Origin of the sequence: Marinobacter sp. (assembly GCF_034669625.1) — a bacterium.
Classification (GTDB): domain Bacteria; phylum Pseudomonadota; class Gammaproteobacteria; order Pseudomonadales; family Oleiphilaceae; genus Marinobacter.
The window spans coordinates 1-57,671 of sequence record NZ_JAXMOY010000004.1; the positions used below are offsets into that span (position 1 = coordinate 1).

At 52.7% G+C, this 57,671-nt stretch carries 51 protein-coding genes and 1 tRNA gene (1 of these 52 running past the window's edge); 28 read left to right on the plus strand and 24 right to left on the minus strand.

Going from position 1 to position 57,671, the window contains the following annotated elements; all coding sequences use genetic code 11:
* Positions 1 to 71 precede the first annotated feature (71 nt).
* From VOI14_RS04600 to cobA, 16 genes are all read left to right on the plus strand, one after another.
* Positions 72 to 3,260, plus strand: coding sequence for a FimV/HubP family polar landmark protein (locus VOI14_RS04600; protein ID WP_323750860.1), 3,189 nt, complete (start codon positions 72 to 74; stop codon positions 3,258 to 3,260).
* 86 nt (positions 3,261 to 3,346) lie between these two features.
* Complete coding sequence (truA, locus tag VOI14_RS04605; protein WP_323750861.1) at positions 3,347 to 4,255, plus strand: tRNA pseudouridine(38-40) synthase TruA; 909 nt, start codon at positions 3,347 to 3,349, stop codon at positions 4,253 to 4,255.
* Positions 4,252 to 4,881, plus strand: a complete 630-nt coding sequence (locus tag VOI14_RS04610; protein ID WP_323750862.1) for a phosphoribosylanthranilate isomerase — start codon at positions 4,252 to 4,254, stop codon at positions 4,879 to 4,881. Before truA ends, VOI14_RS04610 begins: the two co-directional genes overlap by 4 nt.
* Entirely contained in the window at positions 4,874 to 6,082 is a 1,209-nt protein-coding gene (trpB, locus tag VOI14_RS04615) for a tryptophan synthase subunit beta (RefSeq protein ID WP_416361389.1), read from the plus strand. Before VOI14_RS04610 ends, trpB begins: the two co-directional genes overlap by 8 nt.
* A gap of 17 nt (positions 6,083 to 6,099) precedes the next feature.
* Positions 6,100 to 6,912, plus strand: a complete 813-nt coding sequence (gene trpA, locus VOI14_RS04620; protein ID WP_323750863.1) for a tryptophan synthase subunit alpha — start codon at positions 6,100 to 6,102, stop codon at positions 6,910 to 6,912.
* A 35-nt stretch (positions 6,913 to 6,947) separates the two neighbouring features.
* Positions 6,948 to 7,874 carry an acetyl-CoA carboxylase, carboxyltransferase subunit beta gene (gene accD, locus VOI14_RS04625; protein ID WP_323750864.1) on the plus strand — a complete coding sequence of 309 codons (927 nt, stop codon included), beginning with the start codon at positions 6,948 to 6,950 and terminating at the stop codon, positions 7,872 to 7,874.
* Positions 7,858 to 9,162, plus strand: coding sequence for a bifunctional tetrahydrofolate synthase/dihydrofolate synthase (folC, locus tag VOI14_RS04630; protein ID WP_323750865.1), 1,305 nt, complete (start codon positions 7,858 to 7,860; stop codon positions 9,160 to 9,162). Before accD ends, folC begins: the two co-directional genes overlap by 17 nt.
* A 90-nt stretch (positions 9,163 to 9,252) precedes the next feature.
* A complete protein-coding gene (locus tag VOI14_RS04635) occupies positions 9,253 to 9,927 on the plus strand; it encodes an SPOR domain-containing protein (RefSeq protein WP_323750866.1) in 675 nt (224 codons plus the stop codon).
* A gap of 93 nt (positions 9,928 to 10,020) precedes the next feature.
* Positions 10,021 to 10,590 carry a CvpA family protein gene (locus VOI14_RS04640; RefSeq protein ID WP_323750867.1) on the plus strand — a complete coding sequence of 190 codons (570 nt, stop codon included), beginning with the start codon at positions 10,021 to 10,023 and terminating at the stop codon, positions 10,588 to 10,590.
* A 34-nt stretch (positions 10,591 to 10,624) separates the two neighbouring features.
* A complete protein-coding gene (gene purF, locus VOI14_RS04645; RefSeq protein ID WP_323750868.1) occupies positions 10,625 to 12,166 on the plus strand; it encodes an amidophosphoribosyltransferase in 1,542 nt (513 codons plus the stop codon).
* A 27-nt stretch (positions 12,167 to 12,193) separates the two neighbouring features.
* The gene (locus tag VOI14_RS04650; RefSeq protein WP_323750869.1) at positions 12,194 to 13,417 is read left to right on the plus strand and encodes an O-succinylhomoserine sulfhydrylase; all 1,224 of its coding nucleotides are present in this window, start codon (positions 12,194 to 12,196) and stop codon (positions 13,415 to 13,417) included.
* Positions 13,418 to 13,440: 23 nt separating this feature from the next.
* Positions 13,441 to 16,020, plus strand: a complete 2,580-nt coding sequence (locus VOI14_RS04655; RefSeq protein ID WP_323750870.1) for a DNA translocase FtsK — start codon at positions 13,441 to 13,443, stop codon at positions 16,018 to 16,020.
* 10 nt (positions 16,021 to 16,030) lie between these two features.
* Positions 16,031 to 16,678 carry an outer membrane lipoprotein chaperone LolA gene (gene lolA, locus VOI14_RS04660; protein ID WP_323750871.1) on the plus strand — a complete coding sequence of 216 codons (648 nt, stop codon included), beginning with the start codon at positions 16,031 to 16,033 and terminating at the stop codon, positions 16,676 to 16,678.
* On the plus strand, positions 16,678 to 18,012 hold the full coding sequence (locus VOI14_RS04665) for a replication-associated recombination protein A (RefSeq protein WP_323750872.1): 1,335 nt from the start codon (positions 16,678 to 16,680) through the stop codon (positions 18,010 to 18,012). Before lolA ends, VOI14_RS04665 begins: the two co-directional genes overlap by 1 nt.
* Before the next feature lie 113 nt (positions 18,013 to 18,125).
* On the plus strand, positions 18,126 to 19,400 hold the full coding sequence (serS, locus tag VOI14_RS04670; protein ID WP_323750873.1) for a serine--tRNA ligase: 1,275 nt from the start codon (positions 18,126 to 18,128) through the stop codon (positions 19,398 to 19,400).
* The gene (gene cobA, locus VOI14_RS04675) at positions 19,397 to 20,245 is read left to right on the plus strand and encodes a uroporphyrinogen-III C-methyltransferase (protein ID WP_323750874.1); all 849 of its coding nucleotides are present in this window, start codon (positions 19,397 to 19,399) and stop codon (positions 20,243 to 20,245) included. Before serS ends, cobA begins: the two co-directional genes overlap by 4 nt.
* 41 nt (positions 20,246 to 20,286) lie before the next feature.
* Here the strand turns inward: cobA and VOI14_RS04680 are convergent, their stop codons facing one another.
* On the minus strand, positions 20,287 to 21,360 hold the full coding sequence (locus VOI14_RS04680) for a 3-deoxy-7-phosphoheptulonate synthase (RefSeq protein ID WP_323750875.1): 1,074 nt from the start codon (positions 21,358 to 21,360) through the stop codon (positions 20,287 to 20,289).
* 178 nt (positions 21,361 to 21,538) lie between these two features.
* On the opposite strand from VOI14_RS04680, the gene VOI14_RS04685 reads away from it, so the two are divergent.
* Complete coding sequence (locus tag VOI14_RS04685; RefSeq protein WP_323750876.1) at positions 21,539 to 23,377, plus strand: DUF1631 family protein; 1,839 nt, start codon at positions 21,539 to 21,541, stop codon at positions 23,375 to 23,377.
* Positions 23,377 to 23,790, plus strand: a complete 414-nt coding sequence (locus VOI14_RS04690) for a PilZ domain-containing protein (protein ID WP_323750877.1) — start codon at positions 23,377 to 23,379, stop codon at positions 23,788 to 23,790. The genes VOI14_RS04685 and VOI14_RS04690 overlap by 1 nt, the downstream gene beginning before the upstream one ends.
* Positions 23,791 to 23,839: 49 nt before the next feature.
* On the opposite strand, the gene VOI14_RS04695 is transcribed toward VOI14_RS04690, so the two are convergent.
* The 7 genes from VOI14_RS04695 to gloB form a co-directional block, all read right to left on the minus strand.
* A complete protein-coding gene (locus tag VOI14_RS04695; protein ID WP_323750878.1) occupies positions 23,840 to 24,625 on the minus strand; it encodes an enoyl-ACP reductase in 786 nt (261 codons plus the stop codon).
* A gap of 67 nt (positions 24,626 to 24,692) precedes the next feature.
* Positions 24,693 to 26,291 carry an ABC transporter ATP-binding protein gene (locus VOI14_RS04700; RefSeq protein WP_323750879.1) on the minus strand — a complete coding sequence of 533 codons (1,599 nt, stop codon included), beginning with the start codon at positions 26,289 to 26,291 and terminating at the stop codon, positions 24,693 to 24,695.
* 1 nt (position 26,292) lies between these two features.
* Positions 26,293 to 27,312 carry an ABC transporter permease gene (locus VOI14_RS04705; protein WP_323751092.1) on the minus strand — a complete coding sequence of 340 codons (1,020 nt, stop codon included), beginning with the start codon at positions 27,310 to 27,312 and terminating at the stop codon, positions 26,293 to 26,295.
* Positions 27,313 to 27,317: 5 nt separating this feature from the next.
* A complete protein-coding gene (locus VOI14_RS04710; protein WP_323750880.1) occupies positions 27,318 to 28,403 on the minus strand; it encodes a microcin C ABC transporter permease YejB in 1,086 nt (361 codons plus the stop codon).
* Between the two features lie 46 nt (positions 28,404 to 28,449).
* On the minus strand, positions 28,450 to 30,279 hold the full coding sequence (locus VOI14_RS04715) for an extracellular solute-binding protein (RefSeq protein ID WP_323750881.1): 1,830 nt from the start codon (positions 30,277 to 30,279) through the stop codon (positions 28,450 to 28,452).
* Between the two features lie 12 nt (positions 30,280 to 30,291).
* The gene (locus tag VOI14_RS04720) at positions 30,292 to 31,986 is read right to left on the minus strand and encodes a LysM peptidoglycan-binding domain-containing protein (RefSeq protein ID WP_323750882.1); all 1,695 of its coding nucleotides are present in this window, start codon (positions 31,984 to 31,986) and stop codon (positions 30,292 to 30,294) included.
* A gap of 176 nt (positions 31,987 to 32,162) precedes the next feature.
* Positions 32,163 to 32,957 carry a hydroxyacylglutathione hydrolase gene (gene gloB, locus VOI14_RS04725; protein WP_416361390.1) on the minus strand — a complete coding sequence of 265 codons (795 nt, stop codon included), beginning with the start codon at positions 32,955 to 32,957 and terminating at the stop codon, positions 32,163 to 32,165.
* 102 nt (positions 32,958 to 33,059) lie between these two features.
* On the opposite strand from gloB, the gene VOI14_RS04730 reads away from it, so the two are divergent.
* The 4 genes from VOI14_RS04730 to VOI14_RS04745 all read left to right on the plus strand — a co-directional run bounded on the left by VOI14_RS04730 (position 33,060) and on the right by VOI14_RS04745 (position 36,916).
* Positions 33,060 to 33,860 (plus strand): class I SAM-dependent methyltransferase, encoded by an 801-nt coding sequence (locus tag VOI14_RS04730; protein ID WP_323750884.1) that lies wholly within the window; start codon positions 33,060 to 33,062, stop codon positions 33,858 to 33,860.
* Positions 33,860 to 34,303 carry a ribonuclease HI gene (gene rnhA, locus VOI14_RS04735; RefSeq protein WP_323750885.1) on the plus strand — a complete coding sequence of 148 codons (444 nt, stop codon included), beginning with the start codon at positions 33,860 to 33,862 and terminating at the stop codon, positions 34,301 to 34,303. The genes VOI14_RS04730 and rnhA overlap by 1 nt, the downstream gene beginning before the upstream one ends.
* Before the next feature lie 41 nt (positions 34,304 to 34,344).
* Positions 34,345 to 35,055: a DNA polymerase III subunit epsilon gene (dnaQ, locus tag VOI14_RS04740; RefSeq protein WP_323750886.1), complete on the plus strand. Its 711-nt coding sequence runs from the start codon at positions 34,345 to 34,347 to the stop codon at positions 35,053 to 35,055.
* Positions 35,056 to 35,209: 154 nt separating this feature from the next.
* Positions 35,210 to 36,916, plus strand: coding sequence for a chemotaxis protein (locus VOI14_RS04745; protein WP_323750887.1), 1,707 nt, complete (start codon positions 35,210 to 35,212; stop codon positions 36,914 to 36,916).
* A 74-nt stretch (positions 36,917 to 36,990) separates the two neighbouring features.
* Here the strand turns inward: VOI14_RS04745 and VOI14_RS04750 are convergent, their stop codons facing one another.
* Positions 36,991 to 37,305 carry an SCP2 sterol-binding domain-containing protein gene (locus VOI14_RS04750; RefSeq protein WP_323750888.1) on the minus strand — a complete coding sequence of 105 codons (315 nt, stop codon included), beginning with the start codon at positions 37,303 to 37,305 and terminating at the stop codon, positions 36,991 to 36,993.
* Positions 37,306 to 37,535: 230 nt separating this feature from the next.
* Between VOI14_RS04750 and sohB the strand changes: the two genes are divergently transcribed.
* Positions 37,536 to 38,588 carry a protease SohB gene (gene sohB, locus VOI14_RS04755; RefSeq protein ID WP_323750889.1) on the plus strand — a complete coding sequence of 351 codons (1,053 nt, stop codon included), beginning with the start codon at positions 37,536 to 37,538 and terminating at the stop codon, positions 38,586 to 38,588.
* 75 nt (positions 38,589 to 38,663) lie between these two features.
* Here the strand turns inward: sohB and VOI14_RS04760 are convergent, their stop codons facing one another.
* The 4 genes from VOI14_RS04760 to metH all read right to left on the minus strand — a co-directional run bounded on the left by VOI14_RS04760 (position 38,664) and on the right by metH (position 45,122).
* Positions 38,664 to 39,170 (minus strand): DUF934 domain-containing protein, encoded by a 507-nt coding sequence (locus VOI14_RS04760; RefSeq protein WP_323750890.1) that lies wholly within the window; start codon positions 39,168 to 39,170, stop codon positions 38,664 to 38,666.
* Positions 39,163 to 40,815, minus strand: a complete 1,653-nt coding sequence (locus VOI14_RS04765; protein ID WP_323750891.1) for a nitrite/sulfite reductase — start codon at positions 40,813 to 40,815, stop codon at positions 39,163 to 39,165. Before VOI14_RS04765 ends, VOI14_RS04760 begins: the two co-directional genes overlap by 8 nt.
* Before the next feature lie 350 nt (positions 40,816 to 41,165).
* Positions 41,166 to 41,408, minus strand: coding sequence for a DUF2970 domain-containing protein (locus VOI14_RS04770; RefSeq protein ID WP_323750892.1), 243 nt, complete (start codon positions 41,406 to 41,408; stop codon positions 41,166 to 41,168).
* A gap of 15 nt (positions 41,409 to 41,423) precedes the next feature.
* Positions 41,424 to 45,122, minus strand: a complete 3,699-nt coding sequence (metH, locus tag VOI14_RS04775; RefSeq protein WP_323750893.1) for a methionine synthase — start codon at positions 45,120 to 45,122, stop codon at positions 41,424 to 41,426.
* 241 nt (positions 45,123 to 45,363) lie between these two features.
* Here metH and nfuA point away from each other — a divergent pair, with 241 nt between their 5' ends.
* From nfuA to VOI14_RS04790, 3 genes are all read left to right on the plus strand, one after another.
* Positions 45,364 to 45,951, plus strand: coding sequence for a Fe-S biogenesis protein NfuA (nfuA, locus tag VOI14_RS04780; protein WP_323750894.1), 588 nt, complete (start codon positions 45,364 to 45,366; stop codon positions 45,949 to 45,951).
* Positions 45,952 to 46,163: 212 nt separating this feature from the next.
* Entirely contained in the window at positions 46,164 to 47,378 is a 1,215-nt protein-coding gene (locus tag VOI14_RS04785) for a hypothetical protein (protein WP_323750895.1), read from the plus strand.
* A 16-nt stretch (positions 47,379 to 47,394) separates the two neighbouring features.
* Positions 47,395 to 47,781, plus strand: coding sequence for a hypothetical protein (locus VOI14_RS04790; RefSeq protein WP_323750896.1), 387 nt, complete (start codon positions 47,395 to 47,397; stop codon positions 47,779 to 47,781).
* Here the strand turns inward: VOI14_RS04790 and VOI14_RS04795 are convergent.
* From VOI14_RS04795 to VOI14_RS04815, 5 genes are all read right to left on the minus strand, one after another.
* A complete protein-coding gene (locus VOI14_RS04795) occupies positions 47,776 to 48,102 on the minus strand; it encodes a TusE/DsrC/DsvC family sulfur relay protein (protein WP_323750897.1) in 327 nt (108 codons plus the stop codon). The genes VOI14_RS04790 and VOI14_RS04795 overlap by 6 nt on opposite strands.
* Before the next feature lie 2 nt (positions 48,103 to 48,104).
* Positions 48,105 to 48,398: a sulfurtransferase complex subunit TusB gene (gene tusB / locus VOI14_RS04800; RefSeq protein WP_323750898.1), complete on the minus strand. Its 294-nt coding sequence runs from the start codon at positions 48,396 to 48,398 to the stop codon at positions 48,105 to 48,107.
* Positions 48,399 to 48,410: 12 nt separating this feature from the next.
* The gene (locus tag VOI14_RS04805; RefSeq protein ID WP_323750899.1) at positions 48,411 to 48,761 is read right to left on the minus strand and encodes a DsrE family protein; all 351 of its coding nucleotides are present in this window, start codon (positions 48,759 to 48,761) and stop codon (positions 48,411 to 48,413) included.
* Position 48,762: 1 nt separating this feature from the next.
* Positions 48,763 to 49,173 (minus strand): sulfurtransferase complex subunit TusD, encoded by a 411-nt coding sequence (gene tusD, locus VOI14_RS04810; protein WP_323750900.1) that lies wholly within the window; start codon positions 49,171 to 49,173, stop codon positions 48,763 to 48,765.
* A 102-nt stretch (positions 49,174 to 49,275) separates the two neighbouring features.
* Entirely contained in the window at positions 49,276 to 49,995 is a 720-nt protein-coding gene (locus tag VOI14_RS04815; RefSeq protein ID WP_323750901.1) for a Bax inhibitor-1/YccA family protein, read from the minus strand.
* 292 nt (positions 49,996 to 50,287) lie between these two features.
* On the opposite strand from VOI14_RS04815, the gene VOI14_RS04820 reads away from it, so the two are divergent.
* Positions 50,288 to 50,378, plus strand: a tRNA-Ser gene (locus VOI14_RS04820).
* Positions 50,379 to 50,697: 319 nt separating this feature from the next.
* The gene (locus tag VOI14_RS04825; protein WP_323750902.1) at positions 50,698 to 52,638 is read left to right on the plus strand and encodes a hypothetical protein; all 1,941 of its coding nucleotides are present in this window, start codon (positions 50,698 to 50,700) and stop codon (positions 52,636 to 52,638) included.
* Between the two features lie 224 nt (positions 52,639 to 52,862).
* Here VOI14_RS04825 and VOI14_RS04830 read toward each other — a convergent pair whose 3' ends face one another.
* The 6 genes from VOI14_RS04830 to glpD all read right to left on the minus strand — a co-directional run.
* Positions 52,863 to 54,077, minus strand: coding sequence for a hypothetical protein (locus VOI14_RS04830; protein ID WP_323750903.1), 1,215 nt, complete (start codon positions 54,075 to 54,077; stop codon positions 52,863 to 52,865).
* Positions 54,074 to 54,691, minus strand: a complete 618-nt coding sequence (locus VOI14_RS04835) for a PilW family protein (protein WP_323750904.1) — start codon at positions 54,689 to 54,691, stop codon at positions 54,074 to 54,076. The genes VOI14_RS04830 and VOI14_RS04835 overlap by 4 nt, the downstream gene beginning before the upstream one ends.
* The gene (pilV, locus tag VOI14_RS04840; protein ID WP_323750905.1) at positions 54,691 to 55,077 is read right to left on the minus strand and encodes a type IV pilus modification protein PilV; all 387 of its coding nucleotides are present in this window, start codon (positions 55,075 to 55,077) and stop codon (positions 54,691 to 54,693) included. The genes VOI14_RS04835 and pilV overlap by 1 nt, the downstream gene beginning before the upstream one ends.
* Positions 55,074 to 55,589 carry a GspH/FimT family pseudopilin gene (locus tag VOI14_RS04845; protein ID WP_323750906.1) on the minus strand — a complete coding sequence of 172 codons (516 nt, stop codon included), beginning with the start codon at positions 55,587 to 55,589 and terminating at the stop codon, positions 55,074 to 55,076. The genes pilV and VOI14_RS04845 overlap by 4 nt, the downstream gene beginning before the upstream one ends.
* Positions 55,590 to 55,939: 350 nt before the next feature.
* Complete coding sequence (locus tag VOI14_RS04850; protein ID WP_323750907.1) at positions 55,940 to 56,506, minus strand: PEP-CTERM sorting domain-containing protein; 567 nt, start codon at positions 56,504 to 56,506, stop codon at positions 55,940 to 55,942.
* Positions 56,507 to 56,748: 242 nt separating this feature from the next.
* On the minus strand, positions 56,749 to 57,671 hold the 3' portion of the coding sequence (gene glpD / locus VOI14_RS04855) for a glycerol-3-phosphate dehydrogenase (protein ID WP_323750908.1). The gene runs 574 nt beyond the window's last position; 923 of the gene's 1,497 nt are visible here — the last part of the coding sequence; the start codon falls outside the window, past its right edge — the gene reads right to left on this strand; its stop codon occupies positions 56,749 to 56,751.

Consider the following 57,671-nt stretch of genomic DNA (forward strand, 5'->3'; position numbering starts at 1 on the left):
GTCATCCAACCTCGTCCGATTCTGTTGAAATTCAGCAGTCAAAGAATAACGGAGACTGGAAAGGAAAAAGCATGAAGGTACGCAAGCTTGCGGTTGCCCTGGCGTTGGCGGGAGGGCTCGGCTCGGGTATGGCTCAGGCCCTGGGGCTGGGTGAAATTGAGATGCAGTCCTGGCTGAATCAGCCGCTGGACGCTGAAATTTCGTTGCGACAAAGTCGTGGGGTCGATCCCGGTGATGTCTTCGTTAACGTGGCTCCTGAAGCTGCTTACCAACGAGTCGGCCTGGAGCGTCATCAGTTTCTGAGTAAACTGAAATTTGAAGTGGTTACAGAAGCCGATGGTAATCTCGCGATCAACGTGTCATCACGTGAACCTTTCCGCGAACCCTATCTGAATTTCCTGCTTGAACTGACTTGGCCGAGCGGCCGTCTGATGCGCGAGTACGCAGTGTTGGTAGATCCGCCGGTGTACGCGGAAGAATCCGGCGTACGCGAGCAAGTGGCGGTGCCATCGTCTGCGCCTCAGCGTAGCTCCACTCCGCGTACCTCTCGCAGTGAAGAGTCGATTCGCCGTCAGAGCGCGGTCCAGAACGCTCGTTCTTCTGGTTCTCGTGCTTCAGGCTATAGTACCGAGAGCTTTGGGCCGACCGGACCTTCTGACACGCTTTGGACGATTGCTCAGCGCATGCGCCCGAACAATTCGGTGTCTATGCAGCAGGTTATGCTGGCCATCCAGGATAAGAACCCGAATGCGTTTATTGGCGACAATATAAATCGCCTGAAGCGCGGTCAGGTGCTTCGTGCACCGACTCTCGCTGAAATTGAGCAACGCAGTAAGGCAGAAGCCTCTCGTGTTGTCGCAAGGCAGAATCAAGCGCTCAAAACCCCGCGTCCTGTAGATGCCACTCAATCCTCCGAAAAAGCCGCTCAGCCAATCGCAAAACCGCAAGAGGCCGAAGCCGGTGCAGAGCTTCGGCTTATTGCGGCAGATGAAACCGAGGCTCGTTCTGAGGAGCAGGGTGGTTCTGCTGGAGGCGATGGTACTGCTAGTGCCGGTGGTGTCGACGCAGGCTCGGCCGCGGCCCTGGAAGAATTGGAGGCAACGCGTCGGCAAAACGAAGAGCTGAACTCCAGACTCGAAGATATGCAGTCTCAGGTTGAGACTCTGCAGCGTCTTTTGGAGCTGAAGAGTACTCAGTTGGCTGATTTGCAGGGTGCAGTTTCGGAGGACGTCGTCGCCACTCCTGACGGTGGTCAAGGTTCTGAAAACGGCGTGTCCGCAGACGCTGGCGATGAGGCTCCATCAGATGGCATGGCTTCTCCTGACGAGTCTGTTGGCGAAGGTTCCGATATTCAAGCCGATGTTGCGGTTGCCGATGCTGAGGCCGTCGATGGTCAGTTGGCTGAAGGTGTTGAAGGCTTGGCATCCGCTGAAGAAGAAGGCACGCCGACCACAGATGATGGCGCCCTTGAGGGTTCACCTGAAGCCTCGCTAGAAAGTGTGGGTAGCGAGGGTGAGGCTGCCGGGACAGCAGTTGATCAGGCTGAAGAGGCCGGAGGAGGAGCTTCGGACGACGCGGCCAAACCGATTGCGAGCGGTTCTGATGCGAGCGCGCAAGTTCAGCCGAACGCTGAAAATCAGCCCGCTGAGGAATCGAAAAAAGGCTTGTTGGGTCAGTTGATGGACGCAGTCGTCGGAAATCCGATGTATCAGCTCGCGCTTGGCGGCGGCCTGATCTTGCTTCTATTGCTCCTTCTGTTGGTTGCTCGCCGGAATGCTAACCGTGAAAAAGCGTTTTACGATCAGTTGAACGCTGACGACGAGAGCGATTCTGAAGGTTTTGATCTGGCCCTCGCTAATGAACCAGATCAAATGGCAGTCGCCGCAGAGAGTGACTCGCTGGCAGAGGCTGACAGCTACATCGCCTATGGTCAGCATGATAAGGCGGCTCAGATTTTAGAAACAGCGATCTCACGTGAGCCCAGCCGCACAGATCTGCGTCTCAAGTTGCTTGAAACCTATGCCGATGGGCAAGATTATCAGTCCTTTGATAAGCAATTCGGCGAGGTGGAAGCTCTGGGTGATGACGAAGCTCTAGCCCGGGCAGTGGTGCTTAAGCAACAGCTGGAAGAAGCTGAGGCAATGCCGAGCATCGACGATCTGGAGAACGAGCTCCGTTCCGATTCCTTGGCAGGTTTCGCTTCAGAGGCATATGACAACGAGAACGAGCCGGAGGTGTCTGCAACACCCGTGGAGGACGAGTTCCAAAGTCTACAAAGAGGCACGGGAGGCATTGATTTTGGCGAAGAGTTGGACAGCGCTGAGAACCGCGAGGGTTCACCGGATGATGCGATAGAATATGATCTATCAGGCATTGTTGCGCTTGATAAATCAGATGAGTCAGAGCGCGCCTCTGCTGAAGAATCGGAGTTCTCATCGTTCGAAATGGATGTTGAGGCGGATTCGCAGGTCAAAAAGCCTGACGACGTTCTGGGCGAAAATGAGTTCAGTCTTGATTTCGAGCTCAGCGAAGAAGACGAGGCGGTATTAGGTTCAGGCGGATCAGAAGATGCGCTCGATACTGAAATGGATCTGACCGAAACTCTCGATCTTGATGGTGAATTGGACGATTTGGGTGCATTGCCAGTCGAAGAGACTGAAAAAAATGTCGATCAAGAAAGTGCCCTCGATGAGCTGTCCGGTGAAGAATCAGCTCTCGATGAGTCTTTCCTTGATGAGTTGGATGCAGAGCTCGAAAAGGTCGAGGAAGATGGTCAAGCCGACGCTCTGGATTTAAATGAATCCGGTTTAGAAGATCTCGAACTTGATGTTTCCGATGAAGACTTGGCTTTGATGGATGAGTTCTCTGATCTTGATAAGGCGGGTGCGTCGGACGAAGGTGATGGTTCGCTAGACGAGGAGCTGGGTCTTGAAGATGCTCTGGACGATTTGGAGCAAGGCGAAAGCCCCGTCGTCGAGGATGCAGCGGATATTCCTTCCTTGGAATCGGAAGTCGATGTTGAGGAAGGCGAGGGCAAAGGATTGTCGGGACTGAATGTCGATGATGCCGATCTTGCCGACGATGATGACTTCGACTTCCTTGCAGGTACTGATGAAGCCGCAACAAAACTTGACCTGGCAAGAGCCTATGTTGAGATGGGTGATGGCGACGGTGCCAGAGATATCCTCGAAGAAGTTGCGTTGGAGGGTAACGAAGAGCAGAAGGCTGAAGCGCAAGAGCTTCTTAAAAATCTCTCCTGATTCGTTATAATCAACTTATAATGGCAACAGCGCCGGCCTTTGTGCCGGCGCTTTGTTTTTCTGAACCTCAAAAACTGGATGCTCCATTGTTTCTTCAACCTAAGCCTTTAACCACAGACAACGCGATTGGTGACGGTCGGGTTGTGATTGTTTTTGAGTACGATGGTCAGGCATTTCATGGTTGGCAGCAGCAAAAAAGCGGCGTTCGGTCGGTTCAGGCGGAGTTAACGAAAGCGGTTGCCAAAGTCGCTGACCATCCCGTTGAGTTGGTGTGTGCTGGGCGTACAGATGCCGGCGTTCATGCTAGTTTCCAGATAGTACACTTTGACACCAACGCTGTGCGCACGCTCCGTTCTTGGGTCATGGGGATTAATACCGCGTTACCCAACGACATAGCTGTGCATTGGGCGGGTAACGGGGTGGGCGATTTTCATGCCCGCTTCTCGGCAACTTATCGGCGTTATCGCTACGTGATTTTCAATAATCCGGTTCGACCGGGTATTCAGCGTGGGCAGGTCAGTTGGAATTTCCGACCTCTGGATGCCCGGAAGATGCACCAAGCGGCTCAGGCGTTGACCGGTGAACATGATTTCACATCATTTCGTGCCGCGGGCTGCCAGTCTCGGACACCGATTCGGTTTTTGGAGCGAATTTCAGTAACCCGGTCTGGCGACTATGTGGTAATTGATGTACAGGCTAATGCATTCCTGCATCATATGGTTCGTAACATTGCGGGTGCCCTTATGGCCGTTGGCTCCGGAGAGCAACCGGTTAAGTGGGTTGGTGAGGTTCTAGGCGCACGGGACCGGAAGCTGGCTGGCGTCACAGCGCCACCCTATGGGCTTTATCTGGTCGATGTAGGGTATCCTGATCACTTTGGCATCCCCGAAGCGCTGTGCGGACCGGCTTTTGTCGCTCCGTGGTTCCCAAGGGCAGACAACTTGCCGATCGTTCCGACCCATATTCATCCCAAGCAGCCGGTTTCAGACTCATGACAACGCGCGTAAAGATTTGCGGCCTGACCCGAGTAGAAGATGTAGAAGCAGCTGTTGCCAGCGGTGCAGATGCGGTGGGCTTTGTGTTTTATGAACCCAGCCCGCGAGCGATTTCCATTGAGCAAGCGAAAGCGTTGGCGGCTGCTGTCCCGGCGTTTGTTACCGTAACGGGGTTGTTTGTAAACCCGACATCAGACTTTGTGAAGTCAGTGCTTGAGGTCGTTCCGCTGGATCTGTTGCAGTTTCATGGCGACGAAACACCAGAATTTTGTAATTCCTTTGGGCGGCGATGGATCAAAGCGATCAGAGTTCGTAGTTCAGAACAGATCTCAGAAGCGTATTTAACGTATAACAAAGCTGTCGGGTTGCTGGTTGATGCCTGGGACCCGGAGCGCTATGGCGGAACAGGACAGTCCTTTAATTGGCAACTGATACCGCAGGAACGCCCTATCCCCTTGATATTGGCCGGCGGCTTGTCATCTGCTAACGTAGCCCGCGCCATCGAAGAGGTTCGCCCTTGGGCGGTTGATGTCAGCGGCGGGGTTGAACTGAGCAAAGGTATTAAAGACGCCACCAAATTATCTGTTTTCTTCAAAGAGGTGCACAGTGTCCGTAAAACTGACTGATGAAATGTTGAAGGCACTCCCGGATTCCAGAGGTCACTTTGGTGCCTTCGGTGGCCGGTTTGTGTCTGAAACTCTGATGGACTCGTTAATGACGTTGGAGAAAGAATACCTCCAGCTGAAGGATGACGCAGAATTTCAGGCTAAGTTCGATAAAGATCTGGCCGACTATGTAGGCAGACCAAGCCCGCTTTATTTTGCTGAGCGCTTGACCCGTGAAACAGGTGGCGCGCAAATATGGTTGAAGCGTGAAGACCTTAACCATACCGGTGCCCATAAGGTAAACAACACCATTGGTCAGGCCTTGCTCGCAAGCTTTCTTGGAAAAAAACGCATTATTGCGGAAACCGGAGCCGGCCAACACGGTGTAGCAACCGCGACGGTTTGCGCCCGGCTAGGCCTTGAGTGTCATGTTTTTATGGGTTCAGAAGACGTTCAGCGCCAATCCCTGAACGTTTATCGCATGAAACTTCTGGGTGCCACGGTCCATTCGGTTGAGAGTGGAACGAAGACGCTCAAAGACGCCATGAACGAAGCCATGCGTGACTGGGTCGCGAATGTTGACGACACCTTCTACATTATTGGTACCGTAGCTGGCCCGCACCCCTATCCGCTGTTGGTGCGTGATTTCCAGTCGGTGATCGGTCGTGAGTTGCGTGAGCAGTCCATGGAGAAAGTAGGCAAGCTTCCGGATGCACTGGTTGCCTGTGTCGGTGGCGGTTCTAATGCGATTGGCATGTTTTATCCGTTCCTGACCGATGAGTCGGTTGAGCTGTACGGCGTTGAAGCCGGCGGCTTGGGTATTGAAACCGGAGACCATGCTGCGCCGCTGTGTGCCGGTCGACCTGGCGTTCTGCATGGTAACCGTACTTATTTGATGGAAGATGAGAACGGCCAGATTTCCGGAACTCATTCGGTTAGTGCCGGGCTGGATTATCCCGGAGTAGGGCCAGAGCATTCATGGTTGAAAGATATTGGCCGTGCCCACTACGTATCAGTGACGGATGAAGAGGCACTGGCCGGTTTCCGCACACTGACTCAGGTAGAAGGCATCATGCCAGCATTGGAGTCTTCCCATGCAGTGGCCTATGCGCTGAAGCTGGCAGCGACGATGGACAAAGACAAAGTTCTGGTTATTAACGTATCGGGCCGCGGTGATAAAGACATTCATACCATCGCCCAGTTGGATGGCATCGAGATCTGAAGGTATCAGGAGCAGGCATGAGTCGTATTGAAGGTGTATTGAAGTCCTTGAAAGAGCAGGGGCGAAAGGCGTTGATCCCCTATATTACTGCGGGTGATCCTCATCCTGATCAAACGGTCAGCCTGATGCACGCACTGGTTAAGGCGGGCGCGGACATTCTTGAACTTGGTGTTCCGTTCTCGGATCCGATGGCTGATGGTCCGGTTATCCAGCTGGCCTGTGAGCGAGCTCTGAAGTACAACACGTCGTTGCGCCAGGTTATTGGCATGGTTGAAGAGTTTCGAAAAACCGATGCCGATACCCCGGTTGTGTTAATGGGATACCTTAACCCGATGGAAGCTATGGGGTATGAGGTCTTTGCCGACGCTGCAGCTAAAGCCGGTATTGACGGGGTGCTAACCGTAGACCTGCCGCCTGAGGAAGCTGGTGACGTTGCGCCGTTGTTCGCTGAACGCAATATGGATTCGATCTTTTTGCTTGCACCGACCACGACTGATGATCGAATTAAGGCAATTAGTAAGCACTCGTCTGGCTATGTGTACTATGTTTCTATCAAGGGTGTGACGGGCTCGGCGACCATCAATGTGGATGAAGTTGCTGAGAAAGTGGCCCATATCCACGAGTTAACCGCACTTCCTGTGGGGGTAGGCTTTGGCATCCGGGATGCGGAGACCGCAGGCGCGATCGGCAAAGTATCCGATGGTGTAATTGTGGGTAGCGTACTGGTGGATACAATAGCCCGAAATCAATCAGATCCTGACGCCTTGAATCAAGCGTTGCACGATCTGTTGTACCCGATGCGCGAAGCGCTGGATAGCCTAGCTCCATAAAACGGTTTCCAGGCACTAAAGGACAGGATGAAAGCATGAGTAACTGGCTGGACAAGATAATGCCGAGCAAAATCCGCTCGGAATCAAGACAACGCACCGGTGTCCCGGAAGGGCTCTGGAAGAAGTGTCCGAAGTGTGGTGCATTTCTGTATAAGCCAGAGCTGGAAAAAAATCTGGATGTATGTCCAAAGTGCAATCATCACCTGCGCGTGTCGGCTCGCCGTCGTCTTGAAATTTTCCTTGATAAAGATGGGCGCGAAGAAATCGCAGCCGATCTTGAGCCGAATGACCGCCTGAAGTTCAAAGACACCAAGCGTTATAAAGATCGCTTGGCGGCTGCCCAGAAGGCGACCGGCGAAAAGGATGCTTTGATTGCGATGAGTGGCAGTGCCTTGGGCGTTCCTTTGGTTGCCTGTGCCTTCGAATTTAACTTCCTGGGCGGCTCGATGGGCCAGGTTGTGGGTGAAAAGTTCGTTCAGGCTGCGAACGTGGCGTTGGAGCGCCGCATTCCATTGGTTTGCTTCTCTGCGAGCGGCGGGGCGCGTATGCAGGAAGCCATCCTGTCTTTGATGCAGATGGCAAAAACGGCCGCTGTTCTTGAGCGCATGAAGCAAGAGGGTATTCCTTATATTTCAGTGATGACAGACCCGGTGTTTGGTGGTGTGTCTGCAAGCTTGGCTATGTTGGGTGATCTCAACATCGCAGAGCCCTATGCGCTGATCGGTTTCGCCGGCCCCCGGGTTATCGAGCAGACGGTCAGGGAAAAGCTGCCTGAAGGTTTCCAGCGCAGTGAGTTTCTGTTGGAACACGGTGCCATTGATATGATTCTTCATCGCCATCAGATGCGCGAAAGAATTGCCCACGTACTGGCGAAATTTACCGGGCAAGAGAAGCCGGGCACCGAGGCGCCGATCGAGTTCGAAATTTCAGAGAAGCCGGGTACCGATGAATCTGTCGAGTAACCCGGTTACGGCTTCGGAACGCCCAAGTGAGGGTGCGTCAGTTGATGAATGGCTTCAGTGGTTAGAAGCCATTCATCCCGCAGAAATCGACATGGGGCTTGATCGTGTTCTGGTGGTTTTGCGCCGCTTGTTTCCGAAAAAGCCCAATGCCCGGATCATTACCATTGCCGGTACCAATGGAAAGGGCTCCACCGTAGCGACTCTGGAGCGCCAGTTGATGGCGGTCGGGAGAACCACGGGTGCCTATACTTCGCCGCACCTCCAGTATTACAACGAACGCGTCCGAATTAATGGCATGAATGTGTCGGATTCTGCCTTGGTTTCTGCCTTTGGAAAGGTAGAAGTCGCTAGGCGCAATGTGTCGTTGACCTATTTTGAGTTCGGAACTCTGGCTGCTTTCGTGGCTCTTGAACAGGCTGGTGTTCAGGACTGGATATTGGAAGTAGGTCTGGGTGGGCGGCTTGATGCGGTGAATGTTCTGGATGCCGATTTTGCGATTATTACCGCCATCGATATTGATCATATTGGTTTCCTTGGCGATAACCGGGAAGTCATTGGTTTTGAAAAAGCGGGTATTTTACGCAGGGGAATCCCGGCCGTTTGCGCTGATCCGATGCCGCCCACTTCGGTGCTCCAGCAGGCAACTGCCCAGAAAGTTGATCTGCGACTGAGCGGTCGTGATTACCAGCTCGAATCCCGTGCTGATGACAGTGAAATCATTGATTTGGTGCTGGCAGAGTGTCGAGTTGCGTTGCCGGCCGGCCCACTGCCTGTGGGAAGTGTGGCAGCGGCTACCGTCATGGCTATGCAACTGGTCCCAACCGCGGATCTTGAAGTGCTGAGCGAGGCGGCGCATGCGGTCAGTTTGCCCGGACGATTCGAACAGCTCAACAGCGAACCGTTGATCATCGCTGATGTGGGGCACAATCCTCACGCGGCCCGGTGGCTGGCAAGTAAGCTTCATGAGCTGAAGCAGAAGAATCACGGGCGGATTGTTGCTGTTTATGCAGCGCTTGGCGACAAAGATGTTGAGGGAGTGGTTTCGGCAATGGCTCCTGTTGTCGATCACTGGTGTCTGGCCGGCCTGGATGTGCCCAGAGGTTTGACCGTTCAACAACTTGAAACTCGTATTGGCAAGATTTCCAGCTCCGGTTCCTATGTCACGATCGATGAGGCGCTGAGTGGCGCCAAGGACGAGGCCGCGGCGCAAGGAGACTGTATTGTGGTTTTCGGATCGTTCTTTACAGTGGCAAAAGCCAGAGCTTTGCTCTTGGGCGATGCGCCTTAAACTTTGTTCATTGGCCAGATATGGCTTCAGTTCTGTTTTTGACACAGTTACTATCGAACTGACATAGATTGGCATAGGGAGTTCTTTCAGGTGGACGGATTAAAACAGCGGATCATTGGTGCTTTGGTTCTGATCTCCCTGGCTGTCATTTTTGTGCCGATGATTTTTGACGAGCCCCATTCTCAGCGTCAATCTACGTCAATTACCATCCCGGAAGAGCCACCATTCCCCGAGGTGCAGATGCCTGCGGAGCCTTCTGGCGATGCGGTTGGTTATGAGGTCACTTCAGGTAGCCGGGTCTCTAGTTCTGAAAGCCCAGAACAAGCGCCAGGATTCCGAATTATTGAAGATGATACGGTTCAGGATCCAGCCGTGGCTGCACAGGCCGAGCCAGTCCAGACCAGTCCGGTCAAACAAGCTGAAGCCGTTGAATCTGAGTCAGTGACCGAGGTGGCAGAGCTCTCTCAATCAGAAGAAGCGCCAGCGAAGCAAGCCGATGAAAAGGCTGAATTCACTCGTACCTTGGAAGGTGCGTGGGTGGTTCAGTTGGGCAGCTTTGGAAATGATGATAATGCCCGAAGGTTGCGTGAAAATGTTATCGAATTGGGTTTTGGCGCTCATTTACAGCAGTTTTCCAGCGGCGACAAGACGCTAACTCGTGTCTTTAGTGGACCCTTCGTGAACCGCGCGGATGCTGACCAAGCCAAGGCCAAGCTTGATGAAAAGTTCGGCCTGAAAAGTCTTGTGACCCAAGGCGGAAAATAATTCCGCTGGAAAGAGAATTATCTTAAGACGAGAGTTTGGTGCGCTCTCGTTTCCTGTTAGAATTCCTCCTTCGTTTTCTCCACCGGGTTGTTCATGGAATCGCTGATCTGGATTGACTGGGTCATCATTGCCCTCATTTCTGTTTCCACGCTCATCAGTCTGAAGCGGGGGTTCGTTCGCGAAGCTCTGTCATTGGTGACGTGGATCGGTGCGTTTATCATTGCCCGAACGTTTCATCCGCAGATGCAAGCACTCCTCGAGTCTTCAGTCGAGACTCCACTGGTACGGTTGGTTGCTGCATTTGCCATTCTATTTTTCGGCACCTTGATCGTGGGTGCCATCATCAACAATCTTATCGGCCATCTGGTTAGGGCAACCGGGCTTTCCGCAACCGACCGAGTGTTGGGTATGGGGTTCGGACTACTTCGTGGCGTAGTGGTTGTGATTGTTGGTATTGCCTTCACTCGTTATACGCCTCTGGCACAAGATACCTGGTGGCAATCATCCGTCATGATTGACCGTCTGGCGGTGGTTGAGGACTGGTCTCGACGCACCTTTGGTGACGAATTTGCCCGCTTTCTGGGGCCGGCAGATGGTATTTCAGGTAACACGCAAGCACCCAGTGAACCGGAAGGCGTGGAACCCACGTCCGCCTCTCGCTAACATTCAGTTTTAACACTCGGAGAACCTTCCAGCCATGTGTGGCATTGTCGGTATTGTCAGTACTTCTAACGTCAATCAGATGCTGTATGACGCATTGACCGTTCTACAGCACCGTGGCCAGGATGCGGCGGGTATTGTTACCTTCCAGGACGATCGTTTCTTCTTGCGCAAAGACAATGGTTTGGTGCGTGACGTATTTCATACGCGGCACATGCGGCGGTTGGTTGGCAACGTAGGGATTGGTCACGTTCGGTACCCAACAGCAGGAAGTTCCAGCTCGGCGGAAGCTCAGCCGTTTTATGTGAACAGTCCATACGGCATCACACTTGCTCATAACGGTAACCTGACGAATGCCGATGAATTGAGTAGTGATTTATTCCGAACCGACCTTCGGCATATCAATACCAATTCCGACTCCGAAGTACTGCTGAACGTGTTTGCGCATGAGCTGCAGAAACTCGGCAAACTGAACCCGACCAAAGAAGAAGTTTTTGCGGCCGTTCGCGCCGTTCACCAACGTTGCCGTGGTGCCTATGGCGTGATTGCCATGATTACTGGTCACGGCATCGTTGGTTTCCGTGACCCGAATGGCATTCGTCCGATTTGTTACGGCGTTCGTGAGAGTGAAAGCGGGCAGAAGGAATACATGATTGCCTCCGAGAGTGTAGCCCTGAATGCAGCTGGGTTCACTCTGGTTCGGGACATCGAGCCTGGCGAAGCGGTCTATATTGAAACCGACGGAACGCTATACTCGGAGCAGTGTGCCGAGTCGCCTAAGTTGTATCCATGCATCTTCGAACACGTGTACTTTGCTCGCCCTGATTCCATTATGGACGGCGTGTCCGTCTATAAAGCGCGTCTGCGCATGGGAGAAGTGTTGGCTGATAAAGTGTTGCGAGAGCGCCCGGACCACGATATTGACGTTGTGATTCCCATTCCGGACACCAGCCGTACGTCTGCCATGCAAATGGCGTATCAGCTCGGCGTTAAATATCGTGAAGGCTTTATCAAGAACCGCTATATCGGCCGGACGTTCATTATGCCGGGTCAGACAATGCGGAAAAAGTCGGTACGCCAGAAACTCAACCCGATCGATCTGGAATTCCGCGGCAAAAACGTGATGCTGGTGGACGACTCCATTGTTCGTGGTACCACCTGCAAAGAAATCGTTCAGATGGCTCGGGATGCTGGTGCGCGCAACGTCTATTTCGCCTCCGCTGCGCCCCCTGTTCGTTACCCCAATGTGTATGGCATCGACATGCCGTCCGCGTCTGAGCTGATCGCCCACGACCGCACGGTTGAAGAGGTGGGTGAGCTGATTGGCACAGACTGGTTGGTTTATCAGGAACTGGATGACCTGATCACCTGTGTCAGTGATGTGAACGATGACATTAATGGCTGGGAATGCTCGGTGTTTAGTGGCAATTACATCACCGGAGATATCGACAAAGCCTACCTCATGCGTCTGGAAGATCGTCGTAAGGACAGCAGCGGCTCGAGCCCAAGCGTGTCTGATGTGGACTCTGATGATGACTCAGATAACGACAATATCGACTTACATAATGATGAAGACTGATCGTCGTCCTATATCCAGGAGAAAACCATGAGCCACACGCGTGAAGAACACCTCTGGATTCCGGAATCTGATCTGGAAGGGATGTCTGTTGATACGCTGTCGGTTAGGGCAGGGCAGATTCGTACGGGCCAACTGGAGCACAGCGACGCGATTTTCCCGACGTCGAGCTTCGTCTATGGCAGTGCCGCACAGGCCGCTGCCCGGTTTGGCGGTGAAGAGGAGGGTAATATCTATTCCCGCTTCACGAACCCGACGGTTCAGGCATTTGAAGGTCGGATTGCAGCCATGGAAGGCGGTGAGAAAGCCGTAGCCACGGCCTCCGGCATGGCGGCGATTCTGAGTACTTGTATGTCGTTGCTGAAAACCGGGGATCACGTTGTGTGTTCGCGGGGTGTTTTCGGAACCACGAATGTGTTGTTTCAGAAATATATGGCGCGGTTTGGTGTCGAAACAACGTTTGTCAGTCTGACCGGTGTTGATGAGTGGCAGGCGGCTATCCGCCCTGAAACCCGTATGTTGTTTATCGAGACACCATCCAACCCATTGTGTGAAGTGGCCGATGTCGAAGCGCTTGCTGGGTTGGCGCATGGCAACGATGCGTTGCTGGTGGTCGATAACTGTTTTTGTACGCCAATCCTTCAGCGACCGTTAGAGTTGGGTGCGGATCTCGTTATTCACTCTGCAACCAAATATTTGGATGGGCAGGGGCGGTGTATTGGTGGTGTCGTCGTGGGGCCGGCCAAATATCTTGATGAGATCTATGGCTTTATTCGCTCAGCAGGGCCCACCATGAGCCCGTTTAATGCCTGGGTTTTCCAAAAAGGCCTCGAAACCTTACCGATTCGTATGCGAGCCCACTGTGACAATGCGTTAGAGTTGGCTAAGTGGTTGGAAACGCAGCCATCCGTTGAAAAGGTCTTCTATGCGGGGCTCGAAAGTCATCCGCAGCATGAGTTGGCTAAAAAGCAACAAAGCGGGTTCGGTGGCATGGTGTCATTTATGGTCAAGGGCGGCAGGGAACAAGCTTGGCGCTTCATCGATGGCACTCGTATGATTTCGATCACGGCGAATCTGGGGGATGTGAAAACAACGATCACCCACCCGGCAACGACTACGCACGGGCGCTTGGCACCTGACGATAAAACAAAGGCAGGTATTACTGAAAATCTGATCCGGCTATCAGTTGGCATTGAAGCTATTGATGACCTGAAAACTGATCTCGCAAGGGGTTTTCAGGCGCTGGAAGACTAAACTTACACACGGTTTGAGCATTCATGGCGGAATCCGCTAAAGCGAAGAAATCTGTACCGACGGAACTCACAGACAAGCAAAAGCGCTTTCGCCTCTTGGTTGCTCAAGGGGCTCGTGAGGGTGCCGTTCTGGCCCTCATCGTGCTGTGTATTTATCTGGCCATGGCGCTATTTACGTTCAGCCATTCGGACCCTGGTTGGGCCAGTATCGGCCATGAAACCAGCGTAGCGAATTACGCTGGCCGCACTGGCGCCTGGTTGGCTAGCCTGTTGATGGACTTTTTCGGGCATGTCTCCTGGCTATTCCCGGTGATGGTGGCAGGCTATGCCTTCATGCTCATTCGCTTGCGCCACCAGCCATTGGACCTGCACTGGCCGTTGTTCATGGTACGGTTTGGCGGCTTCGTTCTGATTCTGCTTTCTGCCACTAGCTTGTTGTCTTTGTACTCTTTGTTCGGCTTGGGTATGTCCTCCGGTGGTGTCTTAGGTAAGGCCGTGTCGGAGGCGATGGTGCGGTTTTTCAACCTGCCTGCAACCACTCTTTTGTTGATTGCCATTTTCCTGTTTGCTCTGACGGTAACGATCGGGCTTTCGTGGTTCCGTTTGATGGACCGTGTTGGTGGCCTGACGTTGAAAGCAGGCTTGGCGATTAGTGCCTTCTTCAAAAATCAGACAGCCAAAACCGATCGGAAAGAGCGATCGCAATCTGCGAGCAATCCCGAGCAGCCGGTGGTCCAGAGCCAACAGCAAGATACCGTGGTGGAATCCAAGCGTGATTCCGCCAAGAAGACGCCTTGGTGGCGTCGCCTGTTTGCCAAAAAAGATCGCGCAGCCAAACAAAATCCGGATTCCAAGTTGCTCCAGACGCGCAAGGAACCCGCTTTGGAAGGGCGGCCAACGGTTGATCCCGAACCGTCGCATGTGGAGAGCTTCAGCTCTCGTGACGTTGAGCCCGTGGCGCCAAAACCGACTGCCAAGAAAGCGGAGAAGCCCATAAGCCGAGCGCTCAAGATTGCACCTTTCAAAAAAGACGATCAGGGATCCTCGGAGAAGAAAGGGAACAACAAACAAGGCTCGTTGCTGGAGGATATCGAAAGTCCCATTCCACCGATTACGTTGCTGGACCCGCCCGAAGAGCATCAGGAGAGCGGCTATTCAGAGGAATCTCTGGAGCATATGTCGCGCTTGCTGGAAGCGAAGCTATCCGATTTTGGCGTATCAGTGGAAGTGGTTGAGGTTAACCCAGGTCCAGTTATTACCCGGTTTGAAATCAAGCCGGCGGCAGGGGTTAAGGTCAGTAAAATCTCCAATCTTGCCAAAGATCTTGCACGCTCGTTAGCGGTACTGAGTGTGCGGGTGGTTGAAGTTATTCCGGGGAAGTCTGTGGTCGGTATTGAAATACCGAATGAAACCCGAGAGATGGTGCGTTTAAGTGAAGTGTTGGGTGCGCGGGTATTCACAGAGTCCTCTTCGCCGATCACGCTGGCGTTGGGTAACGACATTGGTGGTAACCCGATGGTCGCCAACCTTGCGAAGATGCCTCATTTGCTGGTTGCTGGTACCACGGGCTCGGGTAAGTCGGTAGGGGTCAATGCCATGTTGCTGAGCATGCTGCTTAAGGCTGGTCCCGAAGACGTTCGCTTTATCATGGTTGACCCGAAGATGCTTGAACTGAGCATCTACGATGGCATTCCGCATTTGCTGGCGCCAGTAGTTACCGACATGAAGGAAGCGGCCAATGCGCTTCGTTGGTGTGTCGCGGAAATGGAACGCCGGTATCGCCTCATGGCAAGCTTGGGCGTACGAAATTTAGCGGGTTACAACAAGAAAGTGAAAGATGCTCGGGCCGAGGGTGAGCCCCTGTTGGACCCACTCTGGAAACCAGATGACCATCTGGCGAATGATGAGCAGGAGCGTCCAGAACTGGAAACCTTGCCGTTCATTGTTGTTGTGATCGATGAATTTGCCGACATGATGATGATTGTCGGTAAGAAAGTCGAAGAGTTGATCGCGCGGATTGCCCAAAAAGCCCGTGCAGCGGGTATCCACCTGATTCTTGCCACTCAGCGACCCTCGGTTGATGTTATTACCGGTTTGATCAAAGCCAACATTCCGACGCGGATCTCGTTTCAGGTTTCCTCCAAAATCGATTCGAGAACGGTCCTGGATCAGGGCGGGGCAGAGCAGCTTCTCGGGCACGGGGATATGTTGTACCTGCCACCCGGTTCCGGTCTGCCGGTACGAGTACATGGCGCGTTTGTGGACGATGACGAAGTTCATCGTGTGGTCAGCGCATGGAAGGCCCGAGGCGAGCCGGAATACGTTGATGACGTACTAAGTGGTGCAGAAGGTGAGCATTTACCGGGTGTGCCTACCTTGAGTGAAGGGGGTGGTGGCGACGAAGGCGATGCGCTATTTGATGAAGCGGTGGCGTTCGTGACTGAAAATCGCAGGGTTTCGATATCCTCGGTTCAGCGTAAATTCAAAATTGGCTATAACCGCGCCGCCAATTTGGTGGATGCAATGGAAGCTGCAGGTGTGGTTAGTGCGGCGGGGCACAACGGGGCCAGAGAGGTTTTGGCACCGCCACCCCCTAGAAACTAGGAGCGTTATTATGAGTAGATTTGTGTTCTCCCTGATTGCGAGTTTTCTGTTCACTTTCAGCGCTGGAGTAAGCCATGCTGAGGAAGCTTCAGCCGGAGCCGCCGAGGAACTCTCGTCGATCCTTCGCAGCTATGAAACTTACCAGGCTGACTTTATTCAAATCGTGGTTGGTGAAAACGGTGGTCGTGTTCAAGAAACCCGCGGCTCCCTTAAAGCTAAGAGACCTGGGCTGTTTTACTGGGAGACAGCTGCTCCCTTGTCGCAATTTATCGTGAGTGATGGCAATACGGTTGAGGTCTATGACCCGGATCTGGAGCAGGTGACGATCCATAAGCTGGATGACCGTGTTCAGAGCACGCCAGCGCTGCTGTTGAGTGGCGAAGTGGATAATCTGGACGAAACCTATGAGGTCAGCCAGAGCCGAATCGGAGAACTGACTCGGGAGTTTACGCTGGTACCTAAAGGTGCAGACTCTTTGTTTGTATCACTGCGCCTGAGCTTCTTCGATGGCGAGCTGCAAGAAATGAGAATGGAAGATTCGCTGGCGCAGATCAGCATTCTCAGCTTCGACTCTATTGAACTGAACCAGGATGTCGATCAAAACGCCTTCACGTTGGAGTATCCCGAGGAGGTTGACGTCATTCGGGACGGTGCTTAATGCAGGACAGTCTGTTTCAGCCTGAGGTCGGGTTTCAGCCTCTGGCCGCCAGAATGCGCCCGACGACCCTTGCCGACTATGTTGGGCAGGCACATCTGGTTGGCGACGGTAAACCGCTCCGGAAGGCGGTCGAGCAAGGTCAATTGCATTCGATGATCTTGTGGGGGCCGCCCGGAGTCGGTAAAACGACATTTGCTCAATTGTTGGCGAACGTCGGAGCGTTAACGTTCGAGACGTTGTCGGCGGTGCTAAGCGGTGTTAAAGAAATTCGCGAAGTGGTTGATCGTGCGAAACATCGGAAACAGGCACAAGGCCGAGACACTCTCCTGTTTGTCGATGAGGTTCATCGCTTCAACAAAAGCCAGCAAGATGCCTTCCTTCCCCATATTGAAGATGGCACGTTCATCTTTGTAGGTGCCACTACAGAAAACCCTTCTTTTGAGCTCAATAGCGCTCTGCTGTCCCGTACACGGGTTTACGTTCTGAAGAATCTTGAATCTTCGGATGTTCTGACCTTGCTCAATCGGGCGCTTTCCAGTGAAGAAGGCTTTGCAGGGTCGTTAAAGGTTGAGCCGTCCGTTCTGGACACCATGGCTTCTGCATCGGGTGGGGATGCCAGACGAGCGCTTAATATTCTTGAAGTGGCCGCTGATCTGGCGGAACCGGACGAGCAAGGCAATAACCGGGTACTGTCGTCAACGCTTGAGCAGGTTCTGCAAACCAGCTTGCGTCGCTTTGATAAAGGCGGTGATGTTTTCTACGACCAGATTTCGGCGCTGCATAAGTCGGTAAGAGGCTCCAGTTCAGACGGCGCTTTGTACTGGCTGTGTAGAATGCTAGATGGTGGTTGTGATCCGCTTTACATCGCAAGAAGACTCGCCAGAATTGCCAGTGAAGACATAGGCAATGCCGACCCAAGAGCCCTGCAGATTGCTTTGCAGGCTTGGGATGCGCAGGAGCGATTGGGTTCGCCGGAAGGGGAGTTGGCCTTGGCTCAAGCTGCTACCTATTTGGCCATGGCTCCGAAAAGTAATGCGGTATACGCTGCGTTCAACCAATGTATGGCGGATATCAAAGCCGATCCCGATTATGAGGTGCCGGTGCACTTGCGTAATGCACCAACCAAGCTATTGAAAAGCATGGGGCACGGTGAAGAGTACCGGTATGCTCACGATGAGCCGGATGCTTACGCTGCGGGGGAAAATTATCTGCCGGAAGCGATCCGTCAGCGTCGTTACTATGAGCCCGTAATGCGGGGCTTGGAAATCAAACTCGCCGAAAAGCGCCAGCGCCTGGAAACTCTCGACCAACAAAGTGCTGTTAAACGCTATTGATTGACTGTGCCTGGATTTTCCACGGTGCTCAGGTCAATGGTGGTCAGCAAACTCACGGCGGGTATAATGTTCGCCTATTCACCCATTCGTTAACTGGATAATTCAGGAACACCATGCTCGATCCCAAACGTGTCCGTTCACAGACTGAAGAGATCGCCCGCCGGCTGGCCATTAAAAACTTTGAGCTCGACGTCGCCACTTTCGAACAGCTGGAAGAGCGCCGCCGAGCCATTCAGGTTCGTACCGAGACGCTGCAGAGCGAGCAGAACAAACGTTCCAAATCGATCGGCAAAGCCAAAGCGGCCGGTGAAGACATCAAACCGCTGTTGGATGAAGTTGAAAGCCTGAAACAGCAGCGCGGAGAAGCGGAAGACGAACTTCGTTCAGTGCAAGAAGCGCTGAATGCGTTTTTGTCGGGCATCCCTAATGTTCCAGATGAAGATGTGCCTCCCGGGAAGAGCGAAGAAGACAACGTGGAAACCCGTGTTTGGGGTACGCCCAAGGTGTTTGATTTCGAGCCGAAGGATCACGTTGCTTTGGGAGAAGCCATTAAGGGACTCGATTTTGAGAAGGCGACCAATCTGGCGCACTCCCGTTTCGCGGTCATGCGTGGCCAGTTGGCCAGACTGCATCGTGCTCTGGCGCAGTTCATGCTCGATCTGCACACCAGCGAACACGGTTACACCGAGACCTATGTGCCTTACTTGGTGAACGGAAATGCTCTTTTTGGTACCGGGCAGCTTCCCAAGTTTGAAGAAGATCTGTTTCGCACGGAGGGTGACAATCCTTTGTACCTGATTCCGACAGCGGAAGTGCCCGTTACCAATTTGGTGGCTGACACGATTCTGGAAGATGCCGAATTGCCTTTGCGCATGGTGGCTCATACTCCGTGTTTCCGCAGCGAGGCGGGCTCTTATGGGCGCGACGTGCGGGGCATGATTCGCCAGCACCAGTTCGATAAAGTTGAGTTGGTTCAGGTCGTGCGTCCTGAGGAGTCCAGCGCAGCCTTGGAGCAACTCACTGGCCATGCGGAGAAGGTGCTGCAGTTGCTTGAGTTGCCATATCGAATGGTCACTCTGTGTGGTGGCGATATGGGCTTCTCTGCGGTTAAGACTTATGACCTTGAAGTGTGGCTCCCAGGCCAGGGTAAATATCGGGAAATTTCGTCCTGCTCCAATACCCGCGATTTCCAAGCGCGCCGGATGCAGGCGCGTTGGCGTAATCCGGAAACCGGAAAGCCCGAGCCGGTGCATACACTGAACGGATCAGGCTTGGCGGTAGGCCGGGCAATGATTGCGGTTATGGAAAACTATCAGCGGGCTGACGGTAGCATTGTTGTTCCGGAGGCTCTTAAGCCCTATATGGGAGGCGTTGAGCGCATCCAATGAGCCGAAAAACCGAGGTGCCAGGTACAGGTGTAAAGGCTGGAGTGGGGCCGGTCCGGTTCAAGTCCAACCCTGTGACGGACAATCCCAATAATTCCGCCGGCGAGGTGGCTCTTGTTGGGGCTGGCCCCGGTGATCCTGAACTACTGACGCTTAAAGCCTGGCGTTTGATTCAGGCGGCTGAAGTGGTGTTGTACGACAGTTTGGTTTCGCCCGAGATCATGGCTTTGGTTCCAGAGCAGGCTGAGAAAATCCATGTTGGCAAGCAGCGGGCGAACCACACATTGCCTCAGGACCAAATCAATCAGCGTTTGGTCGATATGGCGAGAAAAGGGCATCGAGTTGTACGGCTGAAAGGGGGTGATCCCTTTATCTTCGGCCGTGGTGGAGAGGAAATTGAAACCTTGGCAGCGGCTGGTATTCGCTTTCAGGTGGTGCCGGGTATCACGGCAGCCTCGGGCTGTGCGGCTTACTCCGGTATTCCGCTCACGCATCGCGACCATGCCCAATCCGTGCGCCTTATTACCGGTCATCTGAAAAATGATACCTGCAATTTGCCTTGGTCGGATTTCGTACAGAATAACCAGACGCTCGTCTTTTACATGGGGTTGGTAGGTTTACCAATCATCTGCCGGGAACTGATTGTCCATGGTATGGATTCAAGCATGCCTGTAGCGCTGGTCTCCAAAGGAACAACCCCGGAACAGAAGGTGGTCACGGGTACTTTGGATAACATTGCCGAGTTGGTGAAAAGCAGTGGTGTTCAGGCGCCAACCATCGTGATTATCGGCCACGTGGTCAGTTTAAGAGGGAAGTTGGACTGGCTTGGGTTTGAGTCGATTAAGTGATCAGTAAGTAAGGCCCGGAACCGCTCCGGGCCTTATTCATTTTACTCACCGCGCTTCGGCAGCACATCCCTCAGCTTTTCGCGCATTTCACGAACCGCTTTTTCCGTTGTTTCCCAGTCAATACACGCATCGGTAATGGATACGCCATATTTCAGGTCTTCCAGGTTTTCGGGGATGGACTGATTGCCCCAATTGATGTTGCTCTCAACCATCAGGCTCTGAATGGAGTCATTACCTTCGATGATTTGACGAGTAACGTCCTGCATGACCAATGGTTGAATGCCAGGATCCTTGTTGGAGTTGGCGTGGCTGCAATCCACCATGATGGACTTCCGCAACCCGGCTTTTTCCAGTGCCCGTTCACACAGTGCAACATTCACCGAGTCGTAGTTCGGCTTGCCACCACCGCCGCGCAGAACAACGTGACCATAGTTGTTGCCCTTGGTGCGGATAATGGCGCCTCGGCCTTGCTGGTCAATGCCCAGGAAGCTGTGAGGGTGCGATACCGAGTTCATAGCGTTCACGGCGACATCCAGATTACCGTCGGTCCCGTTTTTGAAACCAATGGCCATAGACAACCCGCTGCTCATTTCACGGTGGGTCTGGGACTCGGTGGTACGCGCACCAATCGCCGACCAGGCAATGGTATCCTGCAGATATTGAGGCGAGATCGGATCAAGCGCTTCGGTTGCCGCTGGCAAACCCATTTCGTTGATATCCAACAAAAGGCGACGGCCAATATGAAGGCCCTGTTCAATATCAAAGGTGTCGTTCAGGTGTGGGTCGTTGATCAGACCTTTCCAGCCGACCGTGGTGCGTGGCTTTTCGAAATAAACACGCATCACAAGAAGCAGAGTGTCACTAACTTCATCAGCCAGTTTTTTCAGGCGGCTGGCGTATTCTCTTGCGGCGTCAGGATCGTGGATGGAGCAGGGTCCGACAACGATGAACAATCGCTTATCCTTGCCGTCCATGATGTCGTAGATAGCCTGACGGCCTGACGCGACAGTGTTTGCAGCCTTGTCTGACAATGGCAGTTCTTCTTTCAAGGCTTCAGGAGTGATCAATTGTTCCTGGTTGGCCACGTTCAGGTTTTCCAGTTTCTTGCCCGACATCTTGATGTATTTCCCCGACTCAAATCGTTACGTCACCGAAACAACTCCGTGTCGCTTTGTTCGGTGATTGAAGATAAACGCGAATGGTGCCGGTACACGGTTGCAGAAAACCCCGGCGAGTTGGGTATACTGCGTTATTTGAAGGTCCTTTTCAACGATTCCAGACAACAGGCACCGGATGTCCCCTAAGGCAAAGCAGCCACAGGCAGAACCCACCCCAAATAAGGGGGTTGCTGCCCGAATCAATCAGGTTCTCACCGGCATTCGTGTACCGGACCTACCATACCCCACCGGTCAATCCGAACAGGAGACAATACCGGATTGGCGGCCCTTGCTTTTATCTTGCTGGTCCGAGCAGCGGGATGAGCGCGTAACCCACGTTTTACGATCGGTTCAGATCGACTGGAGTGTCCGGCAGGTTAATGCCGCCTATTTGGCTGACCGTATTATGGATGTCTTTCTGAACACGAGTGGGCTCCATACCTCATTGGTCAGTCGTATCGCCCGCCTGAGATTCTGGTTTGCATGGCGGCTTGGTGAGGACGGCGGAAAGGGATTCCCATCGGTGGTGTTGGAATGGCTCGACCATTTGCAGGAGTGGCGGGGATGGAGCGATAACGGTGGCCGGTCATCTCGCGTATTGCTGGAGTTGCTCGATACCTTGGTTATTGCTGTGGCAGAGAGTTTTGAAAAACACTCAACCGAACCCGTGAAGAGGTACTGCCAACAGTGGTTTAATGACAGCCTGAAGAGGCTTGGTCAGGTCGATAAGCTTCGTCAAAGATTGTATGAAACCGAACGGGGTTTATCTCGTCAGCGTCATGCCGAACAGGTCGCTAGATCGTTGGTGGGCAGGGCGCTCACGGGCCGACAGTTGCCAGTCGTTGTTACCCGGTTCGTGTTGGATGACTGGATGACTGTCCTTAAACAAAGCGTGCTGGCCGAGGGTGAGGAGAGCGAGCTGTGTCGACACGCTAATAAAATTCTTGAGTGGTTGGTGTGGGCCTGTGACCCTGAACTGTCTGACAAAGCTCGAAGTAAACTGTATCGGGTTGGTGAGCAGCTTGGGGATCTGATTCACGATGTTTGGCGCCGAGCCATGAGCCAGGACATACCCGTAGCAAAGATTGATGCCATTAATGCCGTCATCGTCGACAGGATTAAGGGAGAAGCGACGGAATTGGTATTAGCCTTGCCTGCGGGCCACAACTTGACTTGGGACGCCAGTTGGTTGGAGCGGCAGGCGCTGAAGGCCACGGACTATCAGTCCTGCCTGGAGCATTGGTTTGTAAAAGGCGAAGGCGTAAATGAACAGCGCCTGTTCTTCTTTACATTGCTGGCCGACAGCCAGGAAATCGTTTGGACTAACGGTTCCGGTGTAAAGCTCGGACTACAGGATTGGACAGAATTTCAGCGAGAGCTGAAGGTGCAGACGTTGCGTCGTTTGCCTGATCTAAAGCCGTTTGGCGAGGTATTGGAGGAAACGCTACTGCTACTGGCGAAAGTCTGCGAGAAGCAGCAACAGCAGCGTGAGCAAGCCGCAAGGAAGGCTCGTGCCAGAGCCGAGGCCTTACGCCGTGAAAAAGAAGAGGCAAAGCGCTTGGCCGCAGGGCAACAAGCCGCTAAAGAAGCAAAGATTGAAAGTCAGCGGGTGGCTGTCGAACAGCAACGAATTGCCGATGAAAAGCTGGAGTCAGACCGGTTGATGCGTGAAGCCCAAGCTGAAGCCACACGGCAGATCGACCACCTTGGCCTTGAAGGGTGGATTGTCCTGAAGAGCGAGCAGTCGAACGGTGAGCCATTGCGGCTCAAGTTAGCCGTTAAAATTGCGGCTTCCGGCAAATATGTGTTTGTCGATCGTTTGGGGCTTAACCGACATCAGTTCATGCGGGACGAGTTGCAGGCGGGTGTCGTCAATGGAACGATCAGGATACTCGGCGGCGGGGCTGCTTTTGATGACACTCTCAGTCGTGTCGTAGGCAGAATCCGGGTTGGACGGAATGGAGGGGGCGTGTGATGGACGAGGATTATAGTTTTGGTCGGGAGGCCTCCGTGCCTGACGGGGCTGACAAACGCGAGGATTACCGCTTATCAGCCCGGGCAACGGCAAGACTGAATGTCGAATCCGCAGAGCCCATTGAGTTCGGTGATGAGCCATTGGAAGCTTTTGTGAGAACGTGCGAGGTCAGGGATATCTCGGCAAGTGGCATGAGTTTGGTGACCATAGAGCCGTTGCGCGCGGGGTCCCTGTTGGCGGCCGAGATTAATTTGTCTGCACAGAAGAAGCTTTTACGACTGACGGTGGAAGTGATGTGGAGCAAAGAAGAGGGCAGCCGGTATCTGAATGGAGTACGCGTGTTCGATTCGGATGAAACAGACTATTTGAGCTGGCTTGAAGCTGTGGCGGAAGCCTTTTCGGGGCCAGAATAAACAAAGCCGGCATGATGCCGGCTTTGTTATTTGAGGGAACACAAAGACGTTAGTCTTCCAGTTCACCCATACCGGTGATGTTGAAACCACCGTCAACGTAAAGAATCTCGCCCGTGATACCGGACGCTAACGGCGAGCTCATGAACGCAGCGGCGTTGCCTACTTCTTCAGTCGTCACATTGCGACGCAGAGGTGCGCGCCGGGCATTCTCTGCCAACATGCGGCGGAAGCTCTTGATGCCGGAAGCTGCCAGCGTCTTGATTGGCCCAGCAGAGATGCCGTTCACGCGAATGCCTTCCTTGCCCAGGCTAGCAGCCATGTAACGAACGTTGGCTTCGAGAGAGGCTTTAGCGAGGCCCATCACGTTGTAGTTCTGCAGTACCTTTTCGGCTCCCAGATAGCTCAGGGTCAGCAGGCTACTACCTTCGTGCATCATTTTGCGCGCACCTTTCGCCAACGCAACAAAGCTGTATGAGCTGATGTCATGAGCGATACGGAAACCGTCACGGGTGGTGACATCAACATAATTACCATTCAGCTCATGACCGGGCGCGAAACCAACGGCGTGAATGATGATGTCGATGTTGTCCCAGTGCTTGCCCAACTCCTCGAAAACGTTTTCGATTTCTTCATCGCTGGCGACGTCACAAGGAATGGTGATTTTGCTTCCCCACTGGTCGGCAAATTTCTCCACGCGGGACTGAAGTTTTTCATTCTGGTACGTGAAGGCCAGTTCTGCGCCTTCACGAGCGAAGGCTTCGGCGATGCCATAAGCGATAGAATGTTTGCTGGCAACGCCAACAATCAGTGCTTTCTTACCACTGAGAATACCCATCGGTATCGACTCCCTATGTTCCTTGATTTTGGGGCATTATCCCTGACCCGGGTCTAAGGGGCTAATGTCAATTGGTCGTAGTGCTGTAGAAGAACGCCGCGTTAAGCAGATCCTTCGTATAGTGCTCTTGAGGGTTCCGAAAGATAGCTTCCGCATCCCCGTATTCAACAATTTCCCCGTGCTGTAGCACGAGCAGTTTATGGCTGAGCGCACGAACGACATTCAGATCGTGGCTTATAAAAATATAGCTTAGCCCATACTGCGCCTGAAGTTCTTGCAGCAACTCAATTACTTGCTTCTGAACCGTCCGGTCGAGTGCGGAGGTGGGTTCGTCCAGAATGATCACGTCGGGCTGCAAAACGAGCGCACGGGCGATGGCAATACGCTGGCGTTGACCGCCGGAAAATTCGTGAGGGTAGCGGTGGCGCGCATCGGCGTCGAGACCCACATCTTTCAAAGCCTGGATGACTTTCTCATCGTGTTGATCGGCATGTGATTGGTCGTGAACCTGAAGCCCTTCCTTGATGATTTCAGCCACCGACATGCGAGGGCTCAAACTACCAAACGGGTCCTGGAACACAATCTGGATACGGCGGCGCCAGGGGCGGAATTGTTTTTGAGACAATAGCGATAATTCAGTGCCGTCGAGTCGAATGGAGCCGCTGCTGCCTGTCAGTTTGAGTAGGGCGTGACCAATGGTGGTTTTGCCACTGCCGCTCTCACCAACGACGCCCAAGGTCTCGCCATGGCCAAGCTGGAGGCTGACATCTTTCACTGCGTGAAAGCTCTGGGTTACTTTGCCAAACAGGTTTTTCTTGAGCGTGAACGATACGTTCAGAGCCGAAACGTCGAGTAAAGCCTTGGCTTCGGTTCGTGGTGGCACGGGGTGCTCTGGAGGCTCTGCATCTATCAACGTTTGTGTGTAAGGGTGCTCCGGCGCAGCAAACAAATCATCAGTGTTTGCCTCTTCAACCTTGATACCTTTCTCCATGACCAGCACACGGTCGGCATATCGCCTGACAAGGCTGAGATCATGAGTAATCAGCAGCATGGCCATGCCTAGTTTTTGTTGAAGCGACTTCAAGAGCTCCAGAACCTGTTTCTGAACGGTCACATCGAGCGCAGTGGTGGGCTCGTCGGCGATCAGCAGCTCAGGCTCGTTAGCCAGAGCCATTGCAATCATTACCCGCTGTTTTTGGCCACCGGAAAGCTGGTGAGGGTAGCTTGCAAGGCGCTGTTCAGGATTGGCGATGCCCACCAGCTCCAGAAGTTCGATGCAGCGTGCACGCGCTTCTGGTCCGCGCATACCCAGGTGAATTTGTAAGGTTTCTGAAATCTGCTTCTCAACAGTGTGAAGTGGGTTGAGAGAGGTCATGGGCTCTTGGAAAATCATGCTGATTTTCCGGCCCCTGATCTTCTTCATGGCCTTTTCGGAGGTTTTAAGAACATCCGTGCCTTCAAACAGAATTTTGCCGGAGGGGTAGCTTACGTGCCGCTCGTCCAACAGCCGAAGCACCGAAAGGGCCGACACGGATTTCCCGGAACCACTTTCACCCACGACGGCCAACGTCTCGCCCGGGCTAATCGACAGGGTAAGGTTCTGCACGACGAGAGGGCCGTTATCGAACTGAATGGATAGATCCGAGATGGTTAACAGGTCGCTCATATCAATTCTTTCTCGGGTCAAAGGCATCACGTACGGCTTCTCCGGCAAACACCAGAAGAGTCAGCATGAGTGACAAGGAAACAAAAGCTGAGATGCCTAACCAAGGTGCATGCAGGTTGGCTTTGCCCTGAGCAATCAGTTCACCCAGTGAGGGGGAGCCTGACGGCAAGCCAAAACCCAGAAAATCAAGCGAGGTCAGGCTGGTAATGGCTCCCGCAAGAATGAAGGGTAGAAAGGTCAGGGTGGCGACCATGGCGTTTGGCAACACATGGCGGAACATGATGTGCCGGTTTTCCAGGCCCAACGCTCGCGCTGCGCGCACGTATTCAAAGTTGCGGGCTCTCAGGAATTCAGCCCGAACCACGTCGACGAGTCCCATCCAGCTGAACAACAACATAATGCCAAGAAGCCACCAGAAATTCGGTTGAACAATGGCCGACAGAATGATCAGTAAATAGAGCATGGGCAAGCCAGACCAGATTTCCAGAAACCGCTGACCAAGAAGATCGACTTTGCCGCCGTAATAGCCCTGAATGGCGCCAACGGCCACGCCGATAATGCAACTGACGAATGTCAGTGTCAGGCCAAACACCACCGAAATCCTGAAGCCGTAAATAACTCTGGCAGCCACATCACGACCCTGATCGTCTGTACCTAGCCAGTTGACGGAGCTGGGTGGTGCCGGGGAGGGCACGTCCAGATTGTAGTTGATGGTGTTGTAGCTGAACGCGATGGGCGGCCAGATCATCCAGCCATTAGCATTGATCTCGTCCGCGATGAAGCTGTCACGGTAGTCGGTTTCGGTCGGCAGAAATCCGCCAAAGGTCTCTTCGGGAATGGCCTGCGCTACCGGGAAATACCAGTCGCCGTTATAAGACACCAAAAGCGGTTTGTCGTTGGCAATCAATTCAGCGCCCAGGCTGATGCCGAATATCAGCAAAAACAGCCAGAGTGACCAAAAACCGCGGCGGTTATTACGAAAATTGCGTATCCGACGTTGCTGAATGGGCGAGAGCTTAATCACGATTACGCTCCCTCCCGGCTTTCAAAGTCGATCCGTGGGTCCACCACGACATAGGTTATGTCGCTGATGAGTTTCAGTAGAAGCCCCATGAGCGTGAAAATATAGAGCGTACCGAAGATCACCGGGTAATCTCGGTTCAATGCCGCTTCAAAGCCGAGCAAACCCAAACCGTCGAGCGAGAAAATGACTTCGATCAGGAGTGAACCCGTGAAGAACAGCGATACAAGTACCCCGGGCAAACTGGCGATGACAATTAACATGGCGTTGCGGAATACATGACCGTAAAGCACTTGTTTTTCATCCAGACCTTTCGCACGTGCAGTTACCACGTACTGCTTGCCGATCTCATCGAGAAAAGAGTTTTTGGTCAGCAAGGTGAGGGTGGCAAAACCACCGATGACGTTTGCAGTGACGGGTAGGGCCAAGTGCCAGAAGTAGTCGGCTATTTTTTGGTACCAGGTCATTGTGTCAAAGTCGGGTGAGGTGAGGCCCCTCAGCGGGAACCAATCGAAGTAGCTGCCGCCGGCAAACAGGACAATCAACAGAATGGCAAACAGGAACCCCGGTATGGCGTAGCCCACCACGATGGCCGAGCTGCTCCAGACATCGAATCGGGAGCCATCGGTGACAGCTTTTCGAATGCCTAGAGGAATGGAAATGAGATAGATAACCAACGTTGACCAGAGGCCGAGCGAAATCGACACAGGCATTTTGTCGATGATCAGCTCGACCACTGAACGGTCCCGAAAGAAGGAATTCCCGAAGTCAAAGGTGGCGTAATCTTTAAGCATTTCCCAAAAGCGTTCGTACGCGGGCTTGTCGAAACCGTAGCGAGCTTCCATTTCAGCGAGGAGCTCAGGAGGAAGCCCCCGTGCCCCTCGGCTTTCTCCCGATGCAGCGGACACTTCTCCACCCATATCACCGCCACCCGCTCTTGCCAGAGCATTGCCGCCCAGGCCTTCCATTTCGGCAATTAGCTGCTCAATGGGGCCCCCGGGGGCTGCCTGAACGATGACGAAGTTGAGAAGCATTATTCCGACCAGGGTCGGAATAATGAGCGCCAATCGACGAAGTATGTATGTACCCATCTAGGGAAGGAATCCTTTCATGACGGCTTGGTTCGCAGAGGGCCGATTAGCGGGTGACCCACCAGTTGTTATAATCGATACCGCTTTTAGGGGTAACGTCGGGCCCTGCAAGATGGTTCCAGTAGGCCACTCTGTCTTTACTCAAATGCCAGTGAGGAATCACGTAGTGGCCATGCAGCAACACATGGTCGAGAGCGCGGGCTCGATGCACTAGCTCATCACGGTCCGGCGCCTGAATTACCATGTCGACCAACTGGTCAACGATGGGGTCGTTCACGCCAATGGTATTGCGAGAGCCTTCTACATCAACATTCGTTGATTGCCAGTAGTCCCGCTGTTCGTTGCCCGGTGAGTCGGATTGGGGCAGTACTTGGGTGATCATGTCGAAATCGAAACTACGTACGCGGCGAATATACTGGCTGGTGTCGACAAGACGCACGCTGACATCGATTCCCAGTTTTTTCAGGTTCTGCGTAAATGGCAGGACCACACGTTCGAAGCTTTTCTGCGCCAGCAAAATCTCAAACGCCAGAGGCTCTCCCGTTTCATTGCCCACCATCTTTCCGCCTTGGATACTGTATCCAGCTTCCGACAGCAGCTTCAGAGCTTGCTTGAGGTTGTCACGAACGCTTGTGGACTTGCCGGTGTCAGGGGGCGTGTACACTTCGTTAAACACATCCGGACTGAGCTGATCACGGAAAGGCTCCAGGATCTCCAGAGTGCGTCCGGACGGCAGGCCATTTGAGGCCAGTTCACTGTTCTCGAAGAAACTGTCGGTGCGAGTGTATTGGCCAAAGAACAGGTTTCGGTTGGCCCATTCAAAATCAAACCCGTAAGCCAAAGCTTCGCGAACTTTCGGGTTTTTAAAGACGGCTTTACGAGTGTTAAAAACGAACCCCTGCATGCCGGTTGGGCGGTGATGCTCGATCGCTGCTTTGGTAATGGAGCCATTTTCGAAGGGCTTGCCGGTATAAGCTGTGGCCCAATTTTTTGCCGACGTTTCCTGTCGGAAGTCAAAGTTGCCCGCTTTGAAAGATTCCAGTGCGACGGTATCGTCGCTGTAGTATTCGTAGGTGATTTTGTCGAAGTTATAGCGGCCCTTACGAACCGGAAGATCAGCTGCCCAGTAATCCGGAATGCGCTCAAAAGTCAGGGCACGGCCGGCATCGAACGATACAATGCGGTAGGGGCCACTGCCCACGGGAACGTTGAGGCCGTTACCCTCGAACTCACGCTCTTGCCAGTAGTGGGCAGGAAGAATGGGCATTTGGCCGATGATCAGCGGTAACTCACGGTTTTCCGTATCCCCAAAGTCGAAACGAACACGGTGGCTATTTTCTACCGAGACGCTTTGTATGTCGGAGTAGTAATTGCGGTAAAAGGGGTGGCCTTCAGTCGTCAGGATGCGGAAGGAAAAAGCGACATCCTCTGCGGTAATTGGCGAACCATCCTGAAAGCGGGCTTGCTCCCGCAGATTGAAGATAACGTAGCTTCTGTCGTCGGGTACTTCGAGGCTTTCTGCAATCAGCCCGTAAGCGGAAAAGGGCTCGTCGTCAGAAGACACCATCAATGTGTCGTAGACATAAGTGCTAATGCCCGCAGCGGCGACACCTCTGACAACAAATGGGTTAAAGCTATCAAAGCCATTGGCGACAGCACTCAGTTTCAGGTGCCCGCCTTTTGGGGCTGCGGGGTTCACGTAATCAAAATGACTGAAATCTGAGGGGTATTTCACCGTCCCGTGCATCGCTATTCCGTGCACGGGAGCTGGCGCTTCTGCGGGATGACTGTCTGCGTACGCAACAAAAGAAGTGACGACTAAGGCCAGTGACGTAACCAGCCGTGTCAGACTCGGTAACTTACGTATTTTCTTCATAGTTCTCGCACGTTATGGGCTGTTTCTTATGTCAACGTAGAGTACCAGACTTTGGCCAGGTTGCAGATAACGGTTGGTATTAAGATCGTTCCATGATGCGATGTCACGAACATTCACCGAGAAGCGCGAGGCGATCGTAGACAAAGAATCACCTTTGCGCACGCGATACCCAACCTTACGAACCATGGCTTTACTTCTGGCGTTGCTTGCGACGGTTTTAGGTTGCTCGACCTTGCTCCAGATCACCAGTTCCCGGCCAGGATGGAGTGGGTCTCCCGGTGCCATGCCGTTCCAGGCGGCCACTTCACGTACGTTAACCCGATGCTCCCGCGCAATGTCCCAAAAGGTATCGCCTCTGCGAACGGTATAACGCACTTTGTTGCCTGAACGTTTGCGTTCTTGTGTGCGCTCGAGGCGCTGCGACTGACTCAAAGCGTAGGCTTCAGAGCTCTTGGTAGAGGAGGGAATCAGAAGCTGTTGGCCGATACGAATCATATCGCCATTGAGCTTGTTCACTTGGCGTATGACGGACGTTGTGGTGGAGAATCGATGAGCGATGCTGCCAAGGTTATCGCCTTTGGATACCTTATAGTTTTGCCAGGACACCCGTTGGTCGGCTGGAAACTTGGCCAACGCAGACCGGAAGGTTTCAGCATTTTGAGCTGGCACTAACAGGCGGTGTGGACCATCGGGGTTGGTTGCCCATCGATTATAGGAAGGGTTGAGCAGGTAAATTTCATCAATATCGACGCCCGCAAGTTTGGCTGCCTGTGCAAGATCGAGTTGTGAGCCGGTCTCAACCACTTCAAAGTAGGGCTCGTTCTCTAGTTCCGGCAATTCGATGCCATAGGCGTCCGGGTTGTCGATTACTTTTGCCAGTGCCAGCAGTTTGGGAACGTAATGCTGGGTTTCCTTGGGTAATCTTAGTGACCAATAATCCGTCGACTGGCCTGCCTTGCGATTGCGGCGCATAGCGCTGGAGACAGTACCGCCACCGGAGTTGTAAGCGGCCAGAGCCAGTGTGAAGTCACCGTCGAAACGTTTGGCCAACCGCTCGAGATACGTTAAGGCCGCATCGGTAGAAGTCAGCACATCCCGTCGATCATCATGCCACCAGCTTTGTGTCAGGCCGAAATATTTGCCGGTAGACGGGATAAACTGCCAAAGCCCTGCCGCTCGGCCATGGGAGTATGCAAAAGGATCAAACGCGCTTTCCACCACTGGCAGTAAAGCAAGTTCTGTTGGCAAGCCGCGAGCTTCGGCTTCGCTGAGTATGTGGTGCAGGTATCGGGCGCCTCTTTCGGTCACACGCTGAAGATAACGTGGGTTGCGGGCATACCAATCGAGTTGGGCCTGCATCCGCGGATTGTCGACCGAGTGATCCATTGCAAAGCCTGCACGCATGCGGCTCCACATATCACTTTTATTAAGGATGTCTGGATTAGAAGATTTAGGCTCGTCGAGCTTTTTGCGGGCTTCTTTGACTTTGGCTTTCAAATCCGAAGAAATGGCATCATCTAGCGGGGCATTCGCAGCTATATCCAGATCGGAATCCATAGCGGCGATCAATTCGTCGTCGCCTTGAGCCACCACAACGTGCTCGGATTCGAGAGGGCTGCTGTGCCAACTGCCGAATAAGGCGTTACTGCTGCATCCTGCCGTTAAGGATGTCGTTAACAAGACCAAAGAAAGGCGATTAACCGGCATAAATAGGGTTCCGGGAGGTTGCGCCGGATGCGAGTGACAAGCTCCGGCGTAAATAAATAATGCGATATGCAAACACGGTTCGTGGGAGATTTTATGAGACGTGTTTTGAGGTGGTCAAGGCGCGAGATGTTACGGCTTTGAGAGTTACTGTTACCCCGCCTCAATAACGGTTCGGCTCAGAAGTGATCCTTGCCATGCCGGACCGCCGCAAACACCTCCGCGGATTTTGTCACCGGCAAGCCTTTTTCGGCGCCGTAGGCTTTGGCAGTCTCAACAACCGCTGGATCATCCCAACGGAGGAACAAATTCAGAGCTTTTTCGTTTTTAAGACTAGACGGCACGGTCGCTTTCCCTGCTTGGCGCAATTCGTGGCATGCCTGTTCGAATTGGATCAAGCCGTCATCCTGAGGTAGCCAATGCCGGGCAAAGCGAAGGTTAGCGAGTGTGTATTCGTGGGCGCAGTAGATCGCGGTACTATCGGGTAAGGCTCGCAGTGAGTTCAACGAGCGGTACATCTGTTCCGGGGTGCCCTCAAACAACCGTCCACAGCCGCCGATAAACAGAGTGTCACCACTGAACAGTACCGGCGCACCGTTAACCTGAGTCTCGGTAAAATACACGATGTGGTCCAGCGTATGGCCCGGAGTTGCCATGACACGAAAACGAATCTTCTGCCATTCAACGTTATCGCCATGACGCGTGGTTTCTGTCACATTGGCAAATGGCGAATCCTCAGGGCCGACGATTCTGACGTCCGGATGGCTTTCCTTTAATTTGGCAATGCCGCCGGTGTGGTCCGGGTGATGATGAGTCACCAAAATGGTATCAAGTGTCAGTCCTGCATTTTTCAGGTAATCCGTGACCGGCTGAGCCTGCCCTGGGTCTACCACAAGAGCCTTGCCTTCGGCAGTATCTGCAAGGCACCAGATATAATTGTCTGAAAACGCCGGAATCGGGTAAATACTAAACATCATGACCACATGTGCTTGATGGATGTGACTGTTATCATAAAGCAACAGAGCGCCTATCCCAAGGTATCCGATGTCAGGGCCACAGGAGCAGAGGAATGAACCGTGAGAGATTCAAAGCCGATTGATTTCGCAGCACGACACGAAAGCTTTGAAGTCTGGTTTCAAAGCCCGCTTGGGCGCGCTCTGCTGGCCAGCCAGAGGTGCGTTCTTGATAGAGAGCTAAGCAGCCTCACGGGAGCGCGACAGTTACAGATTGGTTTGAGTCACAGGCTGCCGCTGGCCAGCGGCACGGATTATGTGCAGCGTATAATTACGACGCCAACCTGGAGCCCGAACATGCCCGATGGCGTAGCGGTTTGTGATTCAGCTGAACTGCCGTTTCCTGCAGATTCTATCGATTTAGCCATTCTCCATCATGCTGCAGACTTCTCTCAAGACCCCCACCAAGTGCTTAGAGAGGCGGCTAGAGTGTTGAAAGGCGAAGGCGTGATGGCGCTGGTCGGGTTCAACCCTTTGGGCCTATGGGGAGTTCGCAAGCTGATTTCACGTCACCATCAGGGGCCATGGGGTGGGCGATTCATGATGCGTTCGCGAATGGAAGATTGGCTCAGATTGCTCGGCTTTACTATCGAATCCTCTGCGACGTATTTCAGCCGGCTCCCGATTCAGAAACGCAACGGCTCCGTGTCCACGAGACCACCGTCCGGTAAACCCAATATTATTCCCGTCGGTGCCTATTACTGTATCCTTGCGCGCAAGCGGGTACCGGCGCCCATTCAGCGGCGCGTTAATTGGCGCAAGAATAAAGTCATGACGCTACCCGGCGCGATAGGCGCGTCGAGGGATTGTGTGAACAAGGTGCCCGGCAAGCTCGATACCAGTAATCATTCACCGGAGTTCTAATGGCAGGCAAAGTAGTGATGTACACCGATGGTGCGTGTAAAGGTAATCCCGGTCCGGGTGGTTGGGGCGTTGTTTTACGTTATGCGGGATCCGAGAAAAAAATGCACGGCGGTGAGCGCGAAACAACCAATAACCGCATGGAGCTCATGGCTGCCATTCAGGGACTGAAAGCCTTGAATCGTGCATGCGATGTCGAGCTATTTACCGACTCCCAGTACGTTCGCAAAGGGATTACCGAGTGGATGTCAGGGTGGAAGCGAAATGGCTGGAAAACCTCGGCCAAAAAACCGGTTAAGAATTCAGACTTATGGAAAGAGCTGGACGCAGAATCAGCACGTCACGACGTGAGCTGGCATTGGGTCAAGGGCCACGCTGGTGACCCCGGGAACGAGTTGGCGGACGAACTTGCCAACTTAGGTGTCGAAACCGTGATGAGCCGCTAAAGTAATAGAAGCACGAAACGATGTTCTCCGGAAGGTAATGCATGAGACAGATTGTACTGGACACAGAAACCACGGGTATTGACCCCAACGCCGGGCACCGGATTATCGAGATCGGTTGTGTCGAAGTTATTGAGCGTAAGCTGACGGGGCGGAACTACCACGTCTACATCAACCCCGAGAGGGAAGTTGAGGCGGAAGCCATTACCGTTCACGGCATCACTAACGAATTCCTGCAGGACAAGCCGAAGTTTGCAGAAGTCGCGGACGAATTCTTTGCGTTTATTGAAGGTGCCGAGCTGGTCATTCATAACGCGGCGTTCGACGTTGGCTTTATGGATTCAGAGTTTGCCCGTCTTAGGCCGGTACGAAAAACCTCTGAACATTGTGGCGTTGTCGATACCTTGGCAATTGCTCGAAAGAAACATCCCGGACAAAAGAACAACCTGGATGCGCTTTGTAAGCGCTACGGGGTAGATAACTCGAATCGAGAACTCCACGGAGCATTGCTGGACGCCGAGATCCTGGCGGACGTCTATCTTCTGATGACCGGTGGGCAAACTGCGCTTTCTTTGGATGCTGGTTCCGGTGAAGAGGGGAGTGTGACAGGTGTGCGGAGGCTGTCGTCAGAACGAGCGCGTCTGCCAGTTATTGAGGCCACCAACGACGAAGTCGGCGCACACGATGAAATGATGGCAAGAATTGAAAAGAAGGCTGGTCAGACGGTCTGGAGCAAACTTGAAGCCTCAGAGTGAGACCTATATCTAACTGTACTAATTGTTACATTTCAGCTTTCTTGAGCTACTTGAATTTTGTGTTATAAGTAATGATAAGTTCGCAAGTTTTTGCCGAATTTATTTCGTTCATGCACAGGAATCGCTAGTCTCCGCAACGTAACAGGAAGCGTTTATGGTCCAATCGTCTCTTGCGACGAAATCGCAGTCGTTTGATCTGGTTAAAGGTGAAATTGAGCAGACCATCAAACAAGCGGAATCGAGCCTTGAACGCTTTCAGGAGAACCGGGAAAGCGGGGAAGACCTGCAGAACTGTGTCGACTATCTGAACCAACTGCGCGGTATTTTCCTGCTCGTCGAACTTCGTGGTGGAACGTTGATTTGCCAAGAAGCCGTTAACCTGGCTAACGACGTTCCTGTCGGTGCCAACGACGACAAAAATATCTTGCTGACAACCCTGAACAGCGCTTTGTTCACCTTGCGTCGTTATGTCGAGTATTACCATCAGCAGCGCGTTGATCATCCCGAATTATTGCTCCCCGTTATTAACGACCTACGCGAAGCCCGGAAGGAAAAGCCTTATCCGGAATCGTGTTTTTTTGACGTGGATGTGCGTGAACGACCCGATTTCTGCTGCGATGTGGCGCTTCGCCCCGGCGTAGAAGACGATGCCGAGTACGAAGTTTTAGCGCGCCGCATGCGGCTAACGTTTCAGGTGGCATTGCTGGGTATACTGCGAGAGCAGAACGAAGAGGTCAGTAAAAAGCTCATTGCTCGTGCCGCTCGCGGTTTCGCTCGACTCTGCCAAAACGCACCAATGGGGCAGATGTGGTGTCTTTTGGCTATCACGGCGGATGCGATGCTCGATCGGGCGATGGGGTTCAGCAAGGCTCGTAAACGGCTGCTGATGCGTTTGGAGCGCTACACCCGTGAAATTGTGTACGTGGGTAAAGTCGCCACTGCAAAAGATGCTCCAGACTCGATCGTAAAAGATCTGCTTTACCTGCTTTATCGAAGCGGCTCCGCCAATCCAGAAATTGCCAAAGTACTGCAAAGCTACAATCTTCCTCCTTCGGATTTCCCTGACTCCATGATGGATGCGCATTCTCGCAGGCTCTATGGCCCGGGTAGCGATGTCCTGAAATCCTTGTCTGATGCGCTGTTGGAAGAGCTGAACCAGCTCAAAGACAAGCTCGACATTATCGAACGCGGCATCGAGCCGGATCTTGCAGAGTTATCCTCCATTGCAGATGCGCTTGAGCGACTCGGCAATACCCTGGTGATTTTGGACCTCAATCGCTTAGCCAGCATTTCTCGAAGCGAAGCCCAAAAGCTTCGGAATTGGGAAGCAGAGAATCGCTTGCCCGCTGAAGAAGAACTTTATGAGCTGGCGGATTCTGTTTTAGGCGTCGAAGATGCAGTTATGCAGATAGTAACCCGAGGGATTACGTCTGAAACCGACGCTCTGGCGGGAGCCAATAGTCGTCGTGAAGAATCGGTGTATCTGCAAGAAGCCATCTGGGTGGTTACCGAAGAGGCACGAGGTGCTTTAACGTTGGCGAAACGTGCGATTACCGCATTCATCGAATCGGACTACGACAAGTTACATCTCGCCAACTTGCCAGGCACGCTGCGCAGTATTTGGGGAGGGCTCGTCATGGTGAGCGACCCTGCAGCGGCGAGCGTCATTGCAAGAGTCGCAGATTCCATCCAGAACCAACTGCTGGATGCGAAAGAAGCGCCGTCGAGCTCTGTGCTGGAAGCGCTGGCGGATGCGCTTACTTCGCTGGAGTATTATATTGAGAGTATTGGGCGCCGGGATGAGAGCAACGTGGGTTTGCTCGACCTGGCAGAGTCATCATTGGCTGACGTAGGTTTGTAAGCCCTTCAGCCAAATGCCAGACATAAAAAAACCTGCGATCTACGCAGGTTTTTTTATGGAACATCCGATAGGGCTCAGCCCATGTCGAACAGCTCACCCAGCTTGGTCGCCAGCATCATGTCGCCTTCGGCGCGCAACTGACCAGCCATGAATGCTTGCATGCCGTCAGTTTCGCCAGAAACGATGCCTTCCAGAGTTTCGGAGTTCATGATCAGGGTAACAGAAGGATCGTCGTGAGCGCCTTCGTTCAACTTGCAAGAGCCGTCTTTGATTTCCAGGTTGTAAGTCTTGTCATCTTCGATATCAAACTGGAACACCAGGTCCAAGCCCTGTGCTGCGTCTGCGTTGAAGTTATTTTCCAGCTTCTCAAAAATCTGTTCTACAGACATTAGTTATACCCTTTTTGGTGATTGTCTTATCTTAATGGGCGGATCAACATCCCGAGCGAAACTGACTCTGTAGTAGCTGGGTATCGCCGACCTCAGTATTCGACTTTATGGTTACGGCAGGAGCATGTCAAGCTTGATCGAACGCTTGTTTTAATTTGATTCGGGCTTATCAGTTAAGGTGCGACAGAGTACACTCTGGGGTTTGCATAAAGCGCACTGGAGACTGCATTTTGGAATTCATTAGTGATTACGGATTGTTCCTTGCAAAGGTCGCAACTTTCGTTGTGGCGGCGATTATTTTGGCCGCTATTATTTTGTCCGCAAGTAAGCATAGTGATTCGGACGATGACGAAGGCGAACTGAAGGTTCGAAAACTTAACGACAAATACCGACACCTTAAAGAGTCAATTCAGGCCAAGTTAATGTCGGATGACGAATACAAGGCCTGGAACAAACAGAAGAAGAAAGAAGCAAAGGGAAAGAAAAAAGCGGCCAAAACCAAAAGCGAAGGAGACGTCGAAACAAAATCACGGATCTATGTCATCGACTTCGACGGCGACATCAAGGCCAGCGATACTGACACGCTCCGTCGCTCTGTAACCGCGGTATTAAGTGTTGCTGACCCGGATAAAGACGAAGTGGTCGTTCGCCTTGAGAGCGGTGGCGGCCTTGTCCACGCTTATGGCCTAGCATCGGCTCAACTTGACCGCATTCGAAACAAAGGGCTGTCACTGACCGCCTGCGTCGATAAAGTCGCAGCCAGCGGTGGCTACATGATGGCTTGCGTAGCCGACAAAATCATCGCATCTCCGTTTGCGGTTGTCGGCTCCATCGGAGTCGTTGCTCAGCTCCCGAATTTTCACCGGCTACTGCAAAAGAACAACGTCGACTTCGAGGTACTGACCGCCGGTGAGCACAAGCGCACGCTCACGATGTTCGGTGAAAATACTGTCAAAGGTCGCCAGAAATTCCTAGACGATCTGGAAGACACTCATGGACTGTTCAAAGAGTACGTCAGCGAACGCAGACCTGCTCTGGATATCCATACCGTCGCGAATGGTGATATTTGGTTTGGCAAACGTGCTCTTGAGGTCAACCTGATCGACGAAATCAAAACCTCCGACGAATACCTCATCGAGGCCTGCGATCGGGCGGAAGTGGTTTCTGTGTCATTCCAGCACAAGAGGACGCTGGCTGAGAAAGTTGGAATTGCGACCAGTACGGCACTGGAAGGTTCCGTGTGGAAGGTTTTAAGCGCTTTCAGGAATCAGAAGATTCAATAGCAGTCAGTATGATGGGGAGTAGAGGTGCCAACTTAGCTGTTGGCACCTGCTCACTTCTTAGCGTGTTCTGGCCGATTAAGAGGCCCGGCGCCGGAACAGCGGCACGTCGTTATCAACGGCAGCCTGATACGTCTCGGAGAAGAAGTTCAAGCACTTTTCTGCCTTGGATATGTCTTTATCGGCGCGAAGCACATACGCATCAAAGCCGCAGCGCTTCATGAACTGAAGCTGATCCAGAAGCACATCGCCCACAGCCCGAAGCTCACCCGTATACCCGAACCGCTGGCGCAAAAGACGGCCAATGCTGTAACCCCGTCCATCAACAAAGCGCGGGAAGTTCACGGCAATCAACGGCAGCTCGTTCACTTTCCCTTCAAGCAACTCAGGCTCATCATGGCTGTCAAACCAGACACCAATATCAGCCCGGCCGGCATAATGCTCATAGCCAGCAAGCCAGAGATCGGCAGGAATCAATGCCGGTTGGCCCTCTGGAATATCCAGAGAGTCACCCTCGGCTGGGCGGGCAACCACTACCCAGTTGTCGTTACGAATCGTGCCGTCAGCGGCAATAACATCAGGCATAAACCCGCTCCTTGAATGGATCCAAACCAACCCGGCGATAGGTGTCCAGGAAAGTTTCTTCTTCGGTTCGTTTCTCAACGTACACATCAATGATCTTGGAAACCACGTTTGGCATATCTTCCCTAGCAAATGAAGGCCCAAGGATCTTGCCGATATTGGCGTCCTGCTGTGATGAACCGCCCAGGCTGACCTGATAGAACTCTGCGCCTTTCTTGTCGACGCCCAAGATGCCGATATGGCCAACGTGGTGGTGACCACAAGCATTCATGCAACCTGAAATGTTCAAGTCGATGGGGCCCAGGTCGTAGAGATAGTCCAGATCATCAAACTGTCGCTGAATGGCGTCAGCAACCGGAATCGATTTCGCATTTGCCAGCGCGCAGTAATCGCCGCCCGGGCAGCAAATCAGGTCTGTCAGGGTGTTCAGATTCGCGGTGGCAAAGCCCATGTCTGTGATGGATTGCCAAAGCTCGAACAAGCGATCTTGACGCACATCGGCCAGCACCATGTTTTGCTCATGGGTCGACCGAGCTTCTCCGAAGCTGAATTCGTCGGCCAGATCAGCAATCTGCTCAAGTTGACGGTCGGTCATGTCACCAGGCGGTGTGCCGGTTTTCTTGAGCGTCAGTGTGACGATGGCATAGCCTGATTTCTTGTGCTCACCCACATTGTGAGTCAGCCAGCGATCAAATTCTTTGTTCTCGAAACGCTTCTGGCTCAATGCGTCCGTGGCATCGTCGAGAGCCTCATAAGCAGGCTCGGTGAAGTAGGTCTTAACCCGGTCAATCTCATCGTGGGTCAGACGAGTAGGGGAGTTTTTGATCTGTTCCCACTCGGCTTCGACTTTCTCGGCAAAGCTTGCCGGGCTCAAAGCTTTTACCAGAATTTTGATGCGTGCTTTGAACTTGTTGTCACGACGACCGTAGCGGTTGTAAACACGCACAACGGCTTCAAGGTACGTAAGAAGATCCAGTTCCGGCAAGAATTCGCGAATCACAGGGCCAACCATCGGAGTGCGGCCTAAACCGCCACCAACGTGAACTTTGAAGCCCAGTTCACCTTGTTCGTTCCGGACCATTTGGAGGCCAATATCGTGCACTTGAATCGCCGCACGATCGGTGTGCTCGGAGGCGTTGACCGCAATTTTAAATTTGCGGGGCAGGAACGCAAATTCTGGATGGAACGTTGACCACTGACGGATGATCTCGCAGTAAGGGCGCGGATCTGCAATTTCGTCTTTTTGTACGCCAGAGAACTGATCCGTAGTGGTGTTTCGAATGCAGTTGCCGCTGGTCTGGTTCGCGTGCATTTCGACTTCGGCCAGCTCGGCTAGAATGTCGGGCACATCTTCCAAGCGAGGCCAGTTGAGCTGAATGTTGGTTCGGGTGGTTACGTGGGCATAGCCTTTGTCGTAATCACGGGTAACCCTGGCTAATCGGCGCAGTTGCTCGGAGCGAAGCATGCCGTAGGGCACACAAATACGCAGCATAGGTGCGAGACGCTGAACATAAAGACCGTTCTGCAAGCGAAGAGGAAGAAACTCCTCTTCCGAAAGTTCACCCGCTAAGGCACGCTCGGTCTGATCCCTGAATTGGGCGACGCGCTCGGCGGCAATTTGTCGGTCGTGTTCATCATAAACGTACATAGTGGAACGTCCTGCCTGGCTATCATCAGAAGCTATTTGTTATGGCTGCAATTTTCGACACTGCGCCTTATTCCTGATGTGAAGGATACCAGTGACCTTTTATTCTCAAAACGATTATTTCTAAATATCATTATCGATTCAGGTGATAAGGGCGAAGATCGAACTGGACGAACATCAGTTATCTGCTTTAATTCCAACAGTTAGCCGACAAAAACAATGACGTTATTCGAGTGAGGTCCATATGAAGAATTCTGAGCGTTCCGACAGTGTCGTAGATTCAATGGCCGCAATAGCCTTGGTTGTCCTGACAGTGGCGTTCGCGGTGCTGTGGGTGTCGGGTCAGTAAAGCGTTATTGACCAGCCAGCACCAGATTGACGACCAAAATCAGGCCACCCACAAACAGCCCGGCAAAGATCAGGCCTGCGATGATGTAAGGCCCTGCGCTGTGGCTTGAGAAGTCTTCTTTCCGGCGTTTGTCAGACTGAACGCCTAACGCACCGGCAAGAATGCTTTGTGTGATTTTCAGAACCCCGGGATTCCGGGGTTTCTTGTTTTCGTCGGCTTTATTCTTGTTTTCAGCAACGTCTGACATGGTAACTTCCCGGGCTTATTCTGCAGGATCGTAGGCCAAGCTTGGCATTAGCCAACGTTCCGCTTCGGTTTTTGAAATGCCTTTACGTTCAGCGTAGTCCTCAACCTGGTCAACGCCAATTCTACCCACCGGGAAATATTTCGATTCCGGGTGACCGAAGTACCAACCTGAGACGGCAGCGGTTGGGAACATCGCGAAGTGCTCGGTCAGTTCAAGATCAATGTTTTCCGTCGCGGCCAATAACTTGAACAACGTTGCCTTCTCGGTGTGATCCGGGCAGGCCGGATAACCCGGGGCAGGGCGAATGCCGCGGTAACGTTCTTTGATCAGGTCTTCGTTGGCCATTTGCTCTTCGGTAGCGTAGCCCCAGAATTCTTTCCGGACCCGTTCGTGCATTCGCTCAGCAAACGCTTCAGCCAAACGGTCGGCCAAGGCTTTGACCATGATGGCATTGTAGTCATCGTTCTTGTCTTTGAATTCGAGTGAGAATTCATCAGCCCCGATGCCTGTTGTTACGGCAAAGCCACCGACATAATCTTCTTTGTGGGAGTCTTCCGGCGCAACAAAGTCGGAAAGTGCCATCATTGGCTTGCCCGGCTGCTTGTCATCCTGCTGGCGCAGGTGGTGGAGCGTTGTCAGCTCTTCTGTGCGCGACTCGTCGGTATAAAGAACCACATCATCGCCTCGGCGGCTGGCAGGCCAAAATCCGACCACGGCTCTTGCAGTCACGCGTTTCTGTTCAATCATTTGTTTCAGGATAACTTGGGCATCGTCGAACAGGCTTCGAGCCGCTTCGCCGCGCTTGGGGTCATCGAAAATCGCTGGGTATTTGCCGGAGATATCCCAGGCAATAAAGAAGGGGGTCCAATCGATGTAGTCAACGAGCTCGGTTAAATCGTAATCGTCGAATACGCGAACACCCGTGAATTGTGGACGGGCTGGCTCATAGTTTTCGAAGTCGATTTCGGGCGCGCGGCTACGGGCCTCTGCCAGTGTGACCAGCTTGGTACGGTCACCACGGTTTTTCCGGCGCTCTCGCACTTCATCGTATTCTTTACGGGCCGCTTCCACGAGCGCTGGCTTAGCTGTTTGGCTGAGCAATTGTGAGGCAACGTTTACGCAGCGAGAAGCATCGGAAACATAAAGTGCGATGTCATTTTTGTAGTGGGGTTCAATTTTAACCGCCGTGTGTGCCTTCGACGTAGTGGCACCACCGATCATCAGTGGCAAGTGGAAATCTAGACGCTGCATTTCACGGGCGACATGGACCATTTCATCCAGTGATGGAGTGATCAGGCCACTCAATCCGATGATGTCTACGTTTTCTTTCTTGGCCGCTTCCAAAATCTTTTCGCAGGGCACCATAACGCCCAGATCGATGACTTCGTAGTTGTTGCATTGAAGGACCACGCCGACAATATTTTTGCCGATATCGTGAACGTCGCCTTTCACCGTGGCCATCAGGATCTTGCCTTTGGCCTTCTGATTCTCATCTTTTTCCGCTTCAATGAAGGGGATGAGGTGGGCGACGGCTTGCTTCATGACGCGAGCACTTTTGACGACCTGCGGAAGGAACATCTTGCCATCGCCAAACAGGTCACCAACCACGTTCATGCCATCCATGAGCGGGCCTTCGATGACATGGATCGGCCGATCGGCTTCAAGACGGCAAGCCTCAGTGTCCTCGAGGATGAAGTTGGTGATGCCTTTAACCAGAGCGTGCTCTAAGCGTTTTTGGACAGGCAGTTCACGCCACGCAAGATCTTCTTCCTGGGTCTTGCCGCCTTTACCTTTGAATTTTTCCGCCGCTTCGAGTAATCGGTCGGTTGAATCTTCGCGGCGGTTAAGAACAACGTCCTCTACGAGCTCCTTTAAGTTCGGCTCGATTTCGTCGTAAATCACCAGCTGCCCGGGATTAACGATGCCCATGTTCATGCCAGCTTTGATGGCGTGGTACAGGAACACGGAGTGGATTGCTTCACGCACCGCGTCGTTACCGCGGAAAGAGAACGAGACGTTACTTACACCGCCGGAAATGGATGCGTGAGGCAGGTTCTCACGAATCCAGCGCGTGGCATTGATAAAGTCCACGGCGTAGTTGTTGTGTTCTTCGATGCCGGTCGCGATGGCAAAGATGTTGGGGTCGAAAATGATGTCGCCCGGATTAAAGCCTATGCCAACCAACGTGTCGTAGGAGCGTTTACAGATTTCGGTTTTTCGCTCATAGGTGTCAGCCTGACCATCCTCATCAAACGCCATCACGACGACGGCTGCACCGTAACGCATGCAGTCACGTGCTCGCTTGATGAACTCCTCTTCGCCTTCTTTCAAACTGATGGAATTCACCACCGCTTTGCCCTGAATGCAGCGCAGACCGGCCTCGATGACATCCCACTTGGAAGAGTCGATCATGATGGGGACCCGGGAAATATCGGGCTCCGATGCCACCAAATTCAAAAAGGTCACCATCACTTCCTTCGAATCCAACATGCCCTCGTCCATGTTGATATCGATAATCTGAGCACCGTTTTCAACCTGATCGCGGGCAACGCTCAACGCTTCTTCGTATTGCTCCTCTTTGATCAGGCGCAGGAAGCGTTTGGAGCCGGTAACGTTGGTGCGTTCACCCACGTTAATGAATAGGGTGTTTTCGTCACCGGTAAACGGTTCTAAGCCGGATAGGCGCAAAGATTTTGGACGGTCCGGTATTGGCCGCGCCGGGTACTTCGAAACGGCATTTACAATGGCTTCAATATGCTCTGGGCGTGAGCCACAGCAACCACCAATGATGTTCAGGAAGCCGTCGCGGGCGAAGCCCTCAATAATGTCTGCCATTTCTTCCGGGGTTTGGTCGTATTCGCCAAACTCGTTCGGCAGACCCGCATTAGGGTGGGCTGATACGTACGTTTCGGCTTTGTTTGCCAGCTCTTCCACGTAAGGACGCAGCGCATCTGCACCCAAGGCACAGTTAAGGCCTATGGAGATTGGTTTTGCATGGGCAACGGAGTTATAGAAAGCTTCAGTTGTTTGGCCAGACAAAGTTCGACCGGAGGCATCGGTAATGGTGCCGGAAATCATGATTGGCAGCTCGATGCCGCTGTCTTTGAAGAACTGTTGGGTCGCGTAGATCGCTGCTTTGGCGTTCAAGGTGTCAAAGATGGTTTCGATCAGAATGATGTCTGAACCGCCTTCAACCAAACCAGATACAGCTTCATAATAATTGTCGACTAGGGTTTGGAAGTCGACGTTACGGAAACCCGGGTTGTTCACGTCAGGTGAAAGGGATGCTGTACGGGACGTGGGGCCAACCGCGCCAGCCACAAAACGTGGTTTGTTCGGAGTTTTAGCCGTGAATTCGTCAGCGATTTTACGCGCGATCCTGGCCGATTCGACGTTCAGTTCACGCGCCAGCGACTCCATGCCGTAGTCGGCTTGAGACAGTTGCGTCGAGTTGAACGTGTTGGTTTCGATAATGTCGGCGCCAGCGTCCAGATACTCTGCGTGAATGTTGCGGAGCAGGGCTGGCTGGGTCAGGTTCAGTAGATCATTATTGCCCTGAACGTCATTGGCAAAATCTTTGAACCGATCGCCTCGAAAGTCTGCTTCATCCAGTTTCTGATTCTGGATCATGGTACCCATAGCACCATCGAGAACGAGAATGCGTTCTTTAAGGGCTAGATGGAGCTGTTCCAGACGGCTGTTGCGATCGGTCATAGATAAATTTTCCGGAGTCATGAATAACATCTAATAAATTTAGTGCCGCGGGATAATAGCAAAAATGCAACAGAAGGTCTTAGTACAGATGGTCATTATAAAGTGACTGAAAATTAGGAGAGAGAAGGGCGGAAATAAGGGAAATTAGTTACCTCTGGAATGCTTGACTGTTTTACTTGGTCTTTCAACTTTGGGCCAACTCTCTTAAAATGGAAGCTACATTTGAAAACAGGTAGGAAGCATGGCCGTGGTAACAGTGACAGAATCCGCACGAGATTATCTCGCAAGCTTGATCGAAAAGCAGGATGTTGAAGGCATGGGGGTTCGCATCTTTGTAACCCAGCCCGGTACCCGAAATGCGGAAACGTGCCTGGCATATTGCCCGCCAAATGAGGTGGTGCCGACGGATGAAGCGAAGGATTTGGAAAAATTCATGCTTTATCTGGACCACAACTCCGTACCTTTTCTGGAAGATGCTTTCGTCGACTATTCGAAAGATCAGATGGGCGGCCAGCTGACCATTAAAGCGCCGAATGCGAAAGTCCCTCAGGTTTCTGATGATGCACCCTTGCCGGAGCGCGTGAAGTACGTGTTGGCGTCCGAGATTAACCCGAACCTGGCAGCCCACGGCGGTGACGTTTCTTTGGTTGAGATTGTCGAAGAGTCGGTGGCTGTGTTGCGATTTGGCGGTGGTTGCCAAGGCTGTTCAGCGGTTAGCCTCACTCTCAAGCAGGGAGTCGAGAAAACACTGATGGAGCGTGTTCCGGAAATTACAGCCGTTCGTGATGTAACCGACCACACGCAAACCGAAAACGCCTACTACCAATAATTCCTGCTATCAGTTATTGCGTTTCCCTCCTTGGGCAGGTGGTGTCAGCCACCGCCTGCCGTTATCACCTCTTTTGACTGGCAATGCGGCCAATGTGGCCCGTACCCGGTTACTTCATTATCTGCCATATGAATGGACGTCTAATCCGGTTTTGTGCCGGGTAACACGAACGATAACCCGCGGGTCAGCGGGGATGATGCTTGGGGTTACGCTTGTCTGAATACTCTCTTCTATTGGTGCCCGTGGTGGCTGCATTTGTTGGGTGGGTTACCAATTGGCTCGCCATACAGATGTCGTTTTATCCCGTTCAGTTTATTGGGGTTGGTTTTCTCGGCTGGCAGGGTGTCATACCGCGCAAAGCGGAAAAAATGGCTCACATTTGTATCGATCAAACGCTTCAGCAGTTCGGTGATCTGAATTCGGTTTATCAGAAGCTTGAGCCGCACAAGATTGTCGAACATGTCGTTAATCTGGTTTCACCGAGGTTGGACGAATACATCGATGCCATCATGTACGAAGTGCAGCCCGTGCTATGGGACAACCTGCCGCTTTTCGTACGTTCCAAAATCTATAAGTGGGCGCGTGAACAGCTACCTGCGCGAATAGAAGAGCTGGTCGAGGACATTGGTGATGATCTTGACAGCCTTATTGATCTTAAAGCTCTGTTAAGTCGGCAGTTGCAAGAGCATCCGGATCTCATGAACCGGATATTCAAAGAAGCGGGTGCGGTTGAGCTAAGATCTGTGATCAACCGTGGTGCATTGATTGGTGCGCTGCTAGGGGCGGCATTGGTGCCGCTTTGGATGAACTATCGGGAACCCTGGGTCTTGCCTTTGGGTGGTTTTTTCATCGGCTTTATAACCAACTGGCTAGCCATTAATCTTATTTTTGCGCCGCTGCGGCCTCGGCGATTCCTGTTCTGGAAAGTTCAGGGATTGTTCCTGCGTCGCCAGGACGAAATCAGTGATGTGTGGGCTCGTTTGGTGTCAGAAGAGCTGATCACCGTCGAAAGAGTGGCCGATGCAATGGTTAACGGCGACCAGGCCGGTAGAACTCGAGCGATCATTCAGATGCATTTGAGGCCAATGCTCGATGAGTCGCTGGTATTAAAAGTCGCGGCTCAGGTCAGCGTGGGTATGACAGGCTATACCGATTTGAAGCGTGTCATGAATGACAAAGCCGTCGTGGCTACTCAAGATGTATTCGCTGATGCGGCGTTTAGAAAGGAGCGTGCGCCTGCTGTGGCAGCCGTTCTGTCTGAACAGATGAAAGCCTTGAGGCCCGAAGAGTTTCAAGACATCTTACGTCCGGCATTTCGCGAAGAGGAGCTTCAGCTGATGATCGTCGGCGGGATCTTCGGAGCTGCTGCAGGATTGGTTCAATTATTAGGGACAACGTATTTGCCCTTGATGTCCTTAGGTATTTAAATCAGAGAATTTGTTTATGCCGATATGGGTACAACTTGCGATTCAGGTGGCGGTCACGGTTCTCACCGTGGGTGTCGTTTTGGCCGGTTTTTGGTACTTGATTGTGCGTCCATGGCTGTCACAAAAGGTTCAGGAGCTTATTGATGCAGTGGAAGAGATCGAGCCCAAGGTAACGCGCGGTGTGCATCAAGGCGTTAAGGATGCAGCCCGAGAGGCACCCCAGCGAGCATGGGAAGGCGCAACCAAAGATCCTGCCAGGCAATTCATGAAGTTTGGTTCTGACCTGTTTGAGAACGGCTTAAGCAGTTTTTTGGGTGGAGCCGCTGACATGCAGAAATCTGCGGCCAGTGAGAGTGAGCCTGAAAACACGTCCGATACCCGTGAGCCCCGGCATCGTTCATAGGCAGTTCGTGGGCCTAGGCAGGCCGGCTATTTTGCTGGCTGTTTTGGCTGGCGTCCCCGGAAACAGTTGCATCAGGTAGATACTGTTTCCTTTCTCTTCGCCTAAGCTGTCTTTCACGGCTTTCACGAAAAGTCGATTCGAAGGCGGTGACATTTCATGCGCTTTATAAAAACCCCTCAGAAACTCAATGATTTCCCAATGATTCTCATTGAGAACCATGTCGTCTTCGGCTGCAATCGCAATGGCGACATCGGGAGTCCAGCTGCTCGATTCTTCTAGAAAACCTTCGTTGTTTCGTACGGGTAGATTTGAATGGCTCATGTTTACCAACTGATTATCTTTTCGTGTTTTTCCGTCAGCTGCACCAGCTCGCTGTAATCGATCGTTTCGATGTCACCGACTGCACTCTCAAGCGCCCTGGCTTCGATGTCTGCCTTCAGAGCATAGAGCTGGCAGGGGAGACTCAACTGGGTGCCAGCAGCGCTTAGTACGCCGTTTTCGATCAATACCAATGTGTCCGCAGGTGCCAGCGCATGCAAGCAAGCGACGTGTCTTGGGTGTTCAGGGGCTTTGTTCAAAATGTGGAGCGTAGCGCGGCTCGATGAATTGCCAGTCATAATCTCTGCTCTTTAGCCTGCGAATACCACTTGTTGGTGGTGGTTCAATACGTCTTGAAGATTACCTGCCAGTTCCACTCCGGAAAGCATTGCCTCTTCATTCAACCCATACTGCTGGCAGGCGTGTTTGTCTGCAATCAGTGCTTCTATCCCGAACATGGGGGCGGCGGACAGATTCTTTTCTGCTGACTTCTGGCCTACATCGCTCGGTTGCTGCCCTTTACGGAGCCAATTAACGCCAGGGCCGATAAACAGCATAGCCGCAGGCTGATCAAACGCCGCTAGTGAAAAGGCCATATCCAGCGCTTCACGCCCGGCCCAAGAACCGTAGGGTGCCTGATCGATCACGATGAGTGTGGTCACGTCAGCCTCCTCCATGGAAGTAGAGGGTTCTATCAGAGGTCTGTTTTCCTTCTACCCATTCACCTAATCCTGCAATGATGAAAGGTGAGCGGAGATTGTTACCGGCCAATTCGTAGCGTGCCTGTTCCGTTTCATCGACAAGACCCCGGCGCAAGGCAGAGGCAATGCAGGCTGCGGCCGGTATGTTGTGTTCTTTTAGTAGATCGGACCACTGTTGCGGCCAATGCACTTCATCGGAAGGTGGGGAGCTCAAGCTGGAGGCCAGGTGCACGCCTTCTCCGTAGAGGAATACGCGGTCAATTCTGTGCCCGGCCGACAGAGCCCCTCTGGCGAACATTAAGGCAGTTTGAGGCGCTTGAGTGGTCCATGGAGCGCCCGTGATAACAAGCGTATAAGCAAGCGAATTCGGCATGTGTGAGAGTTCTGGTAGTAGGTAGATCAGATTATGAGTGTACCGAAAGCAGAAACCCCGGCAAAGTGCCGGGGTTTCTGGAGGCTGGTTCAGCGAGCTGAATCAGTCATCGCCACTGAAGGCGCCAATCAGGTGCAACAAGCTGACGAACAGGTTGTAGATGTTCAGGTACAGCCCGGTAGTTGCCATGATGTAGTTTGTTTCGCCACCGTTCACGATACGGCTGGTATCGTAAAGGATGAAGCCAGACATCAGGAGCACGATGGCTGCGCTCATGGCGAGGCTGAATGCGGTTACTTGAACGCCGAACAGGCTCGCGACGAAAGCACCGAGCATGCCGACGATAACCACCATCATGCCTGCGACCAACATGCCACGCATGAAGCTGAAGTCTTTCTTGGTGGTCAGCACGTAGCCTGACAGTCCCAGAAACACCACGGCTGTGCCGCCCAGTGCTTGCATAACGATCTGGCTGCCGTTAGAAAACTGCAGGTAGTGCATCAGGATGGGGCCGAGTGAAAGGCCCAAAAGTCCTGTGAAGGCGAAAACAACACCGATGCCAGCTGAGCTGTTGGCGGTTCTTGGTAGAACAAGCCATACCAGTGCCAGTGCACCTAAGCTGCATACCAAGCTTGCGCCTCGGCTCAAGCCAATGCTCATGGAAACAGCGGCCATGACAGCACTGAACAGGAGTGTCATTGCCAGAAGGGTGTAGGTGTTGCGTAGAACTTTGGTTGCTGCCGGGCTAATGGCGCCCGTAGCGCTGCCTCGAGCGACTTGGAGGCCACCCTGGCTTTGAACGTTGTATTGCCTGTTATCCATTCTCGTCTCCGAATTTATCAAACGGCGGGGAGGGCACGGGCTGATCTCGCCTTGCTGATTCCCTCTAACCTGTAGCCCATAATAAGGTTGTATGCGCAACTTTCAATCATTTAGGACAATAAACCCAGCCAAGAAGTTCATTACACTTCGTCCACCTTGTCAAGATTGTTGAAAGGATGATCAATATAAAGAAAATGAACGAGAATTTTAGGAATTTCGATACAGACCGTTGACAGCATAGGCTATTCCGGTATCATGCACACCGCTGTCGACATGATGGCGAGAAAGATGCGGTGGGCTGGCAGAGCGGCTGAATGCAGCGGTCTTGAAAACCGCCGAAGGTTAATAGCCTTCCCGGGGTTCGAATCCCTGGCCCACCGCCATTTCTTTCTTAGTTTTCACTTCCTTTCTTGTATTTAAATATCCATCTCACGTTCCAGACCTTGCAGAAGAGCAATGGGCATGTCTGCCATTCTGTTCCACGTTCTTTCTGGTATTTGTTGAGGGGGGGCGATTGTGTTCGAGCGCGCACTTAAAACGGGCGTTTGAAAAAGCGTTGCCTCAAAACGGGACAGCGTCACACAATTTCCAGATCGTCTTTCTCCGATAGTTTCTCTGCAACAGGCGCCAATGTTGGCCGTAATGCTTTTGGCCCGTTAGTTGCTGAGTCTAAGCTGCATTCGCAACTTAGGAATCCTCCGAATGAAAATCAACGTCTTAAGCTTGGCTGCCATGACCGCATTTCTCACTGCATGTGGGGGCGGGGACAGTAGTAGCACCGAGAGTGTGGAAGCCAGCAACCCGATCAATGCTGAGCCAAAAGATGGGGTTGAGACGATAATCAGTGGCGCTGAGCGTTTTGATGGAGTGGCACCCGCTGTTGACGATTTTGGGTCATATCAGGTTGCCGGTCCAATCGATTACCGTTATGCACCTCTGCAAGTCACCTCCAGAATCGATGATGAAGGACGAAGGACTGAAACGTTCGAATCCGATGTGGCCGGAGTCATGCACTTCCCGGTTTTAACAGAGGAGCAGGCAGTTCCTGAGGGTGGCTTTCCGGTGATTCTATTTCAACACGGTCGTCATTCAACGTGTTCTACGACGGGCAACGAAAACGGTAACGAGTCGTCCGACACCGACTGTGAAGCCAGCGGCCTGGAGCCAATTCGGTCGGACAAGGGGTATGACTACATAGCTGAAAACATGGCTAGTCACGGCTATGTGGTTTTGTCCATCGACGCAAATGATATTAATGCCCAGGATGGTGGAAGCTCCAACGACGCCGGTATCACGGCACGCGCCGAGCTCCTGCTGCATCATTTGGATATTGTTCGTGACATAGCCACAAACCCGGATTCAATTTACCGTTTTGACCAACAGGGAACCAGCCTTGTTGCACTATCCGGCGTCACCGATAGTGAGCGGGTAGGGTTGATGGGGCACTCCCGTGGGGGTAACGCGGTGGCCAAGGCTGTCTCTTACAATCGGGACTTCACTATCAACAACCGGAACAACGGTGACAACTCTTTCACCCGCGCACATGAGATTCTCGGGGTGTTTTCGCTTGCTCCGACTGATTTCAGTCAGGAAGCTCCAACCAATACGGCCTGGGTAACTTTATCTCCGTACTGTGATGGCGATGTGGCTAACCCCCATGGCATTTATATGTACGACAATTTGCGTTACAACCCGGAAAATACTCAGGGTGCTCAGTATATGATCACTTCGATTGGCGCCAACCATAACTATTACAACAGCTTTTGGTTCAATGATGATGCTACTTTGAACGGTTTCGATCCATATTGTTCTGAAGCGTCGCCAGTTGGGGGACGTTTTGCACGTAGCGATCAGGAGCGGCATGGCGAATTCCTGATCGCCTCTTTTTTGCGACTCTTCGTTGGCGGTGAGACAAAGTTTGCAGGGTACTGGGGAGGAAAGGAAAGCCTGCCGGAAAGTGCGTGCCCAGTGGGGGTGGAAACATGCGATGAGCTCATTCATTTGTCGTTTCAGCAGCCTAAGGACTCGATCATTGTGGTTGATGACACGCTGGATGTGACTTCGTTGGAGCAGAACAATCTGGGCAATGCTAATAGCTCTGGGGCAACCGATGAGTTGTTCTGGTGTAACCCGGGCTTTGGCGGCGGGCTCGACAGCCGCGATGACCTCGCTGATGGGAATCTGGATCGCTGTATCTCACCGGCCACGATTTCTGGCGCACCGCAGATTTCTGTGGCTTATGTCGGTGCAGCGGCCTATGCGAGTTTTGAACTCTCGGAAACTGGCCTGGATGTCAGTGACATGGATTTCCTCAGTCTGCGAATGGGGGTGAGCACAACACCGGATAACATGTTGGGGCAGGATTTTACGCTGGTGTTAACCGATGCCAATGGCGTATCAGTGAGTCTACTGGCCAGCGATTATAGCGATGCTCTGTACGCGCCGCCCGGGCTCCCGGTGTCAGCACGGGACACTGGAGGGAAGACTATTAACAACATGGTTCCTTTCCGTCTGGATGCACTCCCAATTTTCAACAGCGAGCTGGACCTCGCAAGCCTTGTTCGTGCAGAGATCCGGTTTGATCAACTACCGGCGGGTAGCGTTCAGTTCACAGATGTGATGTTCCAGAAACTACCTTTCTAAATAAGCGGGTTTCTGAGCTGCGTTAATCCGGCAACCGACGGTACAAACCGAGGTTGCCGGATGCTAAAAACGGATACACTTCAAAGCGGATGTGAACCCGCTAACCTGCAGCATTCACGATGGCCACCATTGATTACTCGAGAGTGTGAAATCGAATATATTAAAGGCAGAAACGGCTTAGAAAATGCGATACCAGTTGGTAATACCGATATTCTCGATCAAACTTAGCCCTCGTGACTCTTTGCGACAACGGTCTGATCAAAGTTGCTAACGCTCCACTTGTCACCGCTATCGAGGTTATTTGCGATCTCTTGCGCCCACCCCAATACCGCTGAAGAATAATACACGCTCGAATTGCCTTGAAGGCTGTCTCTTTGCATAAATCCGGCAACCTGTAGGACGGCCCCGACGATGGCAGGGGTGCCAGAAGTGGTAATGGAGCCTCCATTTCGAGCGACTACCAGTCCGGCAAAGCATTCATTGCCGCTTAGTTCCAAGGTTCCGCCATCCAGGATGATGGTTCCACCGGCCGTTTTTCCGCTCAGGGACAGTGTTTGACCATCTCCAACGAGCCATATACCGGTTTCACTTTCATTCAAAGATATGTCACCTTCACTTCCTTCGGCGGTGCTCGCTAAGATCTCAATCTGATCGCTGAGTTCTATTTCGGCTCTCTCGGTAGCCTCGTGTGCCAGTTCGCCGTCTTCACCGTAATTATCGGCATAGCTTTCTGGGGTATCCACAATCGCGGGGTTTCCTTCAAACTGACTTTTCCCGCCGCTACTTCCACCACCATTGCCATTGCCGTTGCCGTTGCCGTTGCCGTTGCTTTCAACAATGGTGCCGTCTGGGATAATAATGCCGGCCTTGTCATCTTTGCCATTTGGATTTTCAGGTGGACTATGGCTGCCATTAGCTCCGCAGCCTTGCGCTAAAATATCGGCATCTCCAGCCTCTTGGCCCGGCAGCCAGCGATCGGTTCCGTCCGCGCCTGGTGATGCTGCACTGGTCGGCGGACTAAAAGTACAGTTCCCCCCAAAGCAGGTGTAGGCCGCGTCAGCATCGAATAACGTGCTAGAAAATGGTTGTGTCGCGAGCAGGCTCAGATCTCGACGGGCTCCGGTAGCAAGCTCTCCCTGGGCCGTCAGGAGCAGTGATCGCGGGGCTACGTCCTCTAATGCCAAGTTGTCGTTCGCGCAATCGTTCTTAATTTGGTTTCGATCTTTCCCATTACTATGCTCTGACTGGATGCACCGTACGCCGGCTAACAGCGTTTGTTCGGCCATGTTGTAAGCGGTGTGGGCTTGCTGGCTTGCGCTGCTTTGACGCATTCCGAGTATGGCGGTGTCTATGGCCGATACAGCCAAAATGCCGATCATGAGTTGCATGATGAGTACCGTAATCAGGGCAAAGCCCTTTTGGTCATTGTGGTTCATCATGGGCTGAAGTCTCCGCGTTTGTTTCGGTTGGCAAGGGCGTTATTGCGCAGCGCTATATGCATAGGGATTATTCGTGAGCCACCGTCCACCAAAGGCTGCTCAATTGTTATTTCTGCACCTACCATCACACCGCTGTTTGGGAGTGGCTTTGTGTGTGTGGTATCACCCCGGCCATCGCCATTGGTGTCTTCGTAAAGGCGGTTCAGGTTGAAGCTGACGATGTCGAATGCGACTACGGCGGTTTGTCCGTTGCTTTCGCAGTTGAGGTCCTGGCCGCTTATGAAATAACGCTCGACCACGACAGCCCCTGCGGTATTCGGAGCACCGGTGCAGTTGTTGCCAGGGTTGGTCGAGCTGGCTGTTCGGGTGATCTGAAGGCCGTTACCGTTTGCATCGTCGGGATCAGGGCTCACCACGCTCGCGGTTCGTATACGCGGAATGACGTGCTCTATGGTCGCCAGCAATGTTTGCTGGGTTCTCTGAATTTCGTTAGCTCGGTTGGTCTGCGTCATGGCATGCTGAAACATCTGAATCGCACCGGCTGACACGACCAGACCGATCAGCATTGCGATCATCAGCTCAATCAAGGTGAAACCGCTGGCGGATTGCTTCATCAAGATGCTCCCCCAGGTCCGGTGACTTGGAATTCCATTGCTGCCGTGTTGCCCTGTGGGGTGATTGTGAGTATGCAGCCACCATCATTTCTAACCGACAGGCTCATTGGTGGTGTAGATGGTTCGTTGATAAGTGGGTGGCTGGACCACGAATTCAGGTTTGCGATCGCTACTGAATTGTTGCAGCTGTCACCCGGGTTGGAGTGAATCCATGCGCGTTCTTGAATATCGGTTGCGATCACTCGCATAAGTGCATGCTGATCCGCTCGGTGCGAAGCCACGACCGCGCTGGTCACTAATGAAATTAGAGCCAGTACACCAATCGACAAAATGAGCATTGCGATAAGTGCCTCAATGAGCGTTATTCCGCTTTGTTTGTTCATCATGTGCCTGTGCCAACATGCTCGATCTTGGAGGTTCCGGTGGTCGTCAGCCTCACTCGCCTGACCGTAACGCGAGAGGAGGTGCCTCCAAGGTCGAAAGGCGTAATAGCTTTGTCAGAGGTAACTGCGCCATCGGCGGTAAACGTCAAGCCGTTGGTACTCCACTCCGTCTTAACCGTCACCTGGCTGTCAAACTCATAGCTTCGACGCTCGGGGTCGCTGGGCACCGTGCCATCGCAAGCGGCGAACGTGGTGTAAACGCCCTTTGTCCAGTCACCGTCCATGGGGCACAGCTGAAGGTTTTGCTGTGTTTTGGAGGCTGCTGAGCGTGCATGATGGATGATGCCGTGGAGATTGTTAGCGGCAGATCCTACGCGCATGCTTTGCTGGGTGGTCCAGAACGAGGGAATCGCGATATTGACGAGGATAGCGATAACCGCAAGAGTAATGATCAGTTCAAGAATCGTGAAGCCGTTTGTTCGGAATTTTGGTGTATGGGTTGTTGATGCCTGCACTCAATACCCCTGCTGTATTCTGGTTAGCTGCTTAGGTTTCCCTGAATATGCCTATTTGAGCCACTGAAGCCCTGCCAACTCTGGGTGTTTGTTCATCCAATAAAATCGTCAAACGGGCGAGCGTCTTCCGCTTCGTAGCCGACAGTGTGGCCGAAGGGAGACGTTTAGCGTTCGGATCTAATAGGTAAGGGAAGCTTACTGAGGAAGGTCGGCATCCATTCATGCCTTCGAGGTTCGCTTAGTTACGTGAGAGATTTTGCCCTATCTTATGAGCTTAATAAACCCTATTTTTCAGAGTTTTACGGTGCAGGGGATATTTTTTGAGGCATTTTAGGACAAAACGACTGTGGCTATGCGAAGGCTGCCAGAGTTTTCTTTCGCAGCTCTCTTGAATGACGCGCTGCTAATCCCAGTAGTCCGAGGCCAAAAAGTGCTAGCGGTGTGGGCTCGGGCACCTGAGTGGTTGTCAGTTTTGTGAGCCTGCCAGTGAAAGAATAGCCGGTTTCGGTGGTGAGGTTTGCGACATGGGCACCTTCAAAGGGAGCTGTTTTATGCAAGTTGTGGAAGATGTTTTCCCCGGCTTCGAGCCAGAATAGGTCGAGGAACAGGAAGCACTCGTAGTCGCCAACATCGAACGGCTCGAATCCATTTTCGTAAAGGCGCCCAACATTGCTGACAGGCTGCGCGTACATTAAGGGAACGAACCCCGACCAAGAGAAGGAAATAGGGGTGCTGGTAAACACAGCCGAAACCAATCCGCTTCGCTGATCATCTACTGTGAATAGGGCAGCGGCATCGTAAGACTCAAATTGATTCGATATTTTGTCGTTGTAGGCGTAGGTGATCAGGGCGGCATTAGCCGGCGACATAAAACCAAGAGCCAACAACAAGATCAGTGATTTGATGGTGTGTTTCATAATTATGTCAGCTCTTGCAATAAAGGAGAGGAGGCGAACCCTGCGGCAGCTAGTCGCTAGAATTCGCCCTCTTTCGAATATTCGAGTGAGTGCAAGATTTATACCGTGGGATATAAAAGAAGGACTTATGTTTGTAGGCTAGGTTGGTGTGTTAAAAAAACTGACGCAAAGACGCCTCCGGTGCGCTGGGTCTATAAATCTCCAAGCAACTAACGACATTCTTAATGGTCAGCTGTAAACCGCTAACGCCCAGCTAAATTTTCCAGATACTGGTCCAATGCCTCGACGTCATCGGCTTTGGCGTACAGCCCCTGTTTGGTGCGACGCCATAAGATGTCTTCTGATGTCACAGCCCACTCGTTGTGTACCAGATAGTTCACCTCTCGCTCATAGAGCGTGCCTGAAAAGAGTCGACCAAGATCATTAATGGAAGTGCAATCGCATAGAACGTCGCGGGATAGGGTGCCGTAGGTCCGAACGTATCGGCGAACGAGGTTGTCTGGTAGCCACGGATAATCTTGTTTGAGCGTGGCTGCAAGATTGTCCTGATTGTCGAAATCACCACCAGGCAGGACGGCTTTTTTGGTCCAGCGATCGCCCGCACTCTCAAAGAAGTTGCAAAGCTTGTCTGTGGCAGCTTCGGCTAACTTTCGGTAAGTGGTGATCTTGCCGCCGAATACCGAGATCAGTGGCGCTTTGCCTTTTTCGTCGCTCACTTCGAACGTGTAATCGCGTGAAGCCTTTTGGGCATTCTCTTCTTCACCGTCCATCAGTGGTCGAACACCGGAATACGACCAAACCACGTCAGAGGGCTGCAACTGCCGTTTGAAGTGATCGTTTACGATTTCCAGCAAGTAGGTCGTTTCTTCCGGTGAAATTTTCGCTTTCGACGGATCGCCTACGTATTCGACGTCAGTGGTGCCCACCAGTGAAAAGTTATCTTCGTAAGGAATCACGAAAACGATCCGCTCATCCTCGTTTTGTAGAATGTAAGCTTCTTCTTCCTGGTTAAGACGCGGCACAACAATGTGGCTGCCTTTAACCATGCGAATCATCTTGGGCGCGGGCATGGAGAGCGCTTCACCAAACAGGGCACTAACCCAAGGGCCTGAGGCGTTAACAATGGATTTCGCTGTAACCGTCTGCTCTGCGTTTGTAGCGGTGT

Excerpts from the sequence above, each read along its gene's own strand:
- trpA (WP_323750863.1), top strand. The coding sequence starts at position 6,100 with ATGAGTCGTATTGAAGGTGTATTGAAGTCCTTGAAAGAGCAGGGGCGA.
- VOI14_RS04710 (WP_323750880.1), bottom strand. The coding sequence starts at position 28,403 with ATGGGTACATACATACTTCGTCGATTGGCGCTCATTATTCCGACCCTG.
- pilV (WP_323750905.1), bottom strand. The coding sequence starts at position 55,077 with ATGATGAACAAACAAAGCGGAATAACGCTCATTGAGGCACTTATCGCA.
- VOI14_RS04850 (WP_323750907.1), bottom strand. The coding sequence starts at position 56,506 with ATGAAACACACCATCAAATCACTGATCTTGTTGTTGGCTCTTGGTTTT.
- VOI14_RS04825 (WP_323750902.1), top strand. The coding sequence starts at position 50,698 with ATGAAAATCAACGTCTTAAGCTTGGCTGCCATGACCGCATTTCTCACT.
- lolA (WP_323750871.1), top strand. The coding sequence starts at position 16,031 with ATGAGTAGATTTGTGTTCTCCCTGATTGCGAGTTTTCTGTTCACTTTC.
- VOI14_RS04600 (WP_323750860.1), top strand. The coding sequence starts at position 72 with ATGAAGGTACGCAAGCTTGCGGTTGCCCTGGCGTTGGCGGGAGGGCTC.
- VOI14_RS04790 (WP_323750896.1), top strand. The coding sequence starts at position 47,395 with ATGCCGATATGGGTACAACTTGCGATTCAGGTGGCGGTCACGGTTCTC.
- tusB (WP_323750898.1), bottom strand. The coding sequence starts at position 48,398 with ATGACTGGCAATTCATCGAGCCGCGCTACGCTCCACATTTTGAACAAA.
- gloB (WP_416361390.1), bottom strand. The coding sequence starts at position 32,957 with ATGTTTAGTATTTACCCGATTCCGGCGTTTTCAGACAATTATATCTGG.
- VOI14_RS04665 (WP_323750872.1), top strand. The coding sequence starts at position 16,678 with ATGCAGGACAGTCTGTTTCAGCCTGAGGTCGGGTTTCAGCCTCTGGCC.
- VOI14_RS04765 (WP_323750891.1), bottom strand. The coding sequence starts at position 40,815 with ATGTACGTTTATGATGAACACGACCGACAAATTGCCGCCGAGCGCGTC.
- folC (WP_323750865.1), top strand. The coding sequence starts at position 7,858 with ATGAATCTGTCGAGTAACCCGGTTACGGCTTCGGAACGCCCAAGTGAG.
- VOI14_RS04835 (WP_323750904.1), bottom strand. The coding sequence starts at position 54,691 with ATGAAGCAATCCGCCAGCGGTTTCACCTTGATTGAGCTGATGATCGCA.
- VOI14_RS04830 (WP_323750903.1), bottom strand. The coding sequence starts at position 54,077 with ATGATGAACCACAATGACCAAAAGGGCTTTGCCCTGATTACGGTACTC.
- VOI14_RS04750 (WP_323750888.1), bottom strand. The coding sequence starts at position 37,305 with ATGTCTGTAGAACAGATTTTTGAGAAGCTGGAAAATAACTTCAACGCA.
- VOI14_RS04640 (WP_323750867.1), top strand. The coding sequence starts at position 10,021 with ATGGAATCGCTGATCTGGATTGACTGGGTCATCATTGCCCTCATTTCT.
- VOI14_RS04690 (WP_323750877.1), top strand. The coding sequence starts at position 23,377 with ATGGACGAGGATTATAGTTTTGGTCGGGAGGCCTCCGTGCCTGACGGG.
- VOI14_RS04715 (WP_323750881.1), bottom strand. The coding sequence starts at position 30,279 with ATGAAGAAAATACGTAAGTTACCGAGTCTGACACGGCTGGTTACGTCA.
- VOI14_RS04720 (WP_323750882.1), bottom strand. The coding sequence starts at position 31,986 with ATGCCGGTTAATCGCCTTTCTTTGGTCTTGTTAACGACATCCTTAACG.
- dnaQ (WP_323750886.1), top strand. The coding sequence starts at position 34,345 with ATGAGACAGATTGTACTGGACACAGAAACCACGGGTATTGACCCCAAC.
- serS (WP_323750873.1), top strand. The coding sequence starts at position 18,126 with ATGCTCGATCCCAAACGTGTCCGTTCACAGACTGAAGAGATCGCCCGC.
- VOI14_RS04795 (WP_323750897.1), bottom strand. The coding sequence starts at position 48,102 with ATGAGCCATTCAAATCTACCCGTACGAAACAACGAAGGTTTTCTAGAA.
- tusD (WP_323750900.1), bottom strand. The coding sequence starts at position 49,173 with ATGCCGAATTCGCTTGCTTATACGCTTGTTATCACGGGCGCTCCATGG.
- VOI14_RS04655 (WP_323750870.1), top strand. The coding sequence starts at position 13,441 with ATGGCGGAATCCGCTAAAGCGAAGAAATCTGTACCGACGGAACTCACA.
- VOI14_RS04760 (WP_323750890.1), bottom strand. The coding sequence starts at position 39,170 with ATGCCTGATGTTATTGCCGCTGACGGCACGATTCGTAACGACAACTGG.
- VOI14_RS04650 (WP_323750869.1), top strand. The coding sequence starts at position 12,194 with ATGAGCCACACGCGTGAAGAACACCTCTGGATTCCGGAATCTGATCTG.
- VOI14_RS04695 (WP_323750878.1), bottom strand. The coding sequence starts at position 24,625 with ATGGGTATTCTCAGTGGTAAGAAAGCACTGATTGTTGGCGTTGCCAGC.
- accD (WP_323750864.1), top strand. The coding sequence starts at position 6,948 with ATGAGTAACTGGCTGGACAAGATAATGCCGAGCAAAATCCGCTCGGAA.
- VOI14_RS04680 (WP_323750875.1), bottom strand. The coding sequence starts at position 21,360 with ATGTCGGGCAAGAAACTGGAAAACCTGAACGTGGCCAACCAGGAACAA.
- VOI14_RS04610 (WP_323750862.1), top strand. The coding sequence starts at position 4,252 with ATGACAACGCGCGTAAAGATTTGCGGCCTGACCCGAGTAGAAGATGTA.
- metH (WP_323750893.1), bottom strand. The coding sequence starts at position 45,122 with ATGACCGATCGCAACAGCCGTCTGGAACAGCTCCATCTAGCCCTTAAA.
- VOI14_RS04770 (WP_323750892.1), bottom strand. The coding sequence starts at position 41,408 with ATGTCAGACGTTGCTGAAAACAAGAATAAAGCCGACGAAAACAAGAAA.
- nfuA (WP_323750894.1), top strand. The coding sequence starts at position 45,364 with ATGGCCGTGGTAACAGTGACAGAATCCGCACGAGATTATCTCGCAAGC.
- VOI14_RS04700 (WP_323750879.1), bottom strand. The coding sequence starts at position 26,291 with ATGAGCGACCTGTTAACCATCTCGGATCTATCCATTCAGTTCGATAAC.
- VOI14_RS04815 (WP_323750901.1), bottom strand. The coding sequence starts at position 49,995 with ATGGATAACAGGCAATACAACGTTCAAAGCCAGGGTGGCCTCCAAGTC.
- VOI14_RS04745 (WP_323750887.1), top strand. The coding sequence starts at position 35,210 with ATGGTCCAATCGTCTCTTGCGACGAAATCGCAGTCGTTTGATCTGGTT.
- VOI14_RS04685 (WP_323750876.1), top strand. The coding sequence starts at position 21,539 with ATGTCCCCTAAGGCAAAGCAGCCACAGGCAGAACCCACCCCAAATAAG.
- rnhA (WP_323750885.1), top strand. The coding sequence starts at position 33,860 with ATGGCAGGCAAAGTAGTGATGTACACCGATGGTGCGTGTAAAGGTAAT.
- purF (WP_323750868.1), top strand. The coding sequence starts at position 10,625 with ATGTGTGGCATTGTCGGTATTGTCAGTACTTCTAACGTCAATCAGATG.
- cobA (WP_323750874.1), top strand. The coding sequence starts at position 19,397 with ATGAGCCGAAAAACCGAGGTGCCAGGTACAGGTGTAAAGGCTGGAGTG.